The organism is Dictyoglomus sp., from assembly GCA_025060475.1.
Lineage (GTDB): Bacteria > Dictyoglomota > Dictyoglomia > Dictyoglomales > Dictyoglomaceae > NZ13-RE01.
Map to the genome: position 1 here is coordinate 69,908 of JANXBZ010000004.1, position 57,671 is coordinate 127,578.

A 57,671-nucleotide genomic window follows, 5' to 3' on the forward strand; every position below is an offset into this window, starting at 1 on the left:
CTTTTTCAAACTCTTCCAGGGGGATTTTCTTAAACTTTAAAAGCCTATTAATATCCTTTTCAATCTCTCTTATCCTTTGAAAGAAGGACTACTTTCACGAAAATGACTATTTTAGAACCAGAGAAAAATCTTAACTAAATAAAAAGCCCTCCCCAATGGGGAGGGCTTTTTATACCTAGAAGCCAATCATTAACTTACTTTCTAAATAGAATTTATCTTTTACATTTACACCCCATAGATTATCTGTTCCTGTCAAAACTCCTCTTTGCCATCCTTGACTACCAAAATTGTCTGCATCAAAGCTGTAACCAACTAATAGATCGTGAGATACACCGCCACCAAGAGATAATGACCATTTAGCATAACCACCAAAGAGTGTATCTGTACCAGTAGCAAGTGCTGCTCCAAGATCTAAAGAGCCTACTGGGACAGGAACAGATGCAGAAACATAACCAAATAAGGTGTAACTCTCTTCTGTGTTATATTCTAAATATAATTTTTTAACGTTTGGCAATACTTGATCAGCTGTCACAGAAATCTTAAATTTATTTGCTTGAAGTTTATAGTTTCCATCAAAGGTAACCTTACCACCTAGAGCTTTAACGGTAACACCTACTAGTTGTTCAGGTTTACTTGCAGCTTCACCATAAACAGTTAAACTCACTGGGGTTGTAACTAGAGTCGCAGAACCACCAACTGCCCATAATGTAAACGTTCCAGTTGCTGTTTGTTTCTGAATTAATCCATAAAGGGACATAGAAACTGGCTGAGAAACAGAAAGCTCTCCTTTTATAGCTAAGGCAGCATCATTCCAGAAATTAGATTCCCACCAGGTATCTTTTGGTGCATATCCAACAGTAACTTTAACTGGAGCTTGAGATACTACTACATTTATTCCTGTAGTAGGAAGATTATTATTTAATAAACTTGAAGATAGGCCTGGTAAAGTCCCTTTACAGAAGGAAACATCAAGAAGTCCTAAAACTTTTGAGAAAGTAATTTTACCAGTTGGAGACGCTCCACTTAAACTAGCTGGAAGATCTACTTTTACACTTGCACTCACACTACCAAGATTAGAGCTTCCAGAAAGGGAGAAAGATAAATTTCCGCTTCCCCATGTTCCCCATGCTAAACCATAGCCATTTCCAAATGGTAATAGTCTAGTATGGAATCCTACACCTATCCAAGAAGAAGTGCTAACAGACGCAGCATATGCAGGAACTAAAAGTAATCCCAAAATCAATAACCAAACAAATTTTTTCATCTCTCTTTGACCCCCTTAGGTTTTATAATTTTTTAAATAATTTTTTTAGAAAACTCCCTGGCAAGCTTACGGAACCTTACCTTGCCAGTCCCAATTTTTATAGTGGCAACCTAAAGGTCTTCACCTCCTTTCTCGCCACTATGAAAAAAAAGCTAACTGATTGTTATTTTACATAAAATTAATTTCTTGTCAAGATTTTTGCTAAAAATTCTCAAGAGTTTTTTATTTCCCTTAAAAAATTTACAATGATTTTTAATCCTTCCTCTAAATCCTTCAAGTTATATTGTAAATATTTATAAATTCTTGAGGGATCAATCTTATCGTATTCATGTACTAAAAAATTCCTAAATCTTATCATCCTTTTAAACTTCTCCTCAAATTCTGAGGTTATTATTCCTGAATTTTTAAGAAATTTAGGAATATCCTCATAAAATTCTGGTTTCCCTAAATTTAATGAAGATACTATATGATTTCCAATATCTATTAAAACCTGAATAGAGTTCTGAAAGGACCTACAAACAGATTTAATATTTCTTATATCCTCCTGAAATTCAGAAAAATTAAATTTTTGCATTTCTTTTAAAAAAGAAATCTCTTCCTCAATAATTTCCATCTTTCTTTGAATCAAATCTAAATCTATGTACATATCCCACTTTTCCATCTTGAATTCTCTTTAATAAATATTTAAAATTCTCATCCCTTATGGGCTTTGTATCTAAATAATTTTTTATAGTTTCCTCTTCAAAATCCACTCTTGTTTTTTCATCTTTTTTATATATTATTTCTCCATATTTTATTACCTGATACTTTAATATTAAAGATGCATCGTTTAATATTACTAAATCTACATCTCTTTTTAGTTCCCTCAAAATTTCTAACAAAAGATAACTAATCTCCAATTTCAGATCAAAATAATTTTCCTTAGGAATATCCTCGGAAAAAAGAATTGCCACATCTATATCAGAAAGATTGGAAATATTTCCTTTAGCAAAGGACCCAAAAATATAGGCTAATATTACTCCTTTTTCCTCAAAAATCTTCTTTATTTCTTCTTTTTTCTCTAGTATTTTTTCCTTCATAATTTTTATTATAACATCTCTCTAATAGTATTTAGATTTTTAAAATCCGCCTCAGGAGAATCTTTTGGAGTCTCCAATATTAAAGGAAGTTTCCTAACTTTTTCCTCTTGAAGAAGAAAATAAAATCCTCTTCTTCCTATCTCTCCTTTTCCAATATGCTCATGTTTATCTTTTTTACTTCCTAGAGGATAGAAAGAATCGTTAAGATGAATAAGAGAAAATCTTTCATAGGGAATTTTTTCAAAAAAGAGAGAAAGGGTATTTTCACAGGATTTGGGATCTCTTAAATCATATCCAGCAGAAAAAAGATGACAGGTATCAAGACAAAAATAAACAGGAAATTCTTTATAAATAGAATATAAATCTTCGGGAGTAGATCCCCATCCCTCAGAATATCCTGCACTGTTTTCAATAATTAATTTTTTCTCTCCTTTATATTCTTTAAAAATTTTTTCTAAGGCTTTTAAAAAATTATATTTTGCTTTATCTTTTCCCTCTCCTTTGCTACTTCCTGTATGGACTACTACTCCTTCAAAATTTCTTTCATGAGCTAAGTTTAATTCTTCTATAATTAATTTATAGGAAAGATTAAAAATATTTTCATCGGGAGAGGATAGATTCACCACATAAGGAGAATGAATAAAGATAGGAGAAAAGGGGAAATTAGGGATTTCACTTCTTGAAGACTTAAAACTTCTTGGATTTCTTGAGAATATCTGAGCAGTATTTATTTTTAACTCTTCAATAGTGTTAAGAAGATTTCTATCCCCTCTATAGAGGTGAACTCCTAGTTTAACATCATATTTCAATTCCTTCATCCATAATACTCTTTACTATGGGAGATTCTTTACATCTTCCTTCGCTCGAGATCCAAAAACTCTAAAATCAATTAAGGGAATAACTTGAGATAATTTTTCTTTATCTTAAAATCCCCTCCCCTTTTGGGGAGGGGAAAAATTTATCTATTAGTTACTTCTTCCATTCTTAATAAATATTGCCATTCCCTTTCTAAATCCTTTTTAAATTCTTCTAAGATTTCAGCGTTCTCTGGTTTTAATAAGTGAGCAAATCTTCCTTGAAGTTTTAAATATTCCTCAACGGGTTTAAATCCCTTAGGAGGTTTATAATTTATCTTATATTTTCCATCTTCTACTTCATAAAGATGCCAGAATCCTGTTTCTACCGCAAGTCTTGCCATCCTTATTGCAGAATCATCAGGAGTTCTCCATCCTCGGGGACAGGTGGAATAGATATTTAAAAAGGATGGTCCATCGGTATCAAGAGCTTTTCTTACCTTCTCCATCAGATCTCTCCAATGGCTAGGAGATGCCTGAGCTACATATCTTGCTCCATTCGCTACCATCATTTCAGTTAAGTTCTTTCTTCTTTGAGGTTTTCCTGGAACAATCCTTCCTACGGGAGAAGTTGTGGTAAAAGTTCCTCTTGGAGTGGCACTGGATCTTTGAATTCCAGTGTTCATATAAGCTTCGTTATTATAGCAGATAAAAAGACATCTATGCCCTCTTTCCACTGCTCCTGATAATGCTTGGAGTCCTATATCATAGGTTCCTCCATCCCCTGAAAAACTTATAAATCTTATTTCTTTATCGATTTTTCCTTTCTTTTTTAAAGCTCGATAGGCAGATTCCACTCCTGCTATGGTTGCTGCAGCATTTTCAAAGGCACTATGGATCCAGGGAACTCCCCAAGCAGTATAAGGAAATATGGTTGTTGCAACCTCAAGACAACCTGTAGCGTTAGCTACCACCACAGGTTGCTCTGCAGAATTTAATACCATTCTTACTATTATACTGGCAGCACAGCCAGCACATAATCTATGTCCACTTACAAATTTTTCTCCTTTTAAGGCTATTTCTCTTAAATTAATTGCCATTTTTTACACCTCCTATTCTCTGACCCCAATATAGGTCAAACCTTTTGGCTTTCCTAGCTTTTCTATCTCTTTAAGCTCTTCAAAGACTTTTTTAATATGTTCCGTGGTAATATCTCTTCCTCCTAATCCATATACATAAGACTGAAAGATAGGTCTTTTATCTAAGTGATACATTCCCGAGACAATCTCATGATATAAAGGACCTGCAAAAGATCCAGGAATCATACTTCTGTCCATTATTCCTACAACTTTTGCATTCTTTAATACATTAGATATTTCTTCTAAGGGAAAGGGTCTAAAAACTCTTATTTTTAGAAGCCCTACTTTCTCACCTTTACCTCTCAATTCATCTACTACCTCTCTTATTGTTCCACAAGTCGAACTCATAGCAACAATAATATATTCCGCATCATCCGCATGATATTTTTCAATTACATCATAATATCTTCCTGTAAGATCTCCGAATTCCCTTCCTACTTTTTTAATAACGGGAAGGGAATTTTCTATAGCATAGGCTTGAGCAACTTTAAATTCAAAATAGGAATCAAAAAGGGCTAAAGGACCCATAGTAAAAGGATGATCTACATCTAAAAGAGAGTACTTGGGTTTATATTCTCCTATGAATTTTCTAACCAACTCGTCATCTAAAACTTCTAACATTTCTTCAGAATGGCTGGTTATAAATCCATCAAAATTAACCATTACAGGAAGTCTTACCTGAGGATCCTCTGCAATCCTTACTGCCTGAAAAATATTGTCATAGATTTCCTGAACATTTTCAGAAAAGATCTGAATCCAGCCAGAGTCTCTTGCTCCCATGGCATCGCTGTGATCTCCATGGATATTAATGGGAGCACTTAAAGCACGGTTTGCTACTGTCATAACAATGGGAAGTCTCATAGAAGATGCGATATAAAGCATTTCCCACATAAGAGCTAAGCCCTGGGCTGCAGTAGAGGTCATTACTCTGGCCCCTGAAGCTGATGCTCCAATACAGGCACTCATGGCACTATGTTCGCTTTCCACAGGAACAAACTCTGTATCTACTTCGCCATTGGCAACATACTCAGAAAATTTTTGAACTACCTCAGTGGATGGAGTTATAGGATATGCAGCAACCACATCAGGATTTACTTGTTTAAAAGCTAAAGCAGCTGCTTCATTTCCCTCTATAGCAATTTTTTTAAATGTAGTCTTCATCATCTTCCCTCCTTTATTTTTCTTCTTCTTTCATAGTTATACATTTCACAGGACATTCTGCAGCACAAACCCCACAACCTTTACAATAATCGTAGTTTATTTCTACTTTTTTCCCATCAAAGGAGACTGCAGAATCAGGACAGAAAAGCCAACAAAAAAGACAAGTGGTACATTTACTGTAATCTATCTCTGGTCTAAAAGTTCTCCAATCTCCTGTTTTATACTCTACTGAATTTCCAGCTTCTAAAATAATAGGACCTGTTTCTACTAATTCTTTCCAACCAGGTAGTTTTCTCATTCTCCTCTTACCTCCTCGTAAGCTCTTTTTATTGCCTGAAGATTTCCTTCTATCACTTCAGGCTTAAATCTTCCTTCGAATTTTCTCTTTAACTGTTCTAAAACCTCTTCTAAAGAAATTATAGGAACCACTCTAATCAATGCTCCAAGCATGGGAGTATTGGGAAAGGGTCTTCCAAGAGTAGCTAAGGATATTCCAGTGGCATCCACAGTATAAATCTTTCTATCAGAAATCCCTAACTGCTTTCTGATTTCTTGAGGACTTTGAGCAGTATTTACAAGAATTATTCCATCTGATGGAACACCTTCTAGAATGTTCACTTTACCAATAAGAGATCTGTCAAGCACCACTACTACATCGGGATTATAAACTTGGCTATGAATTCTTATGGGTTTATCACTGATACGAGTAAAAGCTTTCATAGGTGCTCCTGTTCTTTCAGGACCATATTCAGGAAATGCCTGAATATATTTTCCTGCCTCAAGGGCAGTTTCTGCTAAAAGGTAAGATGCGGTCTTTGCACCCTGACCTGCACGAGCATGCCATCTAATCTCTAACATTTCTTTCATTTTTCTACCCTCCTAATCCTTTATTAATTTTATCTCTTGTCTACCCCGAAGGGCATGAATTAAAGTCATTTCATCAGCAAAATCAAGTTCTGTGCCAACAGGTAATCCATAGGCAAGACGAGTAATCTTTATAGGATATCCTGAGAGAAATCTTGCAATGTATATGGCAGTTGCTTCTCCTTCCGTTGTAGAGTTTGTAGCAAGGATGATTTCCTTTATATTTCCCTTTTCTACTCTTCTTTTTAATTCTAAAATTCTTAAATCTTCGGGAAAAACCCCATCTAAGGGAGAAATTAAACCTCCTAATACATGATAAACCCCATTGTATTGTTGGGTCTTTTCAAAGGCCCAGATATCCTTTGGTTCTGCTACAACACAAACAATGGAAGAATCCCTTTCTGGATTAGAACATATTTCACAAGGATCTTCTTCGGTAAGGTTAAAACATATAGAACAGTATTTTACACGCCTTTTAAGATTTAAAAGAGTATGGGCTAAATTTTCTACAAACTCATCAGGTTGCTTAAGAAGAAAGAAAGCTAACCTCTGAGCAGATTTAGGACCTACCCCTGGAAGTTTCGACAGCTCTTCAATGAGCTTCTCAAAATATCCTTTTTCCCTCATTTTCTAGAACAGTCCTGGAGGTAAAGATAAACCATCTGTAAGACTTCCTAATTTTTTTGCAGATATTTCCTTTGCTTTAGACAATGCATCCCTTAATGCAGATGCAATTAAATCTTCTAACATTTCTACATCTTCTTTATCTACTACCTCTGGATTTATCTTTACCTCTTTTACTTCCTCCTTTGCTGTAAGAATTATCTTTACTACACCTCCACCAGCAGATCCCTCTACCAAAGTCTCGGATAATTCCTGTTCCAGTTTTTCCATTTTTTCTTGTAGTTTTTTCAATTGCTTCATTGCTTCAAATGGATTTTTCACTTTTAACCCTCCTTTATAATTTTTCCGTTAAAAATATTTTTAACCTCTTCAGGATCTATATCTATCTTTTCCTCTTTTATAATGGGAATATCCTCTTCTATGGTAATAAATTTAAGAGGTAAAGAGATATTAAATACTCTTTTAATCTCTTCTTCTATTAACTGTCTATTGGGAAGCTCTTCAATTCTCTCCTTTAAAAAGGTAAAATTCCTTGGAAAACCTAAAACTAATCTTCCATCATCGCTTATTTCAAGAACCTTTGCTTCCCTTAATATAGCCTCTAAAGATACCTTTCTTTTTTTAACCCTTTCTAAAACTTGACTCCATCTTTCTTTAATAGTATCTAAGGATAAAGGCGTCTTTGAAGAAGTCTCAGATTTTACCCTTATCTCTTCCTTAAGAGGCTCCTGCCCTACCTCTTTAACTTCTTCTTTGACTTCTTTTTCCGCCTCAGGTTTTATAAATAAAGGAAGAAGAAACATCTCTAAAATTAAGGGAGCACTAGTCAAATCCCTTAATCTATTTTCTAAATCCAATAAGGTATCAATTATTTCCTGAAGCCTTTTAACAGAAAAGATTTTTGTTTCTTCAAGTATTTCTTCATATTCTTCTTGAGTTAAGGATAAAATATTGGAGAGGCGCGGCTCTATCTTAATAAGAATTAAATTTCTAAAGTGTTGTAATAACTCCCTCACAAATTGCTGGGGATTTTTTCCCAATTGAAATACTTGCTGGATAAGACGCCATCCTTCATCTAAATTATAATTTCCTAAAGATTTTGCAAATTCATATACAAACTCATAAGTGGGAAGACCCAGAAGATGCCTTGCTAAATCCTCAGTTATTTCTTCCGAAGAAAATACTAAGAGTTGCTCTAAAAGACTTATGGCATCTCTCATGGAACCTTGAGATTGTATAGCTACTAATTTTAAAGCCCCCTCTGTAATATTTCCTCCTTCCTCTCTTGCAATTTTTTCTAAGTGTTCCTTTATTTCTTCCCTAGATAATCTTCTAAAGTCAAATCTCTGGCAACGAGACAGAATAGTTAGGGGAACCCTTTGGGGTTCTGTAGTTGCTAATATAAATATTACATGCTCTGGGGGCTCTTCTAAAATTTTTAAAAGAGCATTGAATGCTTCTGTAGTTAACATATGAACCTCATCAATAATATACACTTTATATCTATCCCTTACAGGTAATAATCTTGCCTTTTCTCTTATATCTCTAATCTCATCAATTCCTCTGTTGGATGCTGCATCTATTTCAATCACATCTAAGCTATTTCCCTCAGAAATCTCTATACATGAATTACATTTTAAGCATGGATTTTCAGTGGGACCATTGACACAATTTAAAGATTTTGCAAGAAGCCTTGCAATAGTGGTTTTTCCTGTCCCTCTTGGTCCTGCAAAAAGATAGGCATGAGTAATACGCCCAAATCTTATACTATTTTTAAGAGTAATTACAATATGTTCCTGTCCTACAATCTCATCAAAGGTTTTTGGTCTCCATTTTCTATATAATGCTAAATGCATTTAACTCACCTTGGCTCCCAAAGATAAATCTTTATCTATAGTTAAGATAGAAAGTCTACCCTTATCATCGGTTCCTGCAAGAAGCATACCATTAGAGACATATCCCCTTATTTTTGCTGGCTCCAAATTGGCAAGAACCACTATTTTTTTACCAATGAGTTCTTCAGGAGTATAATATTGAGCTATTCCTGCGACAATTTGTCTTCTCTCAAAACCTAAATCTATCTCTAAAAGAAGCAGTTTATCACTATTTTCTATCTTTCTTGCGGATAAAACTTCTGCAATTCTCAAATCTAACTTCTTAAAGTCCTCAATACTTATCAAAGAAATTTCTTCTTTCTCTTCTTTAATTTCAACTTTTGGGAATAAAACTTTGCCCTTTACTACTTTTTGTCCCACAGGAATTTTAGCATCCCATAACAAATCCCATGCAAACTGCTTATCTTTATAACCCAATTGATCCTGGATTTTCTCCGCAGTCTCAGGAATAAAAGGATAAAGAAGGATAGAAATTTTTCTTAATGTTTCCAAAAGAGAATAGACAACAGTATTAAGAATTTCTTTCTTTCCTTCTTTCTCCAAATTCCATGGCGCGGACTGATCAATATATCTATTGGCGGATTGGATTATCTCCCAAATAGAGATAAGAGCAGAGGAGGGATTAAAATTCTCCATAGAATATTCTACCTTTTTTATAGCATTTTCTGTTATTTCAAATAATTCCTTTTCTCTTTCTCCAAAAGATGAGGGCTCTGGAACTTTTCCTTGCGTATATTTTTCAGTAACAGTAATTACTCTATTTAAAAGATTTCCTAGATCATTTGCCAAATCCGATTGATATCTTCTATGGAAGGCAGAATCAGAATACTCTCCATCTAAGCCTAAAGGCACTTCTCTTAAGAGGAAATACCTTAAAGCATCTACCCCATATAAGTCCATAAGCTCATGGGGATCTATTCTATTTCCCTTTGATTTTGAAATCTTGCCTCCTCTTATGGTCCAGAATCCATGAGCTAAAATAGTTCTTGGCAAAGGAAGATCTAAAGCCATTAGAATTGCAGGCCAGATTATAGCATGAAATCTTAATATATCCTTTCCAATAAGATGAATATCCGCAGGCCAATATCTATCAAATCTTTCATTATCTTCTCTCAGATATCCTAAGGCACTTATATAGTTGATTAATGCATCAAACCAAACATAAACAGTATGTTTAGGATCAAAAGGAACAGGAACCCCCCATTTTACAGTAGATCTTGTAGCACTAATATCCTTTAATCCCTGCTTTATAAAACTTATTACTTCATTTCTTCGAGATTCAGGAAATACAAATTGGGGATGCTCCTCTATATATTTAAGTAGGGGCTCGGTAAACTGTGAAAGCTTAAAATAATAAGTCTCCTCTTCCAGCCATTCCACAGGTCTTTCACAATTAGGACATTTCCCTTCTTTTAATTCTTCTTCTCCCCAATAGGTCTCGCAAGGAGTGCAATACCAGCCCGCATAACTTCCTTTATATAAATATCCTTTATCATATAGCTTTTGGAAAATTCTTTGCACCACTATTTCATGTCTTTCCTGAGTAGTCCTTATAAAATCATCATTGGTTATTCCCATTCTCTCCCAAGTTTTTATAAATTTCTCCGCCATCATATCCACAAATTCCTTGGGAGTAAATCCCCTTTCCTCTGCAGACCTTGCAAGCTTTGGTCCATGCTCATCTAATCCCGTTAAGAAAAAAACATCATAGTCTCTCAATCTATAATAACGAGCAAAGGTATCAGCAACCACAGTGCAATAAGCAGTACCTATATGTGGCTCAGAATTAGAATAATATATAGGAGTAGTTATATAAAACTTTCTCCTTGCCACTTTTTTCGCTCCTTTCACCATTTAAAATTCCTTGATAATAATACAACTTAGTAAGGGGAGTGTCAATAAAAGGGGGGATTACCAGATAAAAGATATTTGTAAACCTAATCTTATAGAATGATAATATTTCTCATTTTTTCTATAATAAATACTTTCAAAAAATATTTTACTATTATTATCTTTAATGGGAAAAATCTCTATTAAATTTTTCCATCGAAGGGAAAAATCCGAATAATCTTCCTTTAGAAGAGAAATACTAAAATCTATAGCCCCAAAATTTCTATTATAAGAAAGGGAATAGGAAGAGGTGATATAACTTGAGATATTTTGATTACTCTCTCTTTTCTCATTGAAATAAGAAAGGGATAGTTTTCCATTAAGAAAAGGAAGATCTGAAGAAATTTTAAAATTACTTAATTTCAAAAGATAATTAGAATATAAAGATTCTCTAAAATTATATATTCCTTGAAGGTTCATAAAGGAAATATTACCTTTAAAGGAGAAGGAGAAAGTTTTTACTAAACTTGTTGTAGTTTCTTGATATGTGTAGCCTTGATAAAATTCAAAAGGAGAGGAACGATAGGAGATATTTAGAGAAATATTTTTTTTATTCTCTTCAAAATATTGGGAGAAAGAAAAATTTAGCCACAAATTGGAAATTAGCTCTCCATATAAGGATAAAGAAAAGTTTCTTTTTATAAAGCCGTTATCATCAAAAACTATAAACTTAGGATTTATGCTAAATTTATCTCTTTTAAGATTCAATGAAATTTCATCCCTTTTATAATAGCTTTTTTCAGGAAGGAGATATTTATAGAAAATTAAGATACTTAATCCTGAGAAAGGAGGATTCTTTTCCTTATCATCTATAAAAAATATTTGCAAGGTTTTGTCTATCAATTTAATCTCTACAGTATAAGTTTTTGGCTCTTCTGAGGGAAGATAGTAGGTAAAAGTCCCTCCATCCTCCACATAAATATTATTTATGTAAACTTTTATACTTTCTGGTATGGGTTTGTAGGTTAGGGTGAATTCATATTGATATCCGTCCGCAATATAATTTTCCATTGCTTCTAAGGGAAAATCAGGCTTAAAATTCGTATTCTCTTGATAACTTTCTCCGAACAAAAGGTTAAAATTTTGGGAGAATACATTTATATAAAAGGAATTATTCCTTTGATTTAATAAAAGAATATCAGAAGTATAAGTATCTTTAACTTGAAAGTTAAGATTCACCTTTGAATTAGAGTTTTGAGAACTAAAGGAGAATCCTTTTAAAAATTCTTTTTTAACATCTTCCTTGTTTTCTTGGATATAAAAGGAAATAGGAATTTCTTTATAGTTAAAAGTAATCTTCTTAATATCCTTTTCTCTATCCCTTAATTCATTACTCCATATTCCAGAAAGAGAAAATCTTGAAAAGTCAACAGATATACTCTGCCTTAAATTTTGATAAAAATATCTATAATCTTCCCTAAGATAATTCAAAGAATATGTAAGAAAAGAAAAAGGAGTATAATCTATATTTATCTTACTTCTAAATACTCCTTGAAGTATTTCAAAGTTACCTAAAATCTCCTTAAAATAGGGATAGTTTTCATCAACCTTTAAACTTTCTCCTTCTATACTAATATTCCTTCCTTTATAGCCAAAATTTAAATTATACGCTCTTCCCTCCCAAATATTATTTAACAGGCCTTGGGATACTGAAAGATTAAAAAAATTTTCTCCCCATTCTTTTAAAAAGGAAAAATCTATAAATTTTCTGTTTATTTGAGAAGAAAAATCATCTATATTTAAAAAAGTTAAAGAAAAGGGAGGATAATCTAAATCTAATCCCCAAAGGTTATATGCTTGGGGAGCAAATCCTCTAACTTCATATTCTATTAATATAAGATCTTCTTGGGATATAACCTCTGTAAAATATAAAATTCCATAGGAATAATCTATAATATAATCCACATCTCTTTCTAAAAGCCTTCCATTGAGATAAACTTTTTCTTTCCCTGGGACTAAATAAAAATCTGAGATAATATAGGGACCTTGAGTATCATTTCCATAAAAACTTTTCTGCTTTTTTGTACTTTCAACCTTTGCTAATAACCCCTTAAGGGAAAGATTATCATTTTGAAATTTTATCTCAAAACCATTTATATTTTTTTTCCATAACGTTAAATAGGAGAAAGATTCTTGAAAGTTGTTATTAAACACTCCTTCCCAATTTTTATATTTAATACTAATAGATATTTGATCCTGAGGATTATATCCTGTCGAGAAGTTCAGGCTAACAGAAAGAAGATCTGTAATCTGTTTTAGTGATATTCTTCCCTTCAGTTGATAATTGAGTCCAGGATAAAGAGAATTTTGGAATTCAAAAAGATGTCTATCTCCAAAAACCCAAATATACGAAGGATCCATATATCCTTCTCCATGAAAATCCCAAGTCTGGGAAAAAAGAGAATTCATAAAGAGGAGAAAGATAATATGGAAAGCGAAGAGTCTAAAATAAGTCTTAATCTTACCTTTGAAGTCTGAACCTTTACTTTCCACTCTTTTTCTCTTTTTTCCTCAATTTCCCAAGAAAAATCTTCTTTCTCCTTTATAAATCCTTTTCCCAATAAAAAATATTTTATCACTTCCTCTAAATTTTTCTCAGGATCCTCTATAATCCTTTCAATACTTCTTATTATCCATCCCCTTTTCCTTTCATCTCCAGCAAACTCAATAATACAAGATACCTTATCCGAAGGTTTTAAAAAATAACATAAAAGAAGGTTTCTATTCTCTGGAAGAAGTAAAAGATCTAAGGAAGGATTCAAAGATAGAGGAAAGGCAAGAATAATATCACCTTCCTTTGCAAAATTTCTAAAACCTCCTATACTTTCACTTTTTAAAATTTCCAAAACTAACTCCACATATGGAAAATCACCAATAATTACCGACTTTACCCTTGCAATAACTTTACTTCTATTCTCTATTATAGGTACTCGAGCCCATATAATATTGGAGATTAAAATAAAAAATATAATAAAATATAAGAATCTCATTAAAATCACCTTCCTTTAATGGAGTATAGGAAAAAACTAAGATTTTGTCAAAAAAGATATTAAATTCTTAATAAAAATTTAAAAATTATATGTTATAATTTAGCCAAACTCCGAAAAGAGGGAGGTTGTGATATGCGAAAAGTAATAGGATTTTTGGTATTTCTTATTTTAATTTTATCCTTCACCTCTGCAGAAACTTTACCCCTAACTAAAGTTAAAATAATGCCTCCTCATGAAAAACTTATTGAGAAGAAGCTAAAATTGCCTACTTTACCAGAAATAGCACCAGTAAGTATTCCTAAGGATAAAAAAATCTATGGAATTATAGAAAAGGCAGAAGGCGTGGGAAAAGCTATCGTTATTCCTGTGCATTTTACTGATAAACCAAAACAGCCTGATAATGTGATTCCTTCAAATTATTTTGATATTCTTTTCAATAGTACTGGAGCAAATTGGAGTTCCATTAATCCCTATAATAAGGGAAGCGTAAGAGATTTTATAAAAGAAAATTCATACAATATATTTGACATAAGTGCTACCATTCTTCCCTGGTATACTGCTCAGAGAACTTATACCTATTATATAAATGATGGAAATTATGGATTTAATGGGGGAGTATTTGTCTTAGTTCAGGAAGTTCTTCAGCATGCAGTAAATTCAGGATATGATTTGAGAAATTTTGATGTAATTTTCATAATTCATAGTGGAGAAGGAGCGGAATGGACAGGAAATGTAAATGATATTTGGTCTCATGCATCCACGGTCTATGTAAACATAGGAGGACAAAATGTTCCCATAAGATATTCCATAGAACCAGAATATATGAAAGATAATAATGTAATTATTCCCATGACCGTTGGAGTTTTTGTCCATGAAATGGGACATTCCTTTGGACAACTTCCTGACCTTTATGATAGAGACTATTCTTCATATGGTCTTGGAAGATGGAGCTTAATGGCAGGAGGATCTTGGAATGGACCACAGAGTCCCAGTGGATATACCATAGGAGGATCTCCCTCGCATTTTGATGCATGGTGTAAGATTCAACTAGGATGGATAACTCCTATTGTTCCTAAAGATAATCTAACTAATGTAAATATTCCTCCTGTAGAAACAAATCCTGTAGTTTATAAGCTTTGGACCGATGGTGTAGAAGGAGATCAATATTTCTTGCTAGAAAATAGAAGAAAAATAGGTTTTGATTCCTATTTAAGAGGAGAAGGGCTTCTTATTTACCATGTGGATGAGAAGATGAGAGGATCTCAGAATGACTACGAATGGTATCCAGGACTTGATCCCTCAAAACATTATTTGGTTGCATTAGAGCAGGCGGACGGAAAATGGGATCTAGAAAAAAAAGTTAACAGTGGAGATTCTGGAGATCCATACCCTGGATCTACAAATAAAACTATCTTTGATGAAAATAGCACTCCTAACAGCAAAGCTTATTTTGAAATTCCCACAGGAGTTGCTGTAAAAAATATCACAGTTTCTGGACAAAATATAATAGCAAATATATATGTTTCTTCAATACAATTAAATGTATCGCCAGTTTTTGATCCTAACAAAGAAAATTGTATAATTATGTTACTTCTCATTAGAAGTTATATTTTAACAATAAATGTTTATGATACCTTAAATGGACAAAAAAATAATCTTGTAAAAACTATAGTTAATAATCAAAAAGTTAATAATGGAAGCTATAATTATACTTGGAATGGAAGAGATGAAACAAATACCTTACTTCCCAATGGAAAATACATTATAGAAGCGATAGCAAAGGATGAGATAGGTAACTCTAAATCCATATCCGCAACTACAACTCTTAATTCAGGACAACCCCTTTCCTTTGTAAATGTCACAAGATTTACAAAATCTTTTAATCCCAAGACAGGACCAGCAGAGATATTCTTTAATCTTACCCAAGATGCAAAGGTAAGATTTATTGTCTATAACCTTGCTGGAGAAAAAGTATATGAAAGGGATCTTGGATATCTTTTTGCAGGAAATCATAAAATAGAATGGGAAGGAATAAATTGGAAAGGAATTTATCTACCCAACGGACTTTATCTATTCCAGCTTGTTGCAGAATCCTCTCAAGGTGAATCAAGAATAAACAGATTCATTGGAATCCTGAAATAAAAAAGGAGGCTTAGATTTGATGAGAAAAATAATTTTTATATTAATAACAGGATTATTAATTATAAATTATAGTTTTGCATCCTTTCCTCCAGTAACCCTAAATGCTCGAGCAGGAGCATTGGGAGAAGCCTACGTAGCTCTTTCCGATGACTGGGGAAGCCTTTATTATAACCCTGCAGGACTTTCTTTAGTAAATAAAAGAATAGTTGGATTTACCCATCTTACTCTTCCTGAAAGCTGGACCAACGTGGAATTTATTGGTGGAGTTTTACCCATTGGAAATATAACCCTTGGTATTGGAGCATCTTTAAAGAATATTTCAAACACTGGAGAGCTTTTATTTCCCTTTTCTGAAAATTCCTTTCAAGTAAGCTTAGGTGCTAAGGTTATACCAAATCTAAGTTTAGGAATAACAGGAAATCTTTATATGTCAACCTTGGATACAGAATCTGCCCAAGGATTTGGTTTAGATCTTGGAGCAATTTATGAAGTAAATCCCAATCTAAGATTAGGCTTAGCTTTATACAATCCCTTAAGTTTTCTTCAATGGTCTACAGGAACTGTAGAAAATATAGAAAGAAGGGATATAGTTTTAGGCTCCTTTTTAAGCCTAAATTTAGGTATACCTCTAAAAATTCTTTTTGATTTTTCTTTATTAGAAAAACCAAATTTTCTTAACAGAATTCATTTGGGAATAGAGACCAATCCTCTTTCTATGTTAGCCATAAGGGCAGGATATAATGGAGCAAAGGAAGGAATAACATTAGGTTTTGGATTAAGTTTTTCAAGCTTTTATTTAGATTATGCCCTTTTATATACAAAAGCCCTTTCCAATCAACATATAATTAGCTTATCAGGAAGTTTTTAAAAAAACCCCTCCCTTTTTAGAGGGAGGGGATTTTTTATCTTTTAACAATATGGATCACATTTCCTAAGGGAACCCTTGCAGACTCCATTACAGCCTCAGAAAGAGTAGGATGAACATGAATAGTATCCGACAAATCCTCTAAGGTTAAATTTTTCTTTATTGCCAAAGCAAGCTCTGCAATAATAACTGATGCCTCAGGTCCTACAACTTGAGCTCCAATAATTACTTTATCCTTCTTTCTTGCAACTATTTTAATTAATCCATCAGTAGCATTCATAGAAACAGCCTTTCCATTGGCGCTAAAGGGAAATTCTCCCACTAAGGTTTCCTCTTGGGCTTCTTCCTCCGTTAGTCCTACCACTGCAATCTCAGGAGAAGAAAAAATTGCCCAGGGAAGAACTCGGTAATCCATTTTCTCATCCTTTCCTGATATTATCTCCGCCACGACTTCTCCCTCTTTCATAGCTTTATGAGCAAGAAGAAGTCCCCCAATTACATCCCCAATAGCATAGATATGGGGAATATTAGTTCTTAAATACTCATCTACAACAATTCTTCCGTTTTCTGTTTTTATTCCCACATTTTCAAGACCTATATTATCAGAGTTTAATTTTCTACCAATGGAAACAAGAACTTTCTCACTTTCTAAAACCTCTCCTGTATCAAGGGTGGAGTAAACCTTTCCATTTCTAACTTCTATCTCCACTATTTTTGTTCCTGTTCTAACTTCTATTCCCCTTTTATTTAATATCCTTTGAATTAATGATGCCAGTTTTTTATCCTTTAATACGGGGACAACCTGTCCCATCATCTCAATAATTCTAACTTTACTTCCAAAGGAATTATAAAAAGTAGCAAACTCAATACCAATAGCTCCTGCCCCAACAATTACTATATCCTTTGGTATTTCCCTCAATCTTAAAGCATCATCAGAGGTTAAAACATTTACTCCATCAATCTTAAAACTAGGAATAATAGCAGGCTCGGAACCTGTAGCGATGACAATATTTTCTCCATTAATAATTTCTTTTCCTTGGAGAGTCTCTATTTCGATGGTCCTTTCATCTAATATCCTTCCTCTTCCTTTCTTTACAACAACCTTTCTTGCTTTCAAAAGATACTCAATTCCTGAGATTAATCTTTTAACCACATTGTCTTTCCAATTGAATATCTCATTAACATCATAACTAAAATCCTTTACCTGAATCCCAAAGATCTTTGATTCTTTAATAGAGTTATAAACTTCTGCAGATTTTAATAATGCCTTTGTGGGGATACACCCTCTATTTAAACATGTTCCTCCTAGTTCCCTTTCCTCTACAATACAAACTCTTTTCCCAAGATCTGCAGATCTTATGGCTCCTACATACCCTCCTGAGCCAGCACCTAAGAAGATTACATCATATTTCTCCAAAGAATTCACCTCCCAAGGCTATACCTTCATTTTTTCATATATTCTTCTCTTCAATCTTTCTCTTAAAATATCCTTTTTTACCCAAAGATTATATCTTCTTACATAAAAGAAATCCTTTTTTCTTTTTAAACTCTCTCTATTATAAGCATATATTAGGCACCAGCTATAACCATTTTGAAGAAATCTATAAAAATCTTCCCCATGAGTTTTTCCTTCCTCTAAAGGTAAAACTAAAAATCCCAATTTATTTAGAAATCTTATCACTCTTTCTTGATCTACAAAGAAAAAAGCTGTTTCTCCAAAGAGATATTCCACATTTTTCCATCTTGAATTTTCTAAAAAATCCAAAAGTTCCAAAAAAGAATTTATAAGAAGGGAATAAAATCTTCTTCCCCAGTCAAGATCAACTCCATCCTTAGGAATAGGGGGAAGATGTTCATTCCAAAGATGAAGATCAATTATCCAAGAATTTTTCTTAATTATATCTCCATTAGGTAAAACTATATCTTTTTTTACCTTTACAGGTCTATACCTTAATATGCATTTAGGGTTTTCTGTAAATTTCTTTACTCCTAAGCATAAGCTTACAATTTTATCCAAGATTATAATTAAAAATCCCCAAAAAGTTCTCAATGGGCTTTACCTTTCACTAAAAATAAAGTTCCCAAAATAATTAAAGATATACCAAGCCACTGAAAAGAGGAGATTTCTTCTTTAAATAAAATCTTTGACGCAAAAACCTGCACAAATATTTGTCCCAATCCCATGGTGATGGCATATCCAAGATGAAGGGGCAAAAGAGTTAATAAATAAGTATAAGAAAGAACCGATAAAAAACCACTAATATTTCCTATCACCTGCCAGTAAATAAAGTTTTTCAAATTTTTATTTTGAACAGACATTTTAAAGCCAATATGGGAAAGGACATGGAAGAAGATATAGGCAGAGATTGATAATAAGATCAATAAAAATTTATCCCTCTTCATGTTAAATATTATAGCAGAAAATCTAAAAAATCCTTAAATCTAATTTAGACAAAAAAATAATATTTTTAAATAATTTTTAAATTGATTTTCTATTTAATTATATATATAATTAATAGGTCAAAACTTACTTAAAAATATCAGGAAAAGGTGATAGAAAATGGGTAAAAAAATAATTATAGTTGGAGGAGTTGCTTCAGGAACAAAAGCAGGTGCTAAGGCAAAAAGAGAAGATCCTTCAAGCGAAGTTATTATTTTTACCAATGAAGAATATATATCCTACTCTGGATGCGGACTACCCTACTACATAGGAGGGGTAGTTTCTGCTAAAGAACATCTTATTCTAAAAACCCCTCAAGATTTTAAACATGATATGGGAATAGATGTTTATACAAAACATGAAGTAGTGTATATAGATCCTGAAAATAAAAAGATAATAGTAAAAGATCTTTCCAATAATACTTTAAAGGAATTTTATTATGATAAATTGATTCTTGCTACAGGAGCCTCCCCCGTAAAACCTAAAATTGAAGGTTTTGATTTGAAGAAAGTATTTACTTTAAGATCTGTTAATGATGCCTTAAAAATTAGGGAAATTTTAGATAACAATCCTCCCAAGAATCCATTGATCGTAGGAGGAGGTTTCATTGGACTAGAAATAGCAGAAAATCTTAAAGAAAGAGGACTTAATGTAAAAATTATAGAAGTAGCAGAACAAATATTGCCAGGTTATGATTTTGAAATTGCAAAGCTTGTAGAAAAATACTTAATAGAGGAAAAGGGTATAAATATCTTAACAAAGAAAAGAGTTACTAAATTCTTAGGAAATGAAAAAAAAGAAGTTTCAAAGGTAATTTTGGAAAATGGAGAAATTTTAGATGCTGATTTGGTTATATGGTCCGCAGGAGTAAAACCTAACACAGATTTAGCCAAAAAAATAGGAATAGAGTTAGGGGATTGGGGAGCGATTAAGGTAGATAAATATATGAGAACCAATATTAAGGATATCTTTGCTGTAGGAGATTGTGTAGAGACTTATCATCTTGTATGTGGTAAACCTGTCTGGATTCCTATGGGATCTACTGCAAATAAGATGGGAAGAGTAGCGGGAATAAATGTGGTTTTAGACGATGAGAATTTATATGAAAGTTTTGAAGGAGTTTTAGGAACAAATATATTAAAGCTTTTTAATCTAACTATAGCAAAAACAGGACTTTCTGAAAAACAAGCAAGAGAAGAAGGATTTGATGTGGTGTCTGCAATCGTCCCATCAAATGATAAGGCTCATTATTATCCTACTTCTAAGAGCGTTATTTTAAAACTTATTGGAGATAGGAAGACAGGAAGAATTTTAGGAGCTCAAGGTATAGGAGAGGGAAGTGTGGACAAATTTATAGATATAATAGCAAGTTTTATCTATCTTAAGGGAACAGTAGATCAATTATCAAAAGTAGATCTTGCCTATTCTCCCCCCTATTCTATGGCTTTATCTTCAGTAATTGTTACCGCAAATGTTTTAAAAAACAAGATTCAAGGAAAACTAAAAGGGATAAATCCTTGGGAGCTATATGAGAAGATAAAGAATAAAGAAAATAATTTTCTTCTTATTGATGTAAGAACAGAGCCAGAATTTGTAATAGGTGCCATTCCTGGATCTATAAATATTCCTCTAAATGAGTTAATGGAAAAAGCCTATACCTTAGATAGGGAAAGGGAAATAATCTTAATCTGTGGTTTAGGAAGAAGAGCATATCAAGCATATACAAAACTAGTCAGCCTCGGTTTTAAGAACATAAAAATTCTTGATGGAGGAATAAAAGCTTATCCCTTTGAATTAGAGTAGAAAGGAGGAGATATTATGGAACATTATATTGATGCTAAATTCCTTCAATGTCCAGGTCCCATTATAAAATTGTTTGAAAAGATAAAGGAGATTAATTCTGGAGATATGGTAATCATTGAAGTAACAGACCAGGGGTTTAAAAAGGATATTCAGGCCTGGTGCCAAAAAACAAAAAATGAATTAATCTCAATTGAAGAGGAGAATGGAATTATTAAAGCTAAAATAAGAAAGACATAAAAGGAGTGTTCAAGATGAAAGAAAATAAAAAAACTATAATAGTTTTTAGTAATGATATGGATAGAGTAATGGCATCCTTAGTGATTGCTACTGGTGCATCTGCTATGGGAGACGAGGTAACAATGTTTTTTACTTTTTGGGGATTAAATGTTTTGAGAGATCCCAAAAAGAATGTTTCTAAGAAAAACTTTTTGGAAAAGATCTTTGGATGGATGATGCCAAAAGGGGTAGATAAACTTCCCCTTTCTAAAATGAACTTTTTAGGTATAGGTCCAAAACTTATGAAATATATGATGAAAAAGAAAAAGGTCCAAAGTCTTTCTGAAATGTTAAAACAGGCTCAGGATCTTGGAGTAAAGCTTGTAGCATGTAGCATGTCCATGGAGGTTATGGGGATTAAAAAAGAAGAATTAATTGATGGAGTAGAGATTGGTGGGGTAGCAACATATTTAAATGAGGCAAATTCCTCAGGATTAAATCTTTTTATTTAAAAATAAGGGGAAGTCTTTTCCGACTTCCCCTAAACTTTACAATCCTAAAAGAGTGGAAAGTTCTACTACATGCTCTTGTTCATCTATTATAACATGTCTTATCTGATGCTCTAAGGTTTCAAATTCATATTGAAATTCAGCCTTATTTTCTACTACCTTTCTATAAATTTCTTTATAAAAATCTATAGCTTCCTTCTCTCCCTTTAAATTTACCTCTAAAATCTCTTTAATTTCCTTTGCTTGATAGGTTTCTGCAATTCCCATGGAGGGTTCTCCACCTAAATAATTTGCAATAAGAGATCGAAATATTTCTTCATGCTTTTCTTCATCACCAGCAATTTCCTTTAGTCTTTCTATAATGGGCTCTGCATTTAAGCCTTTTACTAACTCTGCATGGGCTAAATATTGAATTCTTGCTGCATGCTCCAGTTCAAGGGCTCTATTGAGCATTTTAATTAATTCTTCTTTTACTGACACAAGAATCACCTCCTAAATTATTTTATACCGAAAATTCTTTATAGGAACTTCTAGGGGCACCACATACGGGGCACTTCTCAGGAGGTTCCCCTTCTATGGTATGTCCACAAACGGGACATATGTAGATCTTTTCTACAGGATAATCTTCTTTCTTCTCCACTAGCTCCTTTGCTTTTTTATACATTTCCGCATGAATTTTTTCAGCCTCCCAAGCATATCTTGTACTTCTTTCCGCTCCCTTTTCATTTTGGAATAAGGCAGTATTGTTGTAAACGGGATACATTTCTTCAATCTCAAAGGTTTCCCCATCAATACATTGCTGAATATTGAATGACATATCCTGAATTAGTCCTAATTCTCTATAATGATTCCTTGCATGGACAAACTCAGCATAAGCAATAGCTCTAAAAAGATTTGCAAGTCTTGTTAAACCCTTTTTTTCTGCCTCTTCTGCAAAAATGGTGTATTTCATATGAGCCATACTTTCACCTGCAAAGGCATCGTGAAGAAATTTTTCCGTCATTTTTCTCATTTTTTCACCTCCTTTTTGATAATTGTAACAATTATACTTAAAATTCACAAGAGTAAAGAGTTTAGTTATAGTATATTCTTTACAGTTTTAGTTTTTTATTATAATATACTCTACTAAGATTACCAAAATAGTAGAGATTAAAAAAACTCTGGGAGGAAAAGAATGAAAATAGTAAACAGTGTGTTAGATCTTATTGGAAATACTCCAATGGTAAGGCTAAATAAAATTGTGGAACCTGGAATGGCAGAAATTGTTGGAAAGATAGAATCTTTTAATCCAGGAGGAAGTGTTAAAGACAGAATATGTCTCTCCATGATTGAAGAAGCAGAAAAACAAGGACTTTTAAGACCTGGTTCCACAATCATTGAACCTACTAGTGGCAATACAGGAATTGGTCTTGCCATGATCTCTGCTGTGAAAGGATACAAATGTATTTTAGTAATGCCTGAGACTGTTAGTTTAGAAAGAAGATACATTCTTAAAGCTTATGGAGCAGAAGTAATTCTTACTCCTGGAATAGAGGGTATGGCTGGAGCTGTCAAAAAAGCAGAGGAATTATTAAAAGAGATTCCTGGAAGTTTTATGCCTCAGCAATTCAAAAACCCAGCAAATCCTAAAATTCATAGAGAAACTACTGCAAAAGAAATTTGGGAAGCAACAGAAGGGAAAATTGATGCCTTTGTAGCAGGAGTGGGAACAGGAGGAACCATTACTGGAGTGGGAGAGTTTTTGAAAGAAAAGAATTCAAAGATTAAGATCGTAGCTGTGGAACCTTCAGAAAGTCCTGTTCTCTCAGGAGGAAGACCTGGTCCCCATAAAATTCAAGGAATAGGAGCTGGATTTATTCCCGATGTTTTGAATTTTAAAATAGTTGATGAAATAATAAAGGTAAATAGTGATGACGCCTTAAAAACCTCTCAAAGATTGGCAAAAGAGGAGGGGTTATTTGTTGGAATATCTGCAGGAGCAAATGTCTTTGCATCCCTGAAGGTAGCACGGGAGTTGGGAGAAGGAAAAAGAATAGTAGTTATACTTCCTGATACTGGAGAAAGGTATTTATCTGTTTTTTTACAAACAAGTTTCTAAAGAACTAAAAAATTTTACTAATAAGAAAGCCCATATCCATAAGGGAAAATAGCCTTATTTTTGTTCTCAATATACCAAGTAAAAGATAATTTTCCTTTTGGTTTATAATCTCCAAAAAGTACATCGGTTATTCCTTCTCCTTCTGTTCCAGGAAGCCAAGCACATAGTATTGCAGAAGCTTTAGAAAGATATTTTTCTATATCCACAGGTCTTCCCACTAATAAGATTATTACCACAGGTTTCTTAGACTTAAAGGAATTTTCAAGAATTAGCTGATCAGAGTACTCTATTTCTGGCTTAAAAGTATCTCCCATAAATTCTGCATATGGTTTTTCTCCAACAATTGAAATTACTATATCTGCATCTTTAGGAATGTTATCTCCATAGGGTGAAAAAGTAACTTTTGTATTTTTACTAACACTCTTTCTTATAGCGTCTAAAATGGTGGTACCTACTGTAATATTTCCTTTTTGTCCCTGCCAATAAATAGTCCATCCTCCACACTGAGATCCTATATCTCTTGCTTTTTCTCCTACAACACATATATGTTTTAGATTCTTTGAAAGAGGAAGAATTTTATTTTTATTTTGTAAAAGTACAATACTTTCTCTAACAGCCCTTCTTGCTACTTCTCTATGTTCCTTAGAGCCTATTTTTCCAATTAATTCTCTGTCAGAAAAGGGATTATCAAAAAGTCCCAACAAAAATTTAACCCTTAATATTCTTCTTACTGCATCATCAATTCGGTTTATAGAAACTCTTCCCTTTTGTACACAAGCTTTTAAAGTATTTATAAATCTTACATAATCATCAGGAACCATAACCATATCTATTCCTGCATTTATGCTAAGAGCCACTTGATCCTCATAACTTCCAGGAAGCTGTTCTATAGCCTTCCAATCAGAAACTAAAAAACCATCAAATTTAAGCTCTTTCTTTAATACATCGGTTAAGAGATATTTATGAGCATGCATTTTTGTTCCATTGAAACTGGAAAAGGATACCATTATGGATTTTGCTCCTTCTTTTATAGCGTAAATATATGGCTTCATATGAATATCTCTAAGCTCTTGTTCTGAGCATCTTGTATCTCCTTGATCTAAGAGTCCATTCATTCCTGTTCCAAAAATTGTTCCTCCATCTCCCACAAAATGCTTAGGACAAGAAAGAATAGAATTTTTATCCCTCAAAGATTTTCCTTGAAAGCCCCTTACTACAGCAGATCCCATAACTGCCACTAAACTAGGATCTTCCGAGAAACTTTCATAAGTTCTTCCCCATCTTATATCCTGAGCTACAGCAACACAAGGAGCAAAACTCCATCTTATTCCTACAGCATATGTTTCTATTGCAGTAATTCTTGCACATTCCTCCACAAGCTTTTCATTCCTTGTACACCCAAGTCCAATATTGTGAGGAAAAACAACGGCGGAATATACCTTTGCGTTTCCATGTACAGCATCTATACCATAAATAATTGGAATTTTTAATCTTGTTTGAAGAGCATAGTATTGAAATCTATCTACATAATTTGCCCAGTTTTCTGGAGTAGGATTAGCTGGTCCCGAATTACCACCACTTAGGATAGAACCAAGAAAGTATCTTTTTACATCCTCGGGATCTTTTATATAAGAACTGTCTACTTGAGTCATCTGCCCTATTTTCTCATCAAGGGTCATTTGAGAGAGAAGTTTTTCTACCTTTTCATCTATAGATTCTTCAAAGGAAAAAATAGAAGAGAAAATAAAAATGGAAAAAATCAGAATTAAAAGAATCTTTTTCATAGAACCTCTCCCTAATTAATTTTTACTGTTAAAAGAATAGCATAAAAAACCTTATAAAACCATATCTATCTTCAAACCTAAATTAATTAATTGATTTTTTTAAATTATTAAGTTATCATTAAAGTATCTTCAAAAAAGGAGGTTTCCAATGAAAAAATTAATTTTTATATTTATATTACTAGTTCTTCTTTCTTTTTCCCTTATACAAGGACAACAAGAAAATTTTAACATTCTAAATCCACAGCCTTCCATTAAAAATATAAAGGTTGAACTGAAAAATCCATTAGTCCTTAATCCCAATAGCGCCAGAATCATTACTATTAAAAAAACCCCGATCCCTTTTAAGCCTTTTGATTTTTCGTTTTTTAAGATTACTAAAGATCAAATTATTACATTGGAAAATGGAGTAAAAATTAAAGGCGAAGAATTTTTAAAAGAAATAAATGATATTGAGAAAAAGTTAAATGCCCTTGGATATTCTTTAAGAGACAAGGAAGAAGAAATTGTTATACAAAGGATAGTAATAAAAAGAGAAGATTTAGAAATGCAGAAAAAATTATTTAAAAACATTACACCCTTTGCTACCTTTGAAATGGTGCAAAAAGAGGAACCTTTAAAAGAATTTAAGAATTTTACCTTCGAACGAAAATGGGAACTTCCTTTAGGAGAGGACGAATTTAACATAAACTTGTCTACGGGACTAATACTAAGGGGAGAAGAAAATCAGGTTTTAGCAAATACCTATGCGGTTGCAAAGGCAGGATTGTTAGGGTATAGAACAGAGGTGATAAAAATTGAGGGAGAATTAAAATCTACTAAAAACGAAGAACCAAATAATGGAACTTTAAAGGTTTATATCTTAGGGAGAAAAGAATATGAAAAGAGCTTCAAAACTAAATATAGATTAAAGGAAGATCTAAATTACAATATAGATTGGGGCTTTCCTATAACTGCACCTGTAGGTCCTTTTAATATAACAGGTACTTTTGGTATAAGAGGAAGTATAAAGCTAAGTTTAGATTCAAGTTTAGATTTTTTACTTTGTTCAGCAAGTGTAAATCCCTCTATCGATACAAAAGCCTTTGCCGAAGTAGGGATCGACTACAAAGTAGCATCAGCAGGGGTTGGAGGAGAACTTACAATTCTTAAAGATACCTTGATCTTAAAGGGAAGTTTAGGATTAGTCATGCAAGATCCCATATATAACTCTTACTTTAATATACTTGCATCAGGAGAAAATAGTCTTAATGCTTTATCAGGAAGTTTTTATTTCTTTGTAAAGGTAAATTACCTTGTGGGATCAAAAAAGTTTAAAACAGAAATTTATAATTGGGATGGTTTTTCTTGGAATACCCGTCTTTTCAACTATAGCTATAAAGAACCAGCATATAAGGATAAAACTTTATGGTTAGTAATTAAAGATATTAAAGGAATAACACCTTATACAGCAAGAAACGAAAAGACAAATATAACTTCTAAAAACTTCTATGTAGAGGCAGAGGTAGGAGGCCAAATCTTTTCTACTGTTATTCCTGATAAGAACGCAGATGGAATAGCAGATTCTGATTGGAGATTAAGAATACCCCTAAGTAGTAGAACTACAGAAATTCCTATTAAAATTAGGGTTCTTCAAGAATATTCCACCAAATCATTAAACTTTAAGAATATTCTTGATCTTTGTAAAGGAGAAGAAAAAGAAATGGAAATAAAAATTGACTTAAATTCTAATAATTTTACAGGAACAATTAATGGAAAATTAGAACAAGAATATACATCAGTAGGGGATTTTAGTTACTTTGGAGAAAAATTTCATAGTATAGACTTTAAGATTACTTCTAAATTTGATTTTGAACCTGCCCCCTCAAAGGCAAAATAGCTTTAATTAAAAGGGAACTTTCCAAGTATTATTAAAGCTTTTACTATATTTAGAGTTAAAAGTAACATAAAATTCTCCATTCTTCCTCAGAACTCTATAAACCTCAAAACCCTCTCTAGCAAAGAACAAAGCATATCTTCCTTTCCACATCCAAGATCTAAAATACGCTTCTTACCTAATTTTTTCCCAAACTTTATTCCAGTCCCATCCCTTAGATTCCATGTGGGTAATTATAGCATTTTAATAGAGTATAATAAAAACAAAATTATAATTAAAAAGGAGGAAAAATATGATAATGACAGTTCGTGGGGAAATATCCCCAGAAAATCTTGGAAAAACACTAGTCCATGAACACATTGCAGTAGATTTCTCCTCAGCAGAAAATCAAATTCCAATATCCAAAGAATTAAGAGAAGATATTGTAAACACTATGAAGCCGTATTTAGAAGAAATAAAAAACTTAGGCTTTAGAACCATATTTGAGTGTACTCCTAGATTTGTAGGAAGAGATGTAAAAACCTTAAAAATACTCTCTGAAGCTGTTGGAATTAATATCGTAACAAATACTGGTTTCTATGCTTTTGGAAATTATAATCATATTCCCTTAACTATGAGGAATTTTTCTCCTGAAGAGTTTGCGAAAATTTGGATTGAAGAATGGAAGAATGGTATAGAAGGCACAGAAATTAAACCTGGATTCATAAAAACATCGGTCAATCATGGAAGACTAGGAGATCTTGATAAAAAGGTTATTATTGCATCTTGTATGACCCACTTAGAAACTGGTCTTACCATAGCCTGTCATACAGGAGAGAAAGAATGTGCATTAGGAGTTGCAGATATAGTAGAAAAAGAGGGTGTAGATCCTTCTGCCTTTATAATAGTACATGCAGATCAAATAGAGGATTTTGATGCCCATTTAGAACTTTTTAATAGAGGTTTTATCCTAGAATACGATGGAATAGGTTGGAAGCCTATAGAATATCATGTGGGACTTCTCGATAAGGCTATAAAGGCAGGTTTTATTAATCAAATCCTCATATCTCACGATGCTGGATGGTACACAATTAATGAAAAGGGAGCAAAAGATAAAATAAGACCATATACTGATATTTCTTTGAAGCTTTTCCCAGAACTTTATAGAAAAGGCTATGATGAGAGTTTAGAAAAAATTCTTCTTATAGAAAACCCCAGAAGAATCTTTGATATAAGAATAAGAAAAAGATAAAACTTTATATAGATAAGGTTATTTATCTTTTCTAGGATATTCCTTATATTTATACATACGGCAATATTTTACCTTTTTCCTTTTTTAATTGTTGACTTTATCAGAACACTATAATATAATTAACTACCTTTAACTAAAATTGATATAGGGAGGAATCCCAGATGTTAAAAGAAGGAGAAATAAGAATTCCATCAGCCTGCGGATTATTAGGTTATATAAATAAAAGAGAAAAATTAACCTCAGGCGATTCTATAGTAAAAGCTATGAGCCTCATGCGAGAAAGAGGAAATGGACTTGGAGCTGGCTTTGCAGTATATGGTATATATCCTGATAGAAAAGATTACTATGCCTTTCATCTCTTTTTTGAAAACAAAAGAGCAAAAGAGGAAGTTGAAGACTTTATTCAAGAATATTTCATAATCGTTGATAACGAAGAAATTCCTACAAGAAAAAACAAAAATATCAAGAAATCTCCTATTATATGGAGATATTTTCTAAAAGTCAAAGAAAAGGAAGATCTATATGATCAATATGAGACAGAAGAAGATATGATTGTAGATATTGTGATGAAAATAAATTCAAAAATTGAAGGAGCTTATGTTTTTTCAAGTGGAAAAAACATGGGAATTTTCAAGGGGGTAGGTTATCCAGAAGATATCGGAGAATTTTATAAATTAGAATCTTATAAAGGATATATATGGACTGCCCATTCCAGATTCCCCACAAACACACCAGGATGGTGGGGAGGAGCTCATCCTTTTGGTCTATTAAACTGGGCAGTAGTACATAATGGAGAAATTTCCTCCTATGGAACAAATATGCGATTTATTGAAATGTTTGGTTATAAGTGTACTCTAAGAACCGATACGGAAGTAATAACATATCTTTTTGATTTATTAGTAAGAAAACACAATCTTCCCTTAGAATATGCTCTTTCCACCTTTGCTCCACCTTTATATTCTGTAATAGAAAGAATGCCTGAATCTAAAAAAGAAGTATACAGAGCTCTAAGAGCTGTCTACCAGAGTTGTCTACTAAATGGTCCTTTTGCTATCATCATTACTTCTAATGATCTCTTTATTGCTTTAAATGATCGAATAAAATTAAGACCTTTAGTAGTAGCAGAATGGAATGATTATCTCTTTGCAGCTTCAGAAGAATCTGCCATTAGAGCTTTATGTCCCAATCCTGATAAGGTATGGATGCCTAAAGGAGGAGAACCAGTAATAGCAACCTTAGAGAAAGCGAGGGTGATGCTTTCATGAAAACTTTATATGAGTCTGATTTTATAGTGATAAGAGATGAGACAAAATGTATAAGATGTAAGGTCTGTGTAAATCAATGTTCATATAAAGCTCACGAATACGATGAAGAAGAAGATAGAGTTATAGTAGATAATTCTAAATGTGTAGGATGTCATAGATGTGTAGCTATGTGCCCCACAAAAGCTATAACAGTCTCTCATAATCCCTTAGAGTTTAGAGAAAATTATAACTGGTCTGGCAGATACATCAAAGAAATATATAAACAAGCAGAAACCGGAGGAATATTACTTACAGGAATGGGAAATGACAAAAATTATCCTATTTATTGGGACAGAATTTTACTAAATGCAAGTCAGGTAACAAATCCTTCTATAGATCCTTTAAGAGAACCTATGGAATTGAAAACTTTTATAGGAAGAAAACCTGAGAAACTAGAATTTGATAAATATGGAAATATTAAAACCCCTATTCCTCCTCAATTGGAATTAGAACTCCCAGTAATGTTTTCCGCTATGTCTTTTGGTTCTATAAGTTTAAATGCAGCTGAATCCTTAGCAAGAGCTGCTGTAGAAGTTGGTACTTACTGGAATACAGGTGAGGGAGGATTACATAAAAAACTCTATCAATATAAACACAAAGCAATAGTTCAATGTGCATCAGGAAGATTTGGGGTAGACGTAGAATATTTAAACTCTGGATCTGCAATTGAAATAAAAATAGGTCAAGGAGCAAAACCAGGAATAGGAGGACACCTTCCAGGAGAAAAGGTTAAAGAAGAGGTATCTGCAACAAGAATGATTCCCATAGGTAGCGATGCAATTTCTCCTGCCCCTCATCATGATATATATTCTATAGAAGATCTAAGACAACTTATCTTTGCTCTAAAGGAAGCTACAGAGTATAAAAAGCCTGTTGGAGTTAAAATTGCTGCAGTACATAACGTGGCTGCCATCGCATCGGGAATAGCAAGAGCAGGAGCAGATTTTATTGTAATTGATGGATTTAGAGGAGGAACAGGTGCTGCTCCTACAAGAATAAGAGACAATGTAGGCATTCCTATAGAACTTGCCTTAGCAGCTGTAGATACAAGACTTAGAGAAGAAGGAATAAGAAATCAAGTATCAATAATAGCAGCAGGCTCCATTAGAAACAGTGCAGATGTAATAAAAGCTATAGCGTTAGGTGCGGATGCTGTATACATAGCTACAGCAGCTTTAATATCACTTGGATGTCACCTTTGCCAGCAATGTCATACTGGAAAATGCAATTGGGGAATAGCAACCCAAGATCCTAATTTAGTAAAAAGATTAAATCCAGAAATTGGAGCAAGAAGAGCAGGAAATCTACTTAAAGCATGGGCTCATGAAATAAAGGAAATGCTTGGAGGAATGGGAATAAATGCTCTTGAAAGTTTAAGAGGAAATAGATTAATGCTAAGAGGCGTAGGACTAAATGAAAAAGAGCTCGAAATTCTTGGTATAAAGCATGCGGGGGAGGGAATTTGATGAAAAATCCTACAAAGAAAAGAATATTTCCCAAAGAAGAATACTGTCTTGGTTGTCATTTATGTGAAATCTATTGCATATCTGCCCATTCTAAGGAAAAAAATCTCGTAAAGTTATTTAAAATGCCAAACAGACCATATCCAAGAATATTAGTAGAAGAAAAAGAAGGAGAATATATAACCTTTGCCCTTCAATGTAGACACTGTGATGAACCTTATTGCATCACTGCCTGTATATCAGGAGCGCTACAAATGGACCAAAATAAACACTTAATCATATGTGATGAAGAAAAATGCGTAGGTTGCTGGTCATGCATCTTAGTATGCCCCTATGGAGCTATAAGAAGAAACGATAATAAAAAGATAGCGTCCAAATGTGATTTATGTATAGAAAGAGGTATCCCTGCTTGTGTAGAGAATTGTCCCAATGAAGCCTTAGAGTTGAGAGAGGTATAAGAGGGAGGCGATAAATTGAAGCATGTAATAATAGGAAACTCCATAGCATGTGCAGGATGTATCGAGGGAATAAGAAGAATCTCCAAAGAAGATGAAATAATAGTCATTTCCGATGAACCTTATCATATATATTCCAGACCTCTAATTTCTTACTGGTTAAGTGGTAAGATTCCTACAGAGAAAATTTATTATCGTCCTTTAGATTATTACGAAAAAAATAAAATTAAAACGATTCTTGGGAAAAAAGCAATTAAAGTAGATTTTGAGGTTCAGAGAGTTATTTTAGAAGATGGACAGGAAATAGAATATGACAAACTATTAATTGCTACAGGGGGTAAACCCTTTATACCTCCTATAAAAGGATATCCTAAAGAGAGTGTTTTTACTTTTATAAAGTTTGATGATGTTAAAAGAATAGATAAGGAGTTAAAACCTAATATAAACACAGTAGTAGTAGGAGCAGGACTTTCAGGTCTAAAAGCAGCAGAAGCTCTAATTAAAAGAGGATGTAAAGTAAAAGTTGTAGAACTTGCTAACAAGATATTAGGAAGTATTCTGGATGAGTTCTCAGCTAAAAAGGTTAAGGATTATCTTGAGGAAAAAGGTATAGAATTTTATCTAGAAAATTCTGTGGTAGAGATATTAGGGAAAAATAAAGTAGAAAGAATAATCCTTCAGAAGGGAGAGGAATTAAAAGTTGATATATTAATAATAGCGATAGGAGTTATACCTAATGTAGATATATTTAAGGATACTCCACTTAAACTTCGAAGAGGAATCTTAGTAAATGAGAGAATGGAAACTAACATAAATAATGTATATGCAGCAGGGGACGTTGTGGAGAGTTTAGATTTAATAACTGGAAATCAAAGGGTTATCCCAATACTTCCCAATGCCTACACTCAGGGTAAAATTGCGGGAATAAATATGGCAGGAGGAGAAGCTATGTATGATGGAAGCTTTCCTATAAACTCCATAGGATTTTTTGATATTCATATTATGACTGGTGGTATTAATAATCCTCAAGAAAATACTGAAATCCTAGAAAAATGGGATGAAGATACAAAAATTTACAAAAAAATTTACATAGATGACAATAAAATTACAGGATTTATATTTATTAACTCCTTTGACAGAACTGGAATAATTGTGGACCTAATGAGAAAAAAGGTAAACATCTCAGAAATTAAACATAAGATTCTGTCAGATAACTTTGGGCTATTAGACTTTCCAAGGGAATTTAGAAGAGAAAAAATATTTGGAGGTGTTTAAACCTTGATTATGCTTGAGGATTTAACTATTGATGCCCAAAATCTTCACTATAAAGAATTGAATTTAAGGATCCGAGAAAAGATTAAAGAGAATAATAAAAATATTAAACTTATAAATGTAAATGGACAACGATATATATGTGCTGGAATTACTGGTAGTGAGATTAATGTAAAAGTGATAGGAATACCGGGTAATGATCTAGGAGCTTTTATGAATGGTCCTAAAATTGAAGTTTTAGGAAATGCTCAAGATGGTGTAGGAAATACGATGAATGATGGGGAAATAATAATACACGGAATAGCAGGAGATATCATAGGATATGGTATGAGAGGAGGAAGTATTTATATTAAAGGAAATGTAGGATATAGAGTAGGAATACATATGAAAGAATATCAAGAAAAAATACCTGTAATTGTGATAGGAGGATATGCTGGAGATTTCTTGGGAGAGTACATGGCAGGTGGAAGAATCATTGTACTAGGATTGGATCTTAATAATAAAGAAGACATTGTAGGATACTATTGTAGTACGGGAATTCACGGAGGAGTAATATATTTAAGAGGTTTTGTACCAGAATATAAGTTAGGAAAGGAAGGAAAAGTCTTAGAAACTGATGAAAAGGATATGGATTTCATATCCTTTCATGTTAAAAAATTTTCTGAGTACTTCCATATTGATTATGAATACATAATTTCTGAAAAATTTTATAAAATAGTACCTTATAATAAAAGACCCTATGGAAATCTTTATGCATACTGAGGATTTAATTGGCTTAGGGATTTATTACCTTTGGCAATGGTAGGAGAAACTGATGTTAAAGTTGTGATTATTATTTTAGGCTTTCAATTGGCAAAAGTTTAGATATAAACTGCTGCCACATCTTTTTCTATATCCTGCCATCTCTTTCAATTTATTTCCAATTTCGCTATCAACTATACCCATATCCACATAACCACTCTTTGCTAGTATATGCCTTCCTATGTCAAAAATAGCTTCTAAAGTTCTTCTAAGGAGGCTTTCACAAGCAGCTGTAAGCTTTTTATCAGAAATTTGCGATAAATCGTAGAGTTCCTCTATAAACTTATCATAATCATATTTAAAATCTGCGTATCCTCTCAAAATCATCATTTCGTAATTTTCTTTAAATTCTTCTGAGTAAGGTTATATGAGGTTATCATTAATATATTGATCTGTCAAAAAAGGGAAGAATTGTTTTTGGAGAATTCAAGATAATTAAATCCTTTAAATATTTACAATTCCATAGATAAAAAATTGCCCCCTCTCTTCGAGGGGGCTTAGTTATTTATCATACTACAGTATAGGTAGATAAGTTTCTATTTCAAAATCAGTAACATGTCTTCGGTAATTATTCCATTCAATCTTTTTGTTTTCTATAAAATTCGTAAATACATGCTCACCTAAAGCTTTCTTAACTACCTCACTATTCTCAGCCAATTCTATAGCCTCTATCAGACTGCCTGGAAGACTCTTTATTCCTCTTTTTTCTCTTTCCTCTTCTGACATATGGTACACGTTTTCTTCTATAGGCTCAGGTAATTCATAACCTTTTTCTATTCCTTCTAATCCTGCTGTTAAAAGTACTGCAAAAGCAAGATAAGGATTACATGCAGGATCAGGAGCTCTATATTCTATTCTTGTTGCTTCTTCTTTCCCAGGTTTATATAGAGGAACTCTTATAAGATCTGATCTATTCCTCATTGCCCAAGATATGTATACTGGTGCCTCATAACCTGGCACTAATCTTTTATAAGAATTTACCCATTGATTTGTTACGAGTGTTATCTCCCTTGCATGTTTAAGTAATCCTGCTATAAACCCTTTTGCTGTTTTAGATAAGTGGTATTTATCATTTGCATCGAAAAAGGCATTTCTACCATCTTTAAATAAACTCATGTGGACATGCATACCTGAACCATTCTGACCATAAATTGGCTTTGGCATAAAGGTAGCATATACTCCATTCAAATATGCTACTTCTTTTATAACTAATCTTGCAGTCATAACTATATCTGCCATAGTTAAAGCATCTTGATACCTAAAATCTATTTCGTGTTGTGAGGGAGCAACTTCATGATGGGTAAATTCTACCTTTATGCCCATTTCTTCCAACATCGTTACTGTTTGATTTCTTAAATCTATTGCTTCATCCCTTGGGATTAAGTCAAAATATCCTCCCCAATCAAGAACTTCTGGCTTTTCACTAGATTTTAAATAAAAGAACTCTAATTCAGGTCCAACATAGTAAGTAAAACCTTTCTCCTTTGCCTTTCTTAGTACATTTTTTAGTACATTCCGAGGATCTCCCTCAAAGGGTCTACCATCAGGCTCTTTGATTGTTGCAAACATTCTTGCTGCTTTTACATCTTTTCTCCAAGGCAAAATTGCAAAAGTTTCTGGCTCAGGAAAAGCTACCATATCACTTTCTTCTATTCTTGTATATCCCCTTACCGAAGAGCCATCAAAGCCAAGTCCCTCTTCAAAAGCCTTTTCAAGCTCTCTTGGAGTTATAGTAAAACTTTTAAGAAATCCCAATATATCTGTAAACCAGATCTCAATAAATTTTACATTCTCCTCTTTTACGAACTTTAATACTTCTTCTTTAGTTTTTGGAAAATCTCTAGTCATAAATATATACCTCCTTTTAAAAATATTTTTAAAATGGGAACTAAAATATAGCTTTATCTCCTCTTTCTCCAGTTCTGATACGAATTGCATCCTCTATGTTATAAATAAATATTTTACCATCTCCAATATTTCCAGATCGAGCAAAATTGACTACTATATCGACTACCTTTTCTACTTCAGAGTCTGGCACCACCATCTCTATCTTCACCTTTGGTAATAAGTTTATACTAACTTCTACTCCTCTATAAAACTCTGTTCTTCCTTTCTGAAACCCACAACCAAAAACTTGTGTAACAGTCATTCCCTTTATTCCAATAGAATTTAAAGCTTCTTTTACTTCTTCAAGCTTTTCAGGTCTTATGATACACTCAATTTTTTTCATACATATCACCACCTTTTTTCATTACTTAACCAAAGAGGATTTTACTACAAAGTCTCCATAAGCTACAGAACCATGCTCTGCTATATCAAGTCCTTCTACTTCTTCCTTTTCGGAAACTCTAAGTCCTACGGTTTTCTTAATTATCGAGAAAAGAATATAGGCAGTAACAGAGGTCCACAAAAACACTGATAAAACTCCAGATACCTGAACTATAAGTTGCTTTAGTCCCCCGCCATATAATAATCCTGTCTCTTCTGCTAAGAATCCAACCATTATTGTACCAAAAGCTCCACAAACACCATGTACGGAAATAGCTCCCACAGGATCATCTATCTTGACTTTTTGATCCAAATATTCCACTGAAAGTACTACTAATAATCCAGCTAATCCTCCGATTAAAGCAGAACCCCAAATATTTACAGAAGCACAACCTGCTGTTATTGCTACAAGTCCTGCTAAGGCTCCATTTAAAGTCATACTTACATCTGGTTTCTTATACTTTATCCATGTAAAAATCATAGCTAGATTTGCTCCCATTGCTGCAGCAATATTAGTGTTTACTGCAATTTTACCTATAGCCTTATTCATCCCTGAAAGAGTAGACCCTGGGTTAAAACCAAACCATCCAAACCATAATATAAAAACACCAAGAGCTGCTAAAGTTATACTATGCCCGGGTATAGCAGTTACCTTACCCTCCTTAGTATATTTTCCTATTCTTGGACCAAGAAGATATGCTCCTATTAAAGCACACCATCCTCCTACAGAATGTACTACTGTAGAACCTGCAAAATCTATAAATCCAAGCTTAGAAAGCCAACCTCCACCCCAAGCCCAATGGCCCACTACGGGATAAATTATTAAAGAAATAATCGCACTATATATACAGTAAGCTATAAATTTTGTTCTCTCTGCCATAGCTCCTGAGACTATAGTTGCAGCAGTACCTGCAAATACCGTTTGAAAAATCAAAAAAGACATTAAAGGAATAGTTAAACCAAGATGTTCAAAAGAACCAAGTAAACCGAATCCAGATATACCAATCAACCCATTCCAATCTTTACCAAACATAAAACCAAAACCTATAAGCCAGAAAACAACAGAGCCTATAGCAAAGTCCATCAAGTTTTTCATAACAATATTACTCGCATTCTTAGATCTAGTAAAGCCTGCTTCTACCATAGCAAAACCAGCCTGCATAAAAAACACTAAAAAAGCTGAAAGTAGAACCCAAATATTATCCACTGCTACAGTTACATCTTCAATTTTTACATCTTCCCCATATGCTAAATTCAATAGTAGAGTAAATAACAAACTAATAAAAAAACTTTTTCTAATCTTTACCCACATTGAAATTCACCTCCTTATAAAAAATAAAAAAATAAAAATAATCTTTCACCTCCTTCGCCATTGAAATTTTTAAGGGTTCCCAAAATTAAGTTTGTAATTTTTATATCATAAAAAAATTTATAAGTCAATAACTATTTTTTTAAAAGGCTTACGGCAAGTATTTACCGACTATAGGATAAAAATAAAATAAAAACATAAAAAAATCTCAAATTAAATTATTCTTATTAGTACCATTAAAAAGGGCATAACTATTATACTTAGAATAGTAGTATAAGTTATCATTTTTACTGCAAATTCATAATCCCCATCATAAATTCTTGCAACAATAGCGGAATTTACCATAGCAGGCATTGCAGACATAATTATAAAAACATCCCTCATTAATTTGGGAAGAGGAATTATTAAACTTAAAAGTATAACAAGAGCAGGAGATATAATAAATCTTCCAAGAAAAGTTAAAATTGTATCCTTTTCAATATTAAATTTCTTAAATCCCATTTCATGAATGATAATGCCTACATAAAATAAAGAAAGAGGAATGGTAAGATTTCCTATTAATTTAAAACTCTCAAATATAAATTTGGGAATTTTTATGTCTAAAAAAATAAGAAAGATTCCAAAAAGAAATCCAAAAAAAGGAGGATTAAATATTTTTCTTATATTTTTCCAAAGTTTCTCCCTTTCCTTTTGAACATCTGTAGAAATTCCATAGATACCAAGAGTCCACCAAATTGTCGTATTTGCCATGTAATAAAGAAGAGTATAAGGAGTTGCAATTTCCCCAAAAAGAGCTTGGGACATGGGAAGTCCTATAAATATACTATTTGATAAAGAAAATATTCCAGAGAATAGTCCTCTTCTTTCTTTTTTTATATTAAATAACATGCTTAATAGATATCCCATAAGATAAGCCAGAAGAATAGATAAAAAAGGAACAATTAATCCTTTTGAGGAATTTAAAAGATCTTCTTTAGTAAAAAATAAGTTCATATTTACAAGAATACTAAAAGGAAGAGATAAATTTAGCACTATTTGGGCATATAAATCCGCTGTATTATTATTAAACCACCCTCTGTAAGAAAGGTAATAGCCAATCGCTATTACAATTATAACTTCTAATACTGCCTGAAATGCAGAAAGAAATGTTTCCATGAAAACCTCCACTTTTTTAAAATAAAAATACCATAAAATAGGTTAAAAATAAAATAAAAGAAAAGAAGGCAAGGTTTTCCTTGCCCTCTTATCTATTGGGGTAAACAAAAATATGGGTTATCCCACTTAATGAATTTTTATCTACATGTACATTTCTTTTGCTTTTAATTTTTAAGATTGGATTTTCATTTACTACTTTTTTTGATTGATTTTTTTTCTCAATAGATAGAATGATCTTTAGATATCCGAGTCTTAATTCCATCTTTTCACCTCCTATATATTAGAAAATTTTTTTGCAATGGAAAAATATAAAACTTAGAGTTAACTCCATGTCAAGAGGTTTCTATAAGATTTATTTTAGTTAAGAACAAATGAGAAAAGGGGAGAGTAATTTTACTCCCCTAAATATTCTCTAACAAGCTTTACATTTTCTCTTATAAGATCGGGAATGGGAAGTTTATAGGGACATCTTGGAAGACAATTGCCACATCTTGTACAATTTTGAGCTTTGAGATAAGCATCATAGAACCATCCACTACTTATATTATCTTTTGATAATCTTTTTATAAAGGAATCTGCCCTAATAATTATTGAAATAGGTATTTCTTGGGGACAAGGCTGACAATAATCACACCTTCTACAGAAGGTAGGCCCAAGTTCTGCTTTTGTTTTCTCAATCTCCTCCCATTCTTCAGGAGTCAATGGAGAAAGCTCTAAAGCAATTTTCACATTTTCTTCTACCTCTTCTATAGTTTCCATCCCTGGATCTGGAATTACAAATTCCTTCTGCAAAGCAAATTTTAAGGCAAGTCTTGGATTGGGAAAAACTCCTCCCCCCATAGGTTTCATAGCAATGATTCCTATATCTTTTTCAAGAGCCATGGGAAAAATTTTTTCTTCCACCTTTGTTTCTATAAAGTTATAACATAATTGAACTACATCGAATTTATCTGTCGCAATTAGTTCTTCCAAAAGATCGGTACTATGACTTGATACTGCAATAAAATCTATAAGTCCCTCTTCCTTTGCCCTTAAAAGTCCATAATAGGCACCATCAGGAGAGAAAACTTTATTAAAGCTTTCTTTATCATTTATTCCATGGAGATGATAAATATCAATCTTTTCTACCCCTAAATTTTTTAAACTGATTTTTACATCTTCGTATATTCCATCCTTTGTTCTATTGGGAGATTTTGTAGAAATATATACTTTTTTATCAATCCCTTTTAATGCCTTTCCAATTTTAATTTCACTATCTCTATATCCCCTTGCAGTATCAATTAAATTGATCCCAAGCTCTATAGCTCTTCTTACCACTTTTACTGCTTCCTCTTCTTCTATCCTTTGAATGGGTATTCCTCCAAAAGCTATAGGAAAAACTTCAATATTTGTTCTGCCAAGTCTTCTGTATTTCATACCATACCTCCTATTCTTAAGTTATTTCCCATTAATAATAGAAAAAATTTTTAATTAGGACAAGCTAAATCATCTCTGAAGAAGAGAAAAAATAAAACGTAAGCCCAAAAGAATAATAAGGAATCCACATGCCTTTCTAAACAATTCAAAGATTCTTGGATTTTTAAAAATAAAAGGAGGAAGAACACTTAATGCTGTCCCCAAGAGAAACAATGGTACCATAAAAGAGGATCCCAATCCGAAAAAGAAACCATAGAAAGCACCTTCCCAGGGGCTTTCTACATTAAAGGCTATATAAGTTAGAATACTCAATAAAGGAGCACAGGGAAAGGCAATACCTAGGAAAAAACCTAATAAAGCAGGGGGAAGAATATTTCTTTTTATAATATGATTAAAAAGTATTTTATAAAGATTAAAAGAAGGCTCCTTTCTCCAAATCATAAAAATTCCTGTGATAATAGTAAAAATACCCATTCCCAGTATAAGTAAACTATGAAATATTTCCATCTGAAGGATATTGAGGATAAAAACTCCCATCAAGCCTGACAAAAATCCTAATAAAATATAGCTTAACAATCGAAAAAGGGAAAATATTAGGATAATTCTTAGCCCTTTCTTTAATCCCTTAACATTACCTGCTATATAAAAAAGTAAGGGAGGAGTACAAGATATGGAACAATAACTAAAACTTAAGCTTAAACCAGTAATAAATAATTCTAAAGGGATATTTTTCTCCATATTTTTAGAAAACTAAGACTCATAATTTTAGCAAAAAGAATAAAAAAAACAGTGGTTATAATCCCAAAAAGGGGAATAAAAAATGGAGCTATCAAAAGTGCTCCCAGGACTGCCCCTAAAAGATCCGATGCATATAGTATTCCAGCTAATTTTCCAACCCTTTTTTCCTTTTCAAGATATATACTACTTGCAAGAGGAAATTGAAGTCCCACAAGAAATCCTATAGAAAGGTTCAGTATATATAATAAAGATTCAAGAATAAAGGATAGCTTTAGAGTATAGGTAAAAAGAAGTAAAATAATAAAAAGAAGAATAAAAGAATAAGAAGTTATTAATATCTCTATTTTCATTAATGTATCATATTTTCTTCTAATTTTCTCAATTTTAGAAGTCATGCAATATCCACCTAAAGCAAGCCCCAACATAAATGAAGAAACTAGAATACCTATTTTATGATAAAGGTATCCTAAAAGAATCTGAAAGGAAAAAATCAAAAGGATATTAAAGGTGAAACCAAAGAATCCTGTAGTTATTATAGTGAAGATAACAGGAGCAATGGTATGCCTTCTTAAAAATAAAAGGGGAAAAAGGAAAATAATAAGAAAATACCACCATGGTATTTTTTGTATCCTCTGAAAAAAGCTTCTGCTTTGGGGATAGGAAATAATATTAAAAAGGGAAAGGCTATAAAAGGTTGCAATGGGACGGGTATCCTTATTTATTTTAACTTCTTCTTTTAATAAATTTTTTAAAAAGATTAGAGATCTTTCTTTGGAAAATTTATAATAAATATAGGGCAAAGTTAGAAGATTTGTTTTTATATTTCTTCTATGAAAACGTTCTGAAATTTCTTCTAAGGAAGGAATATTTTCTTTTTTTAGAAAGGACACAAAGATACAAAAATCTCCAGGAATTACTAGAACCTCTGGAAATATTTCTTTTAAAGTTTCCCAAATACACCTATTAAGTTTTACTATCTCTTCATCCATGTAAGACTCTGAGGCAGGAAGTCCTAAAGAAAAAATTCCATAAGAAGTTAATTTTTTTGATATCTCTGTGAAAAACTCCTTAGTGTAAAATCTATTCAATTGAAGGGTAGAAGGTGGAGGAAAATTCAAAATTATTACATCGTATTTACTTTCTTTTGTTTTTACAAAGAATCTTGCATCGGTAATTTCAAAATTTATCTTTAAATCATATTTATAGGGTAGAAATTTAGAAGAAAGTTCAATAATCAAAGGATCTAACTCCACATAATCTATCTCCACATTATGTTTAGAGATCTCTTTTAAAACTCCTCCCATCCCTCCTCCTAATAAAAGAACCCTTCTAGGGGAAGGATGAAGAAGAAGTGAAAGATGAGCAAGCTCCTCATTAAAGGCTATATCGGGATAAGGAGAAGTAAAAAGAAGAAGCCCATTCTCATAAAAATTTAGCTGATCATTAATTTTAGTTATACTAATATTTCCATATATGGAATCTTCCTCATAAATTAATTTTTGATTAATCCATTGCCATTCTCGAGAGTATTTATTTAATTGGATAATATATTGAGAGGGAAGAAGATATAAACTAAATCCCAGTAGAGATATGATAAAAAGAAAAGAAAAAGAGGGAATCTTAATAAGAAGTAAAGAAGAGAAAAGATTTATTATCCCAGCAATAATTGCTATCTGTAAGGGATTAAAATGGTAAACTAAAAAGAAGGTAAAAAGAAAACCTCCTAATACACATCCTATAGCCTCTGCAATATAAATCCTACCTATATTTATAGAAGAATTTCCATTAAGAGAAAGAAGTCTACACCCTAAAGAAAATTGAAATCCGTTAAGGATACAGGAAGGAGCAAGAACTAGAAAAGAAGAAAAAAATATAATAGGGAGGGATACCATTTCTATTCCTTCAATTCCCATAAGAGAATTTATTTTTCTTGCGAAAAGAATCTGAAGGGGAAGAATCAAAAAGAAAAGAATCTGAGTAAGAGGAAAGAAAGAAAATTTTTTAGGTATTTTATCAGTGTATCTTCCTAATATTCCGCTTCCTATAGCAGTGAGGATTAGCCAGTTTGCAAAGATTACTCCCAAGGATAGCTCATTTCCCTGAAAATTTACGATAAGTTCTCGGGTCAATACTACCTGAGCTATAGTTTCTCCTATTCCTACTGCAAGGAAGGAGATTAGGAGAAGATTATTTTTATTCCCATACACCAGGGATCCTATGATTGCAGAACTTACATTTTCCTCCCTTAATATTATTCTCTAAGACTTGAAAATGGATCCTCTTAATTACTACCTTTTTACATTTGGGGCAAAAGGTACTGTTTGCTACATGTCCAGGAACATTACCGATGGTTACATATTCCAATCCTACTTCCATGGCAATATTTCTTGCCTTCTCTAAGGTTTCAATAGGAGTTGGAGGAAGACGGTTCAATTTATAGGCAGGGAAAAATCTTGTAAAATGTACTGGGACTTCTTTCCCTAAATTATCTCTTATCCAGATACACATTTCCCTTATCTTATCTAAATTATCGTTTAAAGTGGGAATTATAAGGCAGGTAATTTCAAACCATACTCCTGATTTTTTAATGGTTTTTAAGGTAGAGAGAACAGGTTCCAAATCTGAAAAAGATGTTTCTCTATAAAACTCAGAAGTAAATCCCTTTAAATCCACACAAACTGCATCAAGATATTTGAGAATTTCCTTTAAGGGCTCCTGATTTATAGCCCCATTAGTATGAAGATATACTCTTAATCCATGTTTTTTAGCAAGTCTTGATACATCATATACCCATTCATAAAAGGTTGTGGGCTCGTTATAGGTAAAAGATATGGAAGAACAGCCATATCCTCGAGCTTTAGAAACTGCTTCTTCGGGAGAAAGATAGGGAAGTTTAAGCTCATCTTGAGTGCGTGTGGAAAGATGCCAGTTATGGCAAAAACTGCATTTGAAATTACAGCCTGCAGTACCAAAGCATAGGGTAAAGGTTCCTGGAAGAAAATGAAGAAGGGGCTCTTTTTCTACGGGATCAATCTGGGCAGTTACTCTCCCATAAACTAAAGTATAAAGGGTTCCCTTTTTATTTATTCTATTGGTACAATAACCTCTTCCTCCATCGGGTATGGTACAACGTCTAAAACAAAGTTGACATTGGACCATATTATTGGGAAGCTTAATGTAATACTTGGCTTCTACATCTCTTTCTTTAGAAGATAGGGATTTTTTTAGTAGCTCTAATTCTAAAGAGGGAATAGGTGTATCTCCTTTAAAAATCATGGCTCCTCCTGCTATCAAAAAGGAAAGAAGAAATATAATCTGAAGGAAAACGTAAAAATTATCTTTTAATTTTTTGAATTTCAATTTAATCCCTCCTTAATAAATATTATACCCTCTATAATCTGTGTTTTCAAATAAATTACAGGACTTCCAGATTATTCATAACTAAAACTTGAGGATAAAATTCTTTAATCCTTTGTTGATTTTCCTAATGGTTATCTTTTTTATAAGCGGTTTTATTCCAATAGATATTACACCACCAGTGGTTGAAATAATAACCCCTAAAGATGGAGATGAGGTATCAGGAAAAGTGAATATAAAAATCGAAGCAGTGGATAATGTAAGAGTAGAAAGAGTAGAGCTTTATGTTAATGGTGTAATGGTAGATGAAGATTATTATGAAATAGGATAGGAAAAGATGGAACTATTTATATTGGAAGTTATGATACGTATCTTTATGCTATAAATTCAGAAAGTTTAGGACTTTCAGATTCTCTATGACCAAAGTTTAAATATAATGAGCAGAATACTGGTTGTATCGTGGGGTAGAAGAAATCTCAGATGGCTCATTTTAAAGAAGTTTTTCTAGAATTTTACATGCAGTTTCTACATATTTAGGACAGATAGTTTTAAATAAATTTTCTTCTTTTGCCTTTTTAAGTCCTTCTTCTGTTCCTAAATCAACTCCCCCCAAAAGATCTATACAATTAATAGATCTATAAATAGTTTCAAATTCCTTAATAAACTCCTTTACTTTAGGATATATTCTTTCCTTTCCAGAATCTATATCTTCTTCTTTAAAGAAACCATATTTTAAGCCTAAAACAAGAATTGCTCCCGATACTGCTCCACATATTCTACCCGTTCTTCCAATACCACCGCCAAGTCCACTTGCTATTAATAAAGCAGTTTTTTCGTCTAGACCAAAGTCCTCAGAAAAGGCAGTAAATACCGATTGAGAACAGTTAAAACTTTTATTAAAGATAGAAAGAGCCTTTTCTACTTTATCCATTTTACTTCCTCCTTTTTTATAAATTTTATCATCAAAATCTAAAAATGATATAATCAAAAAATAAGACTTTTATCGAGGTGAAGCTATGAAAAAAACTTTTAAGCTATTTTTTATGTTATTCATTCTCACCCTCTTTATTACTCAAGCCTATGCTAAAGAATATAGAATAAAGGAAGCTAAAATTTTCTACACCATATATCCCACTGGAGAAATTGAAGTTATTAACAATTTAACTTATGTCTTTTCAGGCTCTTTTTCTAAAGCGTGGATTACTATTCCTAAGGGTAAATATAAAATAAAAGATATATCAGTGGAAGAAGTGCTTGGAGAAAGAAGGATTTCTTATATATACAATCCAGAAACTTCTGATCGAATTCCCAATACCTTTGATGCTGTACAGGATAGTAAGCAATATAAGATAAGCTGGTTTTATAGAGCTAACAATGAAGAAAAGACCTTTAGTATAAGATATAAACTTGTAGAAGCTCTTAAAGTTTATGACGATGTAGGAGAGTTTTATTGGAAAGTATGGGGAGGAGAGTGGGATATAGGTCTTCCTGCTCTATGGGTGGAGGTAAATTTACCTTCTGAAATTAAAAGTATAGATGAAGTAAATTACTGGCTTCACCCTAAAGTAGAAGGACAAATTGGTATCAGAAAAGATTATAAGGGTATTGTTGCTTATGCAGGAAAAATTCCACCCCGTCAATGGGTAGAGGTAAGAGTTGTTTTCCCAAGAAGTTATTTGAAAGATCTTGATCCTTTTAAAGTGCAACTTATCTCTCAAAAGGGGAGAGATTTAATAATTTCTGAAGAGGAAAATTGGAAAAGACAAGAGGAACAAAAATTAAAAGTTGTAAATACTCTTCAAAAAGTTTTTATTTTTGCATATATAATATTACTCCTTTTAGGTTTCTACTTTCCCTTTAAGGTTTATCGTAGATATGGAATAGAGCCCAAGGTTGAATATTATAGGGATTATGAACAAGAACCACCAGCAGATATTCCTCCCGCCTGGGTAGAAATGCTTATTAATCAGAGTTCTTATCTTTCTTCTAATTCAATAGTAGCATCTACTTTGGAGCTTGCAAGAAGAGGATATATAAAAATTCAAGAAGAAATAAAGGAAGGATTTTTAGGAAGTAAACATAAAGAGTACAAGATAATAATTACTAATAAAGAAATAGAAAAAGATCTTTCCGAAGAATTGAAGCTTTTACTTTATGAGTTTAAAAAAATGGGTAATGAATTTTACATATCAGAATTAAGAAAGAAGAATCTTATAGATTTCAAGAAGGATTTTGATAATACAGTTAAAAATCATGTTTACAAAGAAAAGAAGTGGATAAACGAGGAAGGTAAATGGGATCTTTTTAAGATTATGTTAGTATGGGTCTTTGTAGGTTTATTTTATTTATTTATCTTTATGCTTTTCGAGATCTTAAGGAAGGAGCTTTTCTTATTTAGTATAGGATTATGGGGAACATTAATATTAAATATTATAATATCTGTTATTTTTATATATCCTGTTCGAAGATATTCTGAAGAAGGAAAACTTCTCGCTTTAAGATGGAAGGCACTTAAGAGGTTCTTAAAGGACTTTTCTCTTATATCTCAGCATCCACCATCTTCCTTAGTTTTATGGGAGAAATATCTTGTTTATGGAACTGTCCTTGGAGTTGCAAAAGAAGTATTAAAAGCCATGCAAATGTTAAATGTGCCCATTGAGAATATAAGTTGGTATAATCCTGTTTATAGCAGTTCCATAGGGAATTTGTCAGATTCCTTTGAAAGTTTTACTTCTTCTTTTGAAGCTTTCAGTAGTGCCTTTTCAAGTAGTATAGCTTCTTCCACTGGAACATCTTCTTCAGGAGGGGGAGGGGGTGGTGGAGGTGGGGGTGGAGGTGGAGCAGACTAAAAATATTTATAAAGAAGGGGTGATTTAATGTTTGAAAAGTTAAATGAATATTGGAAAGCTTGCTGTTATCTATCCGCTGGTATGATCTATTTATGGGATAATCCTCTTTTGAAGGAACCTTTAAGATCTGAACATATTAAGGAGAGACTTTTGGGGCATTGGGGAGCAAGTCCTGGACTTTCTTTTGTTTATGTACATGGTAATAGAGTAATTAATAAGTATGATTTAAATTGTATATTCATAGCAGGACCTGGACATGGTGCTCCTGGTGTTGTGGCACCAGCATACTTAGAGGGTACTATAAGTGAACTTTATTCTCAATTTAGTCAGGATGAGGAGGGTATAAAAAATTTATTTAAGGCTTTTTCTTTTCCTGGTGGGCTTGGAAGCCATTGTACTCCAGAACTTCCTGGATCTATTCAAGAAGGAGGAGAATTAGGTTATGCTCTTTCTCATGCCTATGGAGCAGTATTCGATAATAAGGATCTTATTGCTATAACAGTAGTTGGAGATGGAGAAGCAGAAACTGGACCTTTAGCTACATCCTGGCATTCTAATAAATTTTTAAATCCTTTACGAGATGGAGCAGTACTTCCTGTTCTTCTTCTAAATGGATATAAAATTAATAATCCAACTATCTTGTCGAGAATAAGTAATGAGGAATTATTATCCTTATTCAAAGGTTATGGTTATGAGCCATTTATGGTAGAAGGAGAAGATTCTTTAGAGGTACATGAAAAGATGGCTTCTGCTATGGATATGTGTGTGGAGAAAATACTTAATATTTGGGATACCGCAAGGAGTCAGAATAAACCCTTCAGACCTTTCTGGCCCATGATTATATTAAGAACTCCAAAAGGATGGACTGCCCCAAGAAAAGTAGGAAATCATTATATTGAGGGATATTGGAGAGCTCATCAGGTACCTTTTTCTGATGCAAAAGAAAATCCAGAAACATTGAAAGTCTTAGAAGAATGGTTAAGAAGCTACGAACCTGAGAAACTTTTTACAAAGGAAGGAAAATTAAGAGAAGATTTGAGAGAATTATCTCCTAAAGGTAATAAGAGAATGAGTGCTAATCCTCACGCTAATGGGGGAGTTTTAAGAAGAGAGTTAAAGCTTCCTGATATCAGAAAAATAGCAATAGAGGTGAAAGAGGCAATTAAAACTTCTGCAGAAAATACAAGACCTCTTGGTATATTCTTGAAGGAAATTATTAAACTAAATCCCGATAATTTTAGAGTGTTTGGGCCTGATGAAACAAAGTCAAATAGAATTGATGCAGTATTTGAGTTTGGAAAAGCTTGGATGGCTGATATATTACCTGAAGATGAAGATGAAGGATTTCTTACTCCCTTTGGAAGAACCATGGAAATCCTTTCGGAGCACACTATAGAAGGATGGCTTGAGGGATATCTTCTTACTGGAAGGCACGGATTTTTAAATACTTACGAAGGTTTTGCTCCTATTATATCCTCCATGGTAAATCAATTCGGAAAATGGCTTGATATTTCCTCTGATGTACCTTGGAGAGCACCTATCTCTTCTCTTAATCTTCTTCTTACATCCGTAGTATGGAGACAGGATCATAATGGCTTTACTCATCAGGATCCTGGTTTTATTACTTCTATTGTAGATAAATGGCCTAACGTAGTAAGAGTTTACTTTCCTCCTGATGCTAATACTCTTCTTTGTACTGTATGGCATTGTTTCCAGACTACTAATCGTATAAACATTATTGTTATAGATAAGCAAAAGCATCCTCAATATTTAAGCATAGAAGAAGCCTTTAAACATGCTATGAAAGGCATAGGAATATGGGACTTTGCTAGTAATCATCCTGAGGAAGATCCCGATGTAGTAATAGCAAGTTGTGGAGATATACCTACAAAGGAAGCAATATGCGCTGTGAAAATTTTAAAGAAACTTTTCCCTGAACTTAAAATAAGATTTGTAAACGTAGTAAATCTATTTACTTTAACTCCTAATACGGAGCATCCCGATGGACTTACCGATAAGGAGTTTGATTCTTATTTTACAAAAGATAAGCCAGTAATCTTTAATTTCCATGGTTACCCATGGCTTATTCATAGACTTACTTACAGGAGAACTAATCACAGAAATATTCATGTAAGAGGATATAGAGAAAATAGAAAGATAGGAATAGACGCGGGATATTTAACGCCCTTTTTAGAGGGAAGAGGTGGAATAACAACTCCAATGCAACTTGCTATACTAAACCAGATAGATAGATTCAGTATAGCCATGGATGTTATAGAAAGGGTAGAGAGCTTACAAAGTAGAGGAGGATATTATAAAGATCTTTTAAAGAATAAGCAGATTGAGGCTTTGGAATATGCTTATCAGAATGGGGTAGATAAAGAATTTGAAGATTTTGAATGTAAATAAGATAAATGTTTAATAATTAAGGGAGAAGAACCTTTTGGGGGAGGGGGACTAACTCTTTATATACTCGAAAGTTTTTTAACCTGGTAAAGTAAAAGCAACCTAATAAAATTTTAAAAGATTTTTAATTTATTTTTAAATATTATCCTTTAGAATGAATAAAAAGAGGTGAGGTTTTCATGAGTGTAAAAAATTATGAGATTACAAAAGAAGTCTATCTTATTAGAGAAGATTCTACTAATTTTTCCCTAAATAGCTATCTCATAGATATTTCCTCAAAGAATAAGATATATAAAATACTCATTGATCCTTTACCTTATAAATACTATGAAGAATTTATAAAAATATTAAAAGAATCATGGAAAAAGGATGATATTAAATTCATCTTTATAAGCCATGAAGAATCAGGAATTTTATCCTCTATTCCAGAAATTTTAAAAATTTTTCCAGATGTCACTATTATAGCCTCTAAAGATATGTGTAAATATCTTAATATATATGGAATAAAAGAGGAACAGTTTCATCCCATTGAATTTATTCCTAATAAAAAGATTAAGTTAGAATCTAATGAGATGTATTTTTTCCATATTCCTTTTTGTACCTCAAGTTCTTCCTATATTCTTTATTATAGAGATAAAAATATCTTATTTACAGGTAATTTTCTTAGTGGCTTTATAGTAAGGAAAGATGGTGAAATATTTGCTTCAGAGAGTTCTATATTAGGAATAAAGATGTTTCATGAGTACCATATTTCAAATAGCTCGGTATTGAAAAATGCTCTTAATATTTTTGGAATGTTAGAAAATATTCCTGAGATAACTTTTCCTCATCATGGATATTTAATTAGAAAAAATCTTTTAGAGAAAATTTTCAAAGAGCTAAATGATCTAAAAGTTGGTCTTGAGTATATTAAGGATATGGAACTTACAGGAGAAAAATACCTTTTGGCATTAAATGAATTTCTAAAAGAAGTAGAAAAGGAGTTGGGGCATAAGTATGTACTTAGCAAGCTTCAAAAATTAAATGTGAGTTCTTCTCTTTATATGGAACTTTTTAATATAGAAGGTGGTATAATAACGGAAGTAAGAATAAACCCTTCTACTGCCTTTGACCTAATTACTAAAAAAGTAGAGGAAGATTTAGAACCAGATAAAAGAAGACTGTGGGAAAATAAAATAAAGGATATTTTAGAAAAATATGGATTAGAGAGAGAAGAAAAAATAGAGGAAAAGGATTGGTTTATGGCTAGGTTTGAAAAGTTTTTGGAAACTTTTTCCCAACTTCATAAGCTTTAATTTTTTAATAATTAAATAGGAGGATAAAAAAGATGCCAAAAGTTCTTATTATTTTTGATAGTTTTAGTGGAAATACTAAGAGGATGGCAGAAGAGGTAGCAAGAGGAGTAATGGAGGTAGAAGGTGTAGAAGCTACTGTTAAACATGTAGAGGAAGCAAAGGGAGAGGATTTGTTGAAGTTTGATGGATTAATTGTGGGATCTCCTACTCATTGTGGTGTAGTTTCTTGGAGGATTAAAAAGTTTTTTGATGAGAATGTAGATATTGCATGGGGAAGAGTAAAGGGAAAAATTGGAGCAGCTTTTACCTCCTCTGGAGGACTAGGAGGAGGAAATGAATTTGCTCTTCTTTCTATAATTTCTCTGCTTATGAACTATGGATATTTGGTTTTTGGACTGCCTGATTATTCTGCCCCCAAGGTTACTGCTCACTATGGAGCGGTAGCAGTGGGAACGCCACAAGTTGCAGAGTTAAAAGCTTGTAGAATGCTTGGAAGGCAGATGGCAGAATATTTGAAGATGATTAAAAGAGATTAATCTTATTTATCTTATTAAAAACTCGCAATTTACTACTGCAGTAATTTCTTTATCAATAGAAGTAGTATCATTAATTCCATAGTCACTTACTTCTGTTGAATATAATGGAGTTATTTGAAAAACTCCCATATAGGCTGATCTTAATCTTTCTACTTTCGTTCCAGTACTTTTTGCAATTTGCTCTGCTCTTTTTACTGCATCTTCTGTAGCTAAGGAGAGCATTTCTATTTTGAGATCTGCAAGTTTAGTATAGAAATATTGAGGAGGAAGAGATTCAAACTGTACACCCACATTAATAAGTTCTGTAGATTTCCTAGAAAGTTCTGTAATTTTATCTATTTCTTTAGAAGTTATCTCTATTTTTTGGGATAGTCTATAGCCCTCTACTCTAGTAGTTGTAACACCATTCGGAAGAATTTCGTAGATAACTGTTGTAGAAATAGAAGAAAAAATAATATCTTTTTCTGAAAGTCCTTTATTTATAAAATAATCTTTTACCTTCTTTTGACTCTCTGAAAGAAGTTTATATGCTTCTTTTAAAGTCTTTGCTTCTACAGTATATATTCCTGACCATTTAACAAGATCTGATCTTATCTGCTTTTTAGCAGAACCTGTCACTCTTATTATTTTACTTTCTGATCTGAAGTTTATAAGTCCTTGAGCTATAAAGTAAGAAGAAAGGGTTAAAGATATACCAAATAAAGGGGAAGATTAATTACAGATTAGTTAGAACATACTTGCAAAATCTCTCCTATGAATTATAATTTATAAAAATTTTAGGGGAAAAATAATGTTTGTAAATATTTTTTTGTTTTTAGCAGGTTTGGTTCTTTTGATTATTGGGGCGGATAGGTTTATTCATTATCTAAAATTATTAGCGAAAAAATTAAATATCAATGAATTTATTATAGGGCTTTTTTTAGCAAGCTTTGCCACCACTCTTCCAGAAATTACTGTATCTATTATCTCATCAATACAGGGAAATAGCACCATTGCTTTAGAAAATGCGTTGGGAAGTGTTCTTGTAAATATAGCTTTTATTCTTGGAATTTCCTCAATTCTAATTCTTAAGTAGCGGTAGGATCCCTTCCTGAATTTGCAAATTCTATAGTTTCCATTATAAAGAAAACTCCTAATATAGGGGCTGGCAATATATTAGAAGCTAACATCTTAAATATATTAATAGTAATTGGGATTGCATCCATGATAACTCCTATAAAGGTAGATCAAAATTTTGTTAAATTTACCATATCTCTCAAAAAGATAACATCCTTGGAAAAAACAGGCCTAATATTTTCTAAACTTTCCTTTCTCTTAGTTTTATATTTGTAATGTTAATCCCAAATCTTAATGAGATTTTTTTAATTTTTAATTCTATAAAATTCCCACTTCTTCCAGTATTAACTTTAGAAGATCTTTGAAGTTTTTATCCTTTAATCCCTCTCCGTGGGCAGGGGTAAGACAGATAACTTTTCCCTCTCCAAAATTATGGGTCCATCCTGCAATAGATCTTCCATCGGAAGATTCAGATCTTAAAAAAACCTTTGTATTTTTCTCATCGCATTCCACAAAATAATGCTCATCTACTATTTCAAAATCTATTCTTTTACCTAGAAATAAATTTTGAGAATAATATCTTACTTTATTCTGTTTCTCAGGATGATATTTAAAATATCCCTTTATTAACTTTATATAAGATCCATCAGGAGAATAGCTTGCCAGTCCTGAATGCCATGAGAATAATATTCCTCCATTTTTCACATATTTTACTATTTCTTCTTCTATCTCACTACTCATCCATGTTTTTATCTCTTTATCCTCAGGATTAATTCTGTTTTCCCTTGCAATTATAACAAGAGAGGGTTTTTCTAAAAGAGCATTTAGAAAATACTCAGGCTTTGAATCTATAATTCCTATCTCCGAAAAAGGTTTTAAAATATCTTTTAAAGTATTTAAAAAATCGTCATGATTATGATAATAATCTCCTAATAAAGTTAAAACCTTTCGCATAAAATCCTCCTAATCATTTTCTAATAATTCAATTATAAATTTTAATGAATTTAAAGTATCCATATAAGCATATCTTCCACCTTCATACTCTCCCCTTTGGACAACTTGTATTCCTAAGTCTTCAAAATTTTTTAATATTTCCTTCATTCCTTTAATCTCAAATCCCAAATGATGAATTCCTTCTCCATAATTATCTAAAAACTCTCTCCATGTAGATGGATTCTCATCGGGTTCTATAAATTCAATTACTATATTTTTAAGATGAAAAAAGGCAAGTTTTGCTCTAGCATAAGTTGGTTCTCCTTTATATTCTGTTTTACTTTTCTCATAAACATCGGTAATGATTATATCGGGCTTTTCTAATCCAAAAATTTTGGAAAATTCATTACAGGCTTTTTCAATATTGGAAACCACAATTCCAATTTGGGCAACAAGATCTAAATTCAATATATTTTTCATGTTAACCTCCTTATAAAAGTATAATAACAATACTTGAAATATTACTAATCATTATAAATCCTTCAGGACTTATAAGGAAAGATAGATATTTGACATTTCCTTTTTTCCTTTCTATAATTTATACTAAAAAAGTATAAATAATTGGAGGAAAATATGAAAAGAATTTATTTGGATTATGCAGCCACAACTCCCATAAGACCAGAGGTATGGTCCGCTATGGAGCCCTTCTTAAAGGAGATTTATGGAAATCCATCAAGTCTCCATAGTTTTGGAAGGGAATCAAGAGTTGCTATTGAAGAAGCAAGGGAAAAGATTGCAAAAGCAATTTCTGCAAAACCTGAAGAAATAATATTCACAAGTGGAGGGACAGAAGCAAATAATATGGTATTAAAGGGGGTTGCATTTGCCCTTCAAGATAAGGGAAAACACATTATAACTACTCCTATAGAACATCACTCGGTTTTGGAACCTTGCCATTTTTTAGAAAAATTAGGTTTTGAAATAACCTATCTTCCTGTGGATAGAACAGGATTGGTAGATCCAGATGATTTAAAAAAGGCAATAAGAAAGGATACTATATTAATATCTATAATGCATGCCAATAATGAGATAGGAACTATTGAACCCATAAAGGAGCTTTCCCAAATTGCCAAGGAAAGGGAAATTTATTTCCATACTGATGGGGTACAAACCGTTGGGCATATTCCTGTTAATGTGAAAGAATTGGGGGTAGATTTTCTATCAATCTCCGCTCATAAATTTTATGGACCTAAAGGTGTCGGAGCCTTATATGTAAGAAAAGGAGCAAGATTTTATCCACTTCTTCATGGTGGAGAACAGGAAGGAAGAAGAAGGGCTGGTACAGAGAATGTGGCAGGAATTGTTGGTATGGGAAAGGCACTAGAACTTGCAATATTGGAACTTGATAAGGAGATGGAAAGATTAACAAAATTAAGAGATTATTTTATATCAGAAGTAGAGAGAAGAATTCCTGATTCCTATTTGAATGGCGATAGAACTAAAAGATTGCCAAATAATATAAATTTCAGTTTTGCATATATAGAAGGAGAAGCTTTACTTTTAAATCTGGATATGGAAGGAATTGGAGTATCTACAGGTTCTGCTTGTAGCTCCAGCTCTTTAGAACCTTCCCATGTTCTTTCTGCTATTGGAGTTCCCATAGAATTGGTTCATGGATCTCTAAGATTCACCTTAGGACTTTGGACTACAAAGGAAGATTTAGAGTACACCTTAAATATTTTAGAAAAAACAGTAAACAAATTAAGGGAAATATCTCCATATAAGCAAGGGTGGACATTAAAGAGTGAAAGATAGAGTTATTGTAGGAATGAGCGGAGGAGTAGATAGTAGTGTATCTGCCCTTCTTCTTTTGAAGGAAGGATATGAAGTTATAGGATTAACTATGAATATATCTCCCAAAATAGAGAAAGATAGTGCCTGCTGTTCTTTATCCTCTATAAATGATGCGAAAAGAGTTGCCCATCAATTGGGAATCCCCCATTATGTGATAAATCTTAAAAAGGAATTTGAGGAGATAATTATAAAATACTTCGTAGAGTCCTATTTCAAGGGTTATACTCCCAATCCCTGTATGTTCTGTAACAGATTTATAAAATTTGGATTCCTAATGAAAAAGGTAGAAGAATTAGGAGGAAACTATTTTGCTACAGGGCATTATGTGAGAAAGGTCTGGGATGAGAAAAGAAAGGTATTTTTGTTAAAAAGGGCAAAGGATAAGAAAAAGGATCAATCATATTTTTTAGCTTATCTTACTCAGGAACAAATTGAAAAGTCTCTTTTTCCCTTAGGAAATTTAACCAAGGAAGAAGTAAGAAAAATAGCAAGAGAAAATAATCTTATAGTATCAGAGAAGATAGAAAGTCAGGAAATTTGTTTTCTTCCTGATAATGATTATAGAAAGTTTTTATTAATATATGGAAAGGAAAAAAAGGGAAAAATAGTAACTGAGGAAGGAAAAATAGTGGGAGAACACAAAGGAGTTTTTCATTTTACCATTGGCCAAAGAAGAGGATTAAAGGTTGCCTTAGGAAAGCCTGTATATGTGAAAAGAATAATTCCCGAAGAAGGTATTGTGATTGTGGCAGAAAAAGAAAAGATCTTTTCCAAGGAAGTATATGCTAAAAATGTTAATTTCCCTTCGGGAATACCTAAGGAAAAGGAAATAGAAGTTGAAGCCATGATTCGCTACAATATGGAACCTCAGCCTGCCCTTCTAAAGATTCTTTCCGAAGAAGAAATTTATGTGACCTTTAAAGAGCCTCAATGGGCGATAACTCCAGGACAAATTTTAGTCTGTTATAAAGATGATTATGTATTATGTGGGGGAATTATATCCTAATCTCTTAAATCCCATAATTTTGTACTCTAATCCTTAACTACTGATAAGGAATTTACTCTTACTCCTTAAATTCTTCTACCAATTCATTTTTCTTCCTAAATAATCCATATAAATATCTTTATCATTGATATCCCATTCCCTAAGAGAAAGTTTAAATATACCCTCTGCAGATTCTTCGGGAGAAATATCTGCAGAAGGTCCTCCCATATCTGTTCTCATCCATCCAGGATGAATAACTAGAACCTTTACTCCTTTATTTTTACTATAATTTTGAAGAATCATGGAAAGCATATTTAAGGCAGACTTTGACATACAATATCCATATTCTCTGTCTCTCCAGCAATCTCCAATACTTCCAGCCTCAGAGGATATATTAATAATAAGTTTTTTATTACTTCTCTCTACTAATGGATAAAAATATTTTAAAACCCTTAAAGGACCTACAGAATTTACATTTAAAGTCTCAATTACCTTTTCTATTTCAATACTCTCTATGGTTTTGGATCTATCCTCAAGGTATATAGCTGCATTGTTTATAAGAATATCTATAAAAGGAACTTTTTCTTTTATTAGATCATAAGCAGATTTTACAGATTCTTCGGAGGAAACATCCATGGGAAAAAGGATTAAATTTTTATCTTCAGAGATCTCTTTAAGATACTCCAAATCCCTTCTGTAGGTTGCTATAACCTTATGTCCTTCTTTTAGATAAATCTTTGTTAGGGAAAAACCTAAACCCTTTGATGCTCCTGTTATCAAAACATTATAACTCATCTCTTTCCCTCCCATAAGTTTTGTATATAATTATACTATTATGAAGTGGATTGAAGTAATCATTAAGACAAAAAAAGAAGCAGAAGATGCTATTTATAACCTATTAGAAGGAATGGGAGCAAAGGGAGTTTCTATTGAGGATGGAATTATAGAGAGTTCCCTGTCTTGGGACTATATAGATGAAGAACTCCTTAAGAGAGATTACACCTTAATAAAAGCATATTTTCCTGAAAATATTAATATCAATGAAATTTTATTTCATATAAAAGAAGGATTAACTTTAATCTCCCATTATCTTGATACGGGAAAGGGAGAAATAGAAATCCGTTTTTTAGATGAAGAGGACTGGGCAAAAGCTTGGAAAAAGTATTATAAGCCTGTGGAAATTGGGAATATAGTAATTGTTCCCTCTTGGGAAGAATATAAAGAAAAAAACAAAGTGGTAGTAAAAATTAATCCTGGAATGGCTTTTGGAACAGGAACCCATGAAACTACAATCTTATGTATTATGGCCCTACAAGAATTTTTAAAAAAGGGAATGGAGGTTATTGATGTGGGAACGGGATCGGGAATTTTAGCAATAACAGCAAAAAAACTTGGTGCCAGAAGGGTTTTAGCTTTGGATATAGATGATATAGCTATTGAAGTAGCAAAGAAAAATGCAATTTTAAATAATGAAAATATTGAGATAATAAAAAGGGACTTAATCGAGGGAATAGAAGATAAATTTGATTTAATATTAGCAAATATAGTTTCTGACACC

At 32.6% G+C, this 57,671-nt stretch carries 59 protein-coding genes (1 of these 59 cut by a window edge); 23 read left to right on the forward strand and 36 right to left on the reverse strand.

Annotated elements, in window-relative coordinates; translation table 11 throughout:
• Positions 1-175: 175 nt before the first annotated feature.
• The 14 genes from NZ841_03090 to NZ841_03155 form a co-directional block, all read right to left on the reverse strand.
• On the reverse strand, positions 176-1,264 hold the full coding sequence (locus tag NZ841_03090) for a hypothetical protein (GenBank protein ID MCS7201742.1): 1,089 nt from the start codon (positions 1,262-1,264) through the stop codon (positions 176-178).
• Positions 1,265-1,475: 211 nt separating this feature from the next.
• Positions 1,476-1,925, reverse strand: a complete 450-nt coding sequence (locus NZ841_03095) for a DUF86 domain-containing protein (GenBank protein MCS7201743.1) — start codon at positions 1,923-1,925, stop codon at positions 1,476-1,478.
• Entirely contained in the window at positions 1,864-2,343 is a 480-nt protein-coding gene (locus NZ841_03100; GenBank protein ID MCS7201744.1) for a nucleotidyltransferase domain-containing protein, read from the reverse strand. The genes NZ841_03095 and NZ841_03100 overlap by 62 nt, the downstream gene beginning before the upstream one ends.
• An 8-nt stretch (positions 2,344-2,351) precedes the next feature.
• On the reverse strand, positions 2,352-3,161 hold the full coding sequence (locus tag NZ841_03105; GenBank protein ID MCS7201745.1) for a deoxyribonuclease IV: 810 nt from the start codon (positions 3,159-3,161) through the stop codon (positions 2,352-2,354).
• 140 nt (positions 3,162-3,301) lie between these two features.
• Positions 3,302-4,237 (reverse strand): thiamine pyrophosphate-dependent enzyme, encoded by a 936-nt coding sequence (locus tag NZ841_03110; GenBank protein MCS7201746.1) that lies wholly within the window; start codon positions 4,235-4,237, stop codon positions 3,302-3,304.
• A 12-nt stretch (positions 4,238-4,249) separates the two neighbouring features.
• Positions 4,250-5,440 (reverse strand): pyruvate ferredoxin oxidoreductase, encoded by a 1,191-nt coding sequence (gene porA, locus NZ841_03115; protein MCS7201747.1) that lies wholly within the window; start codon positions 5,438-5,440, stop codon positions 4,250-4,252.
• Positions 5,441-5,450: 10 nt separating this feature from the next.
• A complete protein-coding gene (locus NZ841_03120; GenBank protein ID MCS7201748.1) occupies positions 5,451-5,735 on the reverse strand; it encodes a 4Fe-4S binding protein in 285 nt (94 codons plus the stop codon).
• On the reverse strand, positions 5,732-6,304 hold the full coding sequence (locus tag NZ841_03125; GenBank protein MCS7201749.1) for a 2-oxoacid:acceptor oxidoreductase family protein: 573 nt from the start codon (positions 6,302-6,304) through the stop codon (positions 5,732-5,734). The genes NZ841_03120 and NZ841_03125 overlap by 4 nt, the downstream gene beginning before the upstream one ends.
• Before the next feature lie 12 nt (positions 6,305-6,316).
• Positions 6,317-6,928, reverse strand: a complete 612-nt coding sequence (gene recR / locus NZ841_03130; GenBank protein MCS7201750.1) for a recombination mediator RecR — start codon at positions 6,926-6,928, stop codon at positions 6,317-6,319.
• A 3-nt stretch (positions 6,929-6,931) separates the two neighbouring features.
• Positions 6,932-7,246: a YbaB/EbfC family nucleoid-associated protein gene (locus NZ841_03135; protein ID MCS7201751.1), complete on the reverse strand. Its 315-nt coding sequence runs from the start codon at positions 7,244-7,246 to the stop codon at positions 6,932-6,934.
• 2 nt (positions 7,247-7,248) lie between these two features.
• Entirely contained in the window at positions 7,249-8,781 is a 1,533-nt protein-coding gene (gene dnaX, locus NZ841_03140) for a DNA polymerase III subunit gamma/tau (GenBank protein ID MCS7201752.1), read from the reverse strand.
• On the reverse strand, positions 8,782-10,653 hold the full coding sequence (gene metG / locus NZ841_03145; protein ID MCS7201753.1) for a methionine--tRNA ligase: 1,872 nt from the start codon (positions 10,651-10,653) through the stop codon (positions 8,782-8,784). It abuts the gene before it with no gap.
• Positions 10,654-10,731: 78 nt separating this feature from the next.
• Entirely contained in the window at positions 10,732-13,071 is a 2,340-nt protein-coding gene (locus NZ841_03150) for a hypothetical protein (GenBank protein MCS7201754.1), read from the reverse strand.
• A gap of 44 nt (positions 13,072-13,115) precedes the next feature.
• A complete protein-coding gene (locus tag NZ841_03155) occupies positions 13,116-13,700 on the reverse strand; it encodes a hypothetical protein (GenBank protein ID MCS7201755.1) in 585 nt (194 codons plus the stop codon).
• A gap of 132 nt (positions 13,701-13,832) precedes the next feature.
• Between NZ841_03155 and NZ841_03160 the strand changes: the two genes are divergently transcribed.
• Both NZ841_03160 and NZ841_03165 read left to right on the forward strand, forming a co-directional pair.
• Positions 13,833-15,842, forward strand: a complete 2,010-nt coding sequence (locus NZ841_03160) for a M6 family metalloprotease domain-containing protein (protein MCS7201756.1) — start codon at positions 13,833-13,835, stop codon at positions 15,840-15,842.
• A 19-nt stretch (positions 15,843-15,861) separates the two neighbouring features.
• Positions 15,862-16,710, forward strand: coding sequence for a hypothetical protein (locus tag NZ841_03165; GenBank protein ID MCS7201757.1), 849 nt, complete (start codon positions 15,862-15,864; stop codon positions 16,708-16,710).
• A 34-nt stretch (positions 16,711-16,744) separates the two neighbouring features.
• Here the strand turns inward: NZ841_03165 and lpdA are convergent, their stop codons facing one another.
• Genes lpdA through NZ841_03180 form a run of 3 tightly spaced genes read right to left on the reverse strand, consistent with a single transcriptional unit; the run spans position 16,745 to position 19,089 of the window.
• The gene (lpdA, locus tag NZ841_03170) at positions 16,745-18,124 is read right to left on the reverse strand and encodes a dihydrolipoyl dehydrogenase (GenBank protein MCS7201758.1); all 1,380 of its coding nucleotides are present in this window, start codon (positions 18,122-18,124) and stop codon (positions 16,745-16,747) included.
• A gap of 18 nt (positions 18,125-18,142) precedes the next feature.
• On the reverse strand, positions 18,143-18,757 hold the full coding sequence (locus tag NZ841_03175; GenBank protein ID MCS7201759.1) for a hypothetical protein: 615 nt from the start codon (positions 18,755-18,757) through the stop codon (positions 18,143-18,145).
• Positions 18,754-19,089: an SMR family transporter gene (locus NZ841_03180; protein MCS7201760.1), complete on the reverse strand. Its 336-nt coding sequence runs from the start codon at positions 19,087-19,089 to the stop codon at positions 18,754-18,756. Before NZ841_03180 ends, NZ841_03175 begins: the two co-directional genes overlap by 4 nt.
• 178 nt (positions 19,090-19,267) lie before the next feature.
• On the opposite strand from NZ841_03180, the gene NZ841_03185 reads away from it, so the two are divergent.
• Genes NZ841_03185 through NZ841_03195 form a run of 3 tightly spaced genes read left to right on the forward strand, consistent with a single transcriptional unit; the run spans position 19,268 to position 21,678 of the window.
• Positions 19,268-20,950, forward strand: coding sequence for an FAD-dependent oxidoreductase (locus NZ841_03185; protein ID MCS7201761.1), 1,683 nt, complete (start codon positions 19,268-19,270; stop codon positions 20,948-20,950).
• Between the two features lie 15 nt (positions 20,951-20,965).
• Complete coding sequence (locus NZ841_03190) at positions 20,966-21,187, forward strand: sulfurtransferase TusA family protein (GenBank protein ID MCS7201762.1); 222 nt, start codon at positions 20,966-20,968, stop codon at positions 21,185-21,187.
• A 14-nt stretch (positions 21,188-21,201) separates the two neighbouring features.
• Positions 21,202-21,678 (forward strand): DsrE/DsrF/DrsH-like family protein, encoded by a 477-nt coding sequence (locus tag NZ841_03195; protein MCS7201763.1) that lies wholly within the window; start codon positions 21,202-21,204, stop codon positions 21,676-21,678.
• Between the two features lie 36 nt (positions 21,679-21,714).
• On the opposite strand, the gene NZ841_03200 is transcribed toward NZ841_03195, so the two are convergent.
• Both NZ841_03200 and NZ841_03205 read right to left on the reverse strand, forming a co-directional pair.
• Positions 21,715-22,155 (reverse strand): ferritin-like domain-containing protein, encoded by a 441-nt coding sequence (locus NZ841_03200; protein ID MCS7201764.1) that lies wholly within the window; start codon positions 22,153-22,155, stop codon positions 21,715-21,717.
• A gap of 22 nt (positions 22,156-22,177) precedes the next feature.
• Positions 22,178-22,687 (reverse strand): rubrerythrin family protein, encoded by a 510-nt coding sequence (locus NZ841_03205; protein MCS7201765.1) that lies wholly within the window; start codon positions 22,685-22,687, stop codon positions 22,178-22,180.
• A gap of 162 nt (positions 22,688-22,849) precedes the next feature.
• Here NZ841_03205 and cysK point away from each other — a divergent pair, with 162 nt between their 5' ends.
• Entirely contained in the window at positions 22,850-23,773 is a 924-nt protein-coding gene (gene cysK / locus NZ841_03210) for a cysteine synthase A (GenBank protein MCS7201766.1), read from the forward strand.
• Positions 23,774-23,790: 17 nt separating this feature from the next.
• Here cysK and NZ841_03215 read toward each other — a convergent pair whose 3' ends face one another.
• On the reverse strand, positions 23,791-25,557 hold the full coding sequence (locus tag NZ841_03215) for a glycoside hydrolase family 3 protein (protein ID MCS7201767.1): 1,767 nt from the start codon (positions 25,555-25,557) through the stop codon (positions 23,791-23,793).
• Between the two features lie 148 nt (positions 25,558-25,705).
• On the opposite strand from NZ841_03215, the gene NZ841_03220 reads away from it, so the two are divergent.
• From NZ841_03220 to NZ841_03250, 7 genes are all read left to right on the forward strand, one after another.
• Positions 25,706-27,433 carry a hypothetical protein gene (locus NZ841_03220; protein MCS7201768.1) on the forward strand — a complete coding sequence of 576 codons (1,728 nt, stop codon included), beginning with the start codon at positions 25,706-25,708 and terminating at the stop codon, positions 27,431-27,433.
• A gap of 289 nt (positions 27,434-27,722) precedes the next feature.
• Positions 27,723-28,661, forward strand: a complete 939-nt coding sequence (locus NZ841_03225) for an aryldialkylphosphatase (GenBank protein ID MCS7201769.1) — start codon at positions 27,723-27,725, stop codon at positions 28,659-28,661.
• Between the two features lie 161 nt (positions 28,662-28,822).
• Entirely contained in the window at positions 28,823-29,926 is a 1,104-nt protein-coding gene (locus tag NZ841_03230) for a glutamine amidotransferase family protein (GenBank protein MCS7201770.1), read from the forward strand.
• Positions 29,923-31,431: a glutamate synthase-related protein gene (locus tag NZ841_03235; protein ID MCS7201771.1), complete on the forward strand. Its 1,509-nt coding sequence runs from the start codon at positions 29,923-29,925 to the stop codon at positions 31,429-31,431. Before NZ841_03230 ends, NZ841_03235 begins: the two co-directional genes overlap by 4 nt.
• Positions 31,431-31,886: a 4Fe-4S dicluster domain-containing protein gene (locus tag NZ841_03240; protein ID MCS7201772.1), complete on the forward strand. Its 456-nt coding sequence runs from the start codon at positions 31,431-31,433 to the stop codon at positions 31,884-31,886. The genes NZ841_03235 and NZ841_03240 overlap by 1 nt, the downstream gene beginning before the upstream one ends.
• Positions 31,887-31,901: 15 nt before the next feature.
• On the forward strand, positions 31,902-33,158 hold the full coding sequence (locus NZ841_03245) for an FAD-dependent oxidoreductase (protein ID MCS7201773.1): 1,257 nt from the start codon (positions 31,902-31,904) through the stop codon (positions 33,156-33,158).
• Positions 33,159-33,167: 9 nt separating this feature from the next.
• Positions 33,168-33,917 carry a hypothetical protein gene (locus NZ841_03250; GenBank protein MCS7201774.1) on the forward strand — a complete coding sequence of 250 codons (750 nt, stop codon included), beginning with the start codon at positions 33,168-33,170 and terminating at the stop codon, positions 33,915-33,917.
• 75 nt (positions 33,918-33,992) lie between these two features.
• Here NZ841_03250 and NZ841_03255 read toward each other — a convergent pair whose 3' ends face one another.
• The 10 genes from NZ841_03255 to amrS all read right to left on the reverse strand — a co-directional run bounded on the left by NZ841_03255 (position 33,993) and on the right by amrS (position 44,202).
• Positions 33,993-34,286: a DUF86 domain-containing protein gene (locus NZ841_03255; protein MCS7201775.1), complete on the reverse strand. Its 294-nt coding sequence runs from the start codon at positions 34,284-34,286 to the stop codon at positions 33,993-33,995.
• Positions 34,287-34,469: 183 nt separating this feature from the next.
• Positions 34,470-35,804, reverse strand: coding sequence for a glutamine synthetase family protein (locus tag NZ841_03260; GenBank protein ID MCS7201776.1), 1,335 nt, complete (start codon positions 35,802-35,804; stop codon positions 34,470-34,472).
• A 40-nt stretch (positions 35,805-35,844) separates the two neighbouring features.
• A complete protein-coding gene (locus NZ841_03265; protein ID MCS7201777.1) occupies positions 35,845-36,186 on the reverse strand; it encodes a P-II family nitrogen regulator in 342 nt (113 codons plus the stop codon).
• A 21-nt stretch (positions 36,187-36,207) separates the two neighbouring features.
• Positions 36,208-37,536, reverse strand: coding sequence for an ammonium transporter (locus NZ841_03270; protein ID MCS7201778.1), 1,329 nt, complete (start codon positions 37,534-37,536; stop codon positions 36,208-36,210).
• Between the two features lie 210 nt (positions 37,537-37,746).
• Positions 37,747-38,688 carry an AEC family transporter gene (locus NZ841_03275; protein ID MCS7201779.1) on the reverse strand — a complete coding sequence of 314 codons (942 nt, stop codon included), beginning with the start codon at positions 38,686-38,688 and terminating at the stop codon, positions 37,747-37,749.
• Positions 38,689-38,776: 88 nt separating this feature from the next.
• On the reverse strand, positions 38,777-38,950 hold the full coding sequence (locus tag NZ841_03280) for a hypothetical protein (protein MCS7201780.1): 174 nt from the start codon (positions 38,948-38,950) through the stop codon (positions 38,777-38,779).
• 131 nt (positions 38,951-39,081) lie between these two features.
• Positions 39,082-40,104, reverse strand: coding sequence for an aldo/keto reductase (locus NZ841_03285; protein ID MCS7201781.1), 1,023 nt, complete (start codon positions 40,102-40,104; stop codon positions 39,082-39,084).
• 69 nt (positions 40,105-40,173) lie between these two features.
• The gene (locus NZ841_03290; GenBank protein MCS7201782.1) at positions 40,174-40,842 is read right to left on the reverse strand and encodes a sulfite exporter TauE/SafE family protein; all 669 of its coding nucleotides are present in this window, start codon (positions 40,840-40,842) and stop codon (positions 40,174-40,176) included.
• Positions 40,821-43,049, reverse strand: coding sequence for a fused MFS/spermidine synthase (locus tag NZ841_03295; GenBank protein MCS7201783.1), 2,229 nt, complete (start codon positions 43,047-43,049; stop codon positions 40,821-40,823). Before NZ841_03295 ends, NZ841_03290 begins: the two co-directional genes overlap by 22 nt.
• A complete protein-coding gene (amrS, locus tag NZ841_03300) occupies positions 43,036-44,202 on the reverse strand; it encodes an AmmeMemoRadiSam system radical SAM enzyme (GenBank protein MCS7201784.1) in 1,167 nt (388 codons plus the stop codon). Before amrS ends, NZ841_03295 begins: the two co-directional genes overlap by 14 nt.
• 127 nt (positions 44,203-44,329) lie before the next feature.
• On the opposite strand from amrS, the gene NZ841_03305 reads away from it, so the two are divergent.
• Together NZ841_03305 and NZ841_03310 are read left to right on the forward strand one after the other, a co-directional pair.
• Positions 44,330-44,530: an Ig-like domain-containing protein gene (locus NZ841_03305; GenBank protein MCS7201785.1), complete on the forward strand. Its 201-nt coding sequence runs from the start codon at positions 44,330-44,332 to the stop codon at positions 44,528-44,530.
• Complete coding sequence (locus NZ841_03310; protein MCS7201786.1) at positions 44,527-44,619, forward strand: hypothetical protein; 93 nt, start codon at positions 44,527-44,529, stop codon at positions 44,617-44,619. Before NZ841_03305 ends, NZ841_03310 begins: the two co-directional genes overlap by 4 nt.
• 70 nt (positions 44,620-44,689) lie before the next feature.
• Here NZ841_03310 and NZ841_03315 read toward each other — a convergent pair whose 3' ends face one another.
• Positions 44,690-45,130: a C-GCAxxG-C-C family protein gene (locus NZ841_03315; GenBank protein MCS7201787.1), complete on the reverse strand. Its 441-nt coding sequence runs from the start codon at positions 45,128-45,130 to the stop codon at positions 44,690-44,692.
• 85 nt (positions 45,131-45,215) lie between these two features.
• Between NZ841_03315 and NZ841_03320 the strand changes: the two genes are divergently transcribed.
• The 4 genes from NZ841_03320 to NZ841_03335 all read left to right on the forward strand — a co-directional run bounded on the left by NZ841_03320 (position 45,216) and on the right by NZ841_03335 (position 51,285).
• A complete protein-coding gene (locus NZ841_03320) occupies positions 45,216-47,048 on the forward strand; it encodes a DUF2207 domain-containing protein (GenBank protein MCS7201788.1) in 1,833 nt (610 codons plus the stop codon).
• 27 nt (positions 47,049-47,075) lie between these two features.
• On the forward strand, positions 47,076-49,457 hold the full coding sequence (locus NZ841_03325) for a phosphoketolase family protein (protein MCS7201789.1): 2,382 nt from the start codon (positions 47,076-47,078) through the stop codon (positions 49,455-49,457).
• Between the two features lie 176 nt (positions 49,458-49,633).
• Positions 49,634-50,749 carry an MBL fold metallo-hydrolase gene (locus NZ841_03330; protein MCS7201790.1) on the forward strand — a complete coding sequence of 372 codons (1,116 nt, stop codon included), beginning with the start codon at positions 49,634-49,636 and terminating at the stop codon, positions 50,747-50,749.
• Positions 50,750-50,781: 32 nt separating this feature from the next.
• Positions 50,782-51,285 carry a flavodoxin domain-containing protein gene (locus NZ841_03335; protein MCS7201791.1) on the forward strand — a complete coding sequence of 168 codons (504 nt, stop codon included), beginning with the start codon at positions 50,782-50,784 and terminating at the stop codon, positions 51,283-51,285.
• Between the two features lie 6 nt (positions 51,286-51,291).
• On the opposite strand, the gene NZ841_03340 is transcribed toward NZ841_03335, so the two are convergent.
• Positions 51,292-51,903 carry an SIMPL domain-containing protein gene (locus NZ841_03340; protein ID MCS7201792.1) on the reverse strand — a complete coding sequence of 204 codons (612 nt, stop codon included), beginning with the start codon at positions 51,901-51,903 and terminating at the stop codon, positions 51,292-51,294.
• A gap of 172 nt (positions 51,904-52,075) precedes the next feature.
• Here NZ841_03340 and NZ841_03345 point away from each other — a divergent pair, with 172 nt between their 5' ends.
• Entirely contained in the window at positions 52,076-52,360 is a 285-nt protein-coding gene (locus NZ841_03345) for a hypothetical protein (GenBank protein MCS7201793.1), read from the forward strand.
• On the opposite strand, the gene NZ841_03350 is transcribed toward NZ841_03345, so the two are convergent.
• The 3 genes from NZ841_03350 to NZ841_03360 all read right to left on the reverse strand — a co-directional run bounded on the left by NZ841_03350 (position 52,353) and on the right by NZ841_03360 (position 53,754).
• A complete protein-coding gene (locus NZ841_03350) occupies positions 52,353-52,490 on the reverse strand; it encodes a hypothetical protein (protein ID MCS7201794.1) in 138 nt (45 codons plus the stop codon). The genes NZ841_03345 and NZ841_03350 overlap by 8 nt on opposite strands.
• A 169-nt stretch (positions 52,491-52,659) precedes the next feature.
• The gene (locus NZ841_03355) at positions 52,660-53,295 is read right to left on the reverse strand and encodes a ThuA domain-containing protein (protein MCS7201795.1); all 636 of its coding nucleotides are present in this window, start codon (positions 53,293-53,295) and stop codon (positions 52,660-52,662) included.
• A 9-nt stretch (positions 53,296-53,304) separates the two neighbouring features.
• Positions 53,305-53,754, reverse strand: a complete 450-nt coding sequence (locus NZ841_03360; protein ID MCS7201796.1) for a VOC family protein — start codon at positions 53,752-53,754, stop codon at positions 53,305-53,307.
• Between the two features lie 153 nt (positions 53,755-53,907).
• Here NZ841_03360 and nifS point away from each other — a divergent pair, with 153 nt between their 5' ends.
• Together nifS and mnmA are read left to right on the forward strand one after the other, a co-directional pair.
• Complete coding sequence (nifS, locus tag NZ841_03365; protein ID MCS7201797.1) at positions 53,908-55,089, forward strand: cysteine desulfurase NifS; 1,182 nt, start codon at positions 53,908-53,910, stop codon at positions 55,087-55,089.
• Complete coding sequence (gene mnmA / locus NZ841_03370) at positions 55,079-56,134, forward strand: tRNA 2-thiouridine(34) synthase MnmA (protein MCS7201798.1); 1,056 nt, start codon at positions 55,079-55,081, stop codon at positions 56,132-56,134. Before nifS ends, mnmA begins: the two co-directional genes overlap by 11 nt.
• A gap of 75 nt (positions 56,135-56,209) precedes the next feature.
• Here mnmA and NZ841_03375 read toward each other — a convergent pair whose 3' ends face one another.
• Complete coding sequence (locus NZ841_03375) at positions 56,210-56,908, reverse strand: SDR family oxidoreductase (GenBank protein MCS7201799.1); 699 nt, start codon at positions 56,906-56,908, stop codon at positions 56,210-56,212.
• Between the two features lie 40 nt (positions 56,909-56,948).
• Between NZ841_03375 and prmA the strand changes: the two genes are divergently transcribed.
• Positions 56,949-57,671: the 5' portion of a 50S ribosomal protein L11 methyltransferase gene (gene prmA / locus NZ841_03380; GenBank protein MCS7201800.1), read on the forward strand. The gene runs 189 nt beyond the window's last position; 723 of the gene's 912 nt are visible here — the first part of the coding sequence; the start codon lies at positions 56,949-56,951; the stop codon falls past the right edge of the window.

Excerpts from the sequence above, each read along its gene's own strand:
- NZ841_03090 (MCS7201742.1), bottom strand. The coding sequence starts at position 1,264 with ATGAAAAAATTTGTTTGGTTATTGATTTTGGGATTACTTTTAGTTCCT.
- NZ841_03095 (MCS7201743.1), bottom strand. The coding sequence starts at position 1,925 with ATGGAAAAGTGGGATATGTACATAGATTTAGATTTGATTCAAAGAAAG.
- NZ841_03100 (MCS7201744.1), bottom strand. The coding sequence starts at position 2,343 with ATGAAGGAAAAAATACTAGAGAAAAAAGAAGAAATAAAGAAGATTTTT.
- NZ841_03105 (MCS7201745.1), bottom strand. The coding sequence starts at position 3,161 with ATGAAGGAATTGAAATATGATGTTAAACTAGGAGTTCACCTCTATAGA.
- NZ841_03110 (MCS7201746.1), bottom strand. The coding sequence starts at position 4,237 with ATGGCAATTAATTTAAGAGAAATAGCCTTAAAAGGAGAAAAATTTGTA.
- porA (MCS7201747.1), bottom strand. The coding sequence starts at position 5,440 with ATGATGAAGACTACATTTAAAAAAATTGCTATAGAGGGAAATGAAGCA.
- NZ841_03120 (MCS7201748.1), bottom strand. The coding sequence starts at position 5,735 with ATGAGAAAACTACCTGGTTGGAAAGAATTAGTAGAAACAGGTCCTATT.
- NZ841_03125 (MCS7201749.1), bottom strand. The coding sequence starts at position 6,304 with ATGAAAGAAATGTTAGAGATTAGATGGCATGCTCGTGCAGGTCAGGGT.
- recR (MCS7201750.1), bottom strand. The coding sequence starts at position 6,928 with ATGAGGGAAAAAGGATATTTTGAGAAGCTCATTGAAGAGCTGTCGAAA.
- dnaX (MCS7201752.1), bottom strand. The coding sequence starts at position 8,781 with ATGCATTTAGCATTATATAGAAAATGGAGACCAAAAACCTTTGATGAG.
- NZ841_03150 (MCS7201754.1), bottom strand. The coding sequence starts at position 13,071 with ATGGATCCTTCGTATATTTGGGTTTTTGGAGATAGACATCTTTTTGAA.
- NZ841_03155 (MCS7201755.1), bottom strand. The coding sequence starts at position 13,700 with ATGAGATTCTTATATTTTATTATATTTTTTATTTTAATCTCCAATATT.
- NZ841_03160 (MCS7201756.1), top strand. The coding sequence starts at position 13,833 with ATGCGAAAAGTAATAGGATTTTTGGTATTTCTTATTTTAATTTTATCC.
- NZ841_03165 (MCS7201757.1), top strand. The coding sequence starts at position 15,862 with ATGAGAAAAATAATTTTTATATTAATAACAGGATTATTAATTATAAAT.
- NZ841_03185 (MCS7201761.1), top strand. The coding sequence starts at position 19,268 with ATGGGTAAAAAAATAATTATAGTTGGAGGAGTTGCTTCAGGAACAAAA.
- NZ841_03190 (MCS7201762.1), top strand. The coding sequence starts at position 20,966 with ATGGAACATTATATTGATGCTAAATTCCTTCAATGTCCAGGTCCCATT.
- NZ841_03195 (MCS7201763.1), top strand. The coding sequence starts at position 21,202 with ATGAAAGAAAATAAAAAAACTATAATAGTTTTTAGTAATGATATGGAT.
- NZ841_03205 (MCS7201765.1), bottom strand. The coding sequence starts at position 22,687 with ATGAGAAAAATGACGGAAAAATTTCTTCACGATGCCTTTGCAGGTGAA.
- cysK (MCS7201766.1), top strand. The coding sequence starts at position 22,850 with ATGAAAATAGTAAACAGTGTGTTAGATCTTATTGGAAATACTCCAATG.
- NZ841_03215 (MCS7201767.1), bottom strand. The coding sequence starts at position 25,557 with ATGAAAAAGATTCTTTTAATTCTGATTTTTTCCATTTTTATTTTCTCT.
- NZ841_03220 (MCS7201768.1), top strand. The coding sequence starts at position 25,706 with ATGAAAAAATTAATTTTTATATTTATATTACTAGTTCTTCTTTCTTTT.
- NZ841_03225 (MCS7201769.1), top strand. The coding sequence starts at position 27,723 with ATGATAATGACAGTTCGTGGGGAAATATCCCCAGAAAATCTTGGAAAA.
- NZ841_03230 (MCS7201770.1), top strand. The coding sequence starts at position 28,823 with ATGTTAAAAGAAGGAGAAATAAGAATTCCATCAGCCTGCGGATTATTA.
- NZ841_03235 (MCS7201771.1), top strand. The coding sequence starts at position 29,923 with ATGAAAACTTTATATGAGTCTGATTTTATAGTGATAAGAGATGAGACA.
- NZ841_03240 (MCS7201772.1), top strand. The coding sequence starts at position 31,431 with ATGAAAAATCCTACAAAGAAAAGAATATTTCCCAAAGAAGAATACTGT.
- NZ841_03250 (MCS7201774.1), top strand. The coding sequence starts at position 33,168 with ATGCTTGAGGATTTAACTATTGATGCCCAAAATCTTCACTATAAAGAA.
- NZ841_03255 (MCS7201775.1), bottom strand. The coding sequence starts at position 34,286 with ATGATGATTTTGAGAGGATACGCAGATTTTAAATATGATTATGATAAG.
- NZ841_03260 (MCS7201776.1), bottom strand. The coding sequence starts at position 35,804 with ATGACTAGAGATTTTCCAAAAACTAAAGAAGAAGTATTAAAGTTCGTA.
- NZ841_03265 (MCS7201777.1), bottom strand. The coding sequence starts at position 36,186 with ATGAAAAAAATTGAGTGTATCATAAGACCTGAAAAGCTTGAAGAAGTA.
- NZ841_03270 (MCS7201778.1), bottom strand. The coding sequence starts at position 37,536 with ATGTGGGTAAAGATTAGAAAAAGTTTTTTTATTAGTTTGTTATTTACT.
- NZ841_03275 (MCS7201779.1), bottom strand. The coding sequence starts at position 38,688 with ATGGAAACATTTCTTTCTGCATTTCAGGCAGTATTAGAAGTTATAATT.
- NZ841_03280 (MCS7201780.1), bottom strand. The coding sequence starts at position 38,950 with ATGGAATTAAGACTCGGATATCTAAAGATCATTCTATCTATTGAGAAA.
- NZ841_03285 (MCS7201781.1), bottom strand. The coding sequence starts at position 40,104 with ATGAAATACAGAAGACTTGGCAGAACAAATATTGAAGTTTTTCCTATA.
- NZ841_03290 (MCS7201782.1), bottom strand. The coding sequence starts at position 40,842 with ATGGAGAAAAATATCCCTTTAGAATTATTTATTACTGGTTTAAGCTTA.
- NZ841_03305 (MCS7201785.1), top strand. The coding sequence starts at position 44,330 with ATGGTTATCTTTTTTATAAGCGGTTTTATTCCAATAGATATTACACCA.
- NZ841_03315 (MCS7201787.1), bottom strand. The coding sequence starts at position 45,130 with ATGGATAAAGTAGAAAAGGCTCTTTCTATCTTTAATAAAAGTTTTAAC.
- NZ841_03320 (MCS7201788.1), top strand. The coding sequence starts at position 45,216 with ATGAAAAAAACTTTTAAGCTATTTTTTATGTTATTCATTCTCACCCTC.
- NZ841_03325 (MCS7201789.1), top strand. The coding sequence starts at position 47,076 with ATGTTTGAAAAGTTAAATGAATATTGGAAAGCTTGCTGTTATCTATCC.
- NZ841_03330 (MCS7201790.1), top strand. The coding sequence starts at position 49,634 with ATGAGTGTAAAAAATTATGAGATTACAAAAGAAGTCTATCTTATTAGA.
- NZ841_03335 (MCS7201791.1), top strand. The coding sequence starts at position 50,782 with ATGCCAAAAGTTCTTATTATTTTTGATAGTTTTAGTGGAAATACTAAG.
- NZ841_03345 (MCS7201793.1), top strand. The coding sequence starts at position 52,076 with ATGTTTGTAAATATTTTTTTGTTTTTAGCAGGTTTGGTTCTTTTGATT.
- NZ841_03350 (MCS7201794.1), bottom strand. The coding sequence starts at position 52,490 with ATGGATGCAATCCCAATTACTATTAATATATTTAAGATGTTAGCTTCT.
- NZ841_03355 (MCS7201795.1), bottom strand. The coding sequence starts at position 53,295 with ATGCGAAAGGTTTTAACTTTATTAGGAGATTATTATCATAATCATGAC.
- NZ841_03360 (MCS7201796.1), bottom strand. The coding sequence starts at position 53,754 with ATGAAAAATATATTGAATTTAGATCTTGTTGCCCAAATTGGAATTGTG.
- nifS (MCS7201797.1), top strand. The coding sequence starts at position 53,908 with ATGAAAAGAATTTATTTGGATTATGCAGCCACAACTCCCATAAGACCA.
- NZ841_03375 (MCS7201799.1), bottom strand. The coding sequence starts at position 56,908 with ATGAGTTATAATGTTTTGATAACAGGAGCATCAAAGGGTTTAGGTTTT.